Source organism: Paenibacillus sp. FSL M7-0896 (assembly GCF_037975415.1).
GTDB lineage: Bacteria > Bacillota > Bacilli > Paenibacillales > Paenibacillaceae > Paenibacillus_AQ > Paenibacillus_AQ silagei.
This window is the reverse complement of record NZ_CP150250.1, coordinates 7,380,397-7,438,067: the sequence shown is the minus strand read 5'-3', so window position 1 is coordinate 7,438,067 and position 57,671 is coordinate 7,380,397. Positions and strand designations below refer to the sequence as shown.

58 protein-coding genes and 1 riboswitch (2 of these 59 only partly in view) are annotated in these 57,671 nt (G+C 53.0%); of the genes, 2 read left to right on the top strand and 56 right to left on the bottom strand.

What is annotated here, in order from left to right; translation table 11 throughout:
- The 37 genes from lysS to pth all read right to left on the bottom strand — a co-directional run.
- Window positions 1–1,201, bottom strand: the 5' portion of a protein-coding gene (gene lysS / locus MKY12_RS32375; protein ID WP_036723908.1) for a lysine--tRNA ligase. 314 nt of this gene lie to the left of the window's left edge; only the first 1,201 of its 1,515 coding nucleotides appear in the window; the start codon lies at window positions 1,199–1,201; its stop codon lies off the left edge, out of view.
- A 169-nt stretch (window positions 1,202–1,370) separates the two neighbouring features.
- Window positions 1,371–1,850 carry a transcription elongation factor GreA gene (gene greA, locus MKY12_RS32370; protein WP_036696487.1) on the bottom strand — a complete coding sequence of 160 codons (480 nt, stop codon included), beginning with the start codon at window positions 1,848–1,850 and terminating at the stop codon, window positions 1,371–1,373.
- A gap of 224 nt (window positions 1,851–2,074) precedes the next feature.
- Complete coding sequence (gene dusB, locus MKY12_RS32365; RefSeq protein WP_036723910.1) at window positions 2,075–3,091, bottom strand: tRNA dihydrouridine synthase DusB; 1,017 nt, start codon at window positions 3,089–3,091, stop codon at window positions 2,075–2,077.
- A gap of 45 nt (window positions 3,092–3,136) precedes the next feature.
- Window positions 3,137–3,346 carry a helix-turn-helix transcriptional regulator gene (locus tag MKY12_RS32360; RefSeq protein WP_036696484.1) on the bottom strand — a complete coding sequence of 70 codons (210 nt, stop codon included), beginning with the start codon at window positions 3,344–3,346 and terminating at the stop codon, window positions 3,137–3,139.
- A complete protein-coding gene (gene folK / locus MKY12_RS32355; RefSeq protein WP_339312205.1) occupies window positions 3,298–3,849 on the bottom strand; it encodes a 2-amino-4-hydroxy-6-hydroxymethyldihydropteridine diphosphokinase in 552 nt (183 codons plus the stop codon). The genes MKY12_RS32360 and folK overlap by 49 nt, the downstream gene beginning before the upstream one ends.
- A gap of 9 nt (window positions 3,850–3,858) precedes the next feature.
- Complete coding sequence (folB, locus tag MKY12_RS32350; protein ID WP_036696480.1) at window positions 3,859–4,221, bottom strand: dihydroneopterin aldolase; 363 nt, start codon at window positions 4,219–4,221, stop codon at window positions 3,859–3,861.
- 33 nt (window positions 4,222–4,254) lie between these two features.
- Window positions 4,255–5,112: a dihydropteroate synthase gene (gene folP / locus MKY12_RS32345; protein ID WP_339252708.1), complete on the bottom strand. Its 858-nt coding sequence runs from the start codon at window positions 5,110–5,112 to the stop codon at window positions 4,255–4,257.
- A complete protein-coding gene (locus tag MKY12_RS32340) occupies window positions 5,109–5,987 on the bottom strand; it encodes an aminotransferase class IV (RefSeq protein ID WP_339252706.1) in 879 nt (292 codons plus the stop codon). Before MKY12_RS32340 ends, folP begins: the two co-directional genes overlap by 4 nt.
- The gene (gene pabA, locus MKY12_RS32335; protein ID WP_076082822.1) at window positions 5,984–6,565 is read right to left on the bottom strand and encodes an aminodeoxychorismate/anthranilate synthase component II; all 582 of its coding nucleotides are present in this window, start codon (window positions 6,563–6,565) and stop codon (window positions 5,984–5,986) included. The genes MKY12_RS32340 and pabA overlap by 4 nt, the downstream gene beginning before the upstream one ends.
- The gene (locus MKY12_RS32330; protein ID WP_339252704.1) at window positions 6,562–8,184 is read right to left on the bottom strand and encodes an anthranilate synthase component I family protein; all 1,623 of its coding nucleotides are present in this window, start codon (window positions 8,182–8,184) and stop codon (window positions 6,562–6,564) included. Before MKY12_RS32330 ends, pabA begins: the two co-directional genes overlap by 4 nt.
- A 164-nt stretch (window positions 8,185–8,348) precedes the next feature.
- The gene (gene cysK, locus MKY12_RS32325) at window positions 8,349–9,287 is read right to left on the bottom strand and encodes a cysteine synthase A (RefSeq protein WP_339252702.1); all 939 of its coding nucleotides are present in this window, start codon (window positions 9,285–9,287) and stop codon (window positions 8,349–8,351) included.
- A gap of 175 nt (window positions 9,288–9,462) precedes the next feature.
- Window positions 9,463–10,407, bottom strand: a complete 945-nt coding sequence (locus MKY12_RS32320) for a peptidylprolyl isomerase (RefSeq protein ID WP_339252700.1) — start codon at window positions 10,405–10,407, stop codon at window positions 9,463–9,465.
- Between the two features lie 9 nt (window positions 10,408–10,416).
- Complete coding sequence (gene hslO / locus MKY12_RS32315) at window positions 10,417–11,301, bottom strand: Hsp33 family molecular chaperone HslO (protein ID WP_036723923.1); 885 nt, start codon at window positions 11,299–11,301, stop codon at window positions 10,417–10,419.
- Between the two features lie 51 nt (window positions 11,302–11,352).
- Window positions 11,353–12,120, bottom strand: coding sequence for a type III pantothenate kinase (locus MKY12_RS32310; protein WP_036723925.1), 768 nt, complete (start codon window positions 12,118–12,120; stop codon window positions 11,353–11,355).
- Window positions 12,120–12,992 (bottom strand): carboxylating nicotinate-nucleotide diphosphorylase, encoded by an 873-nt coding sequence (gene nadC, locus MKY12_RS32305; RefSeq protein WP_339252698.1) that lies wholly within the window; start codon window positions 12,990–12,992, stop codon window positions 12,120–12,122. Before nadC ends, MKY12_RS32310 begins: the two co-directional genes overlap by 1 nt.
- Entirely contained in the window at window positions 12,982–14,598 is a 1,617-nt protein-coding gene (gene nadB, locus MKY12_RS32300) for an L-aspartate oxidase (RefSeq protein WP_339252697.1), read from the bottom strand. Before nadB ends, nadC begins: the two co-directional genes overlap by 11 nt.
- A gap of 39 nt (window positions 14,599–14,637) precedes the next feature.
- A complete protein-coding gene (gene nadA / locus MKY12_RS32295; protein ID WP_036696456.1) occupies window positions 14,638–15,576 on the bottom strand; it encodes a quinolinate synthase NadA in 939 nt (312 codons plus the stop codon).
- Between the two features lie 246 nt (window positions 15,577–15,822).
- A complete protein-coding gene (gene ftsH, locus MKY12_RS32290; protein ID WP_339252695.1) occupies window positions 15,823–17,868 on the bottom strand; it encodes an ATP-dependent zinc metalloprotease FtsH in 2,046 nt (681 codons plus the stop codon).
- 111 nt (window positions 17,869–17,979) lie between these two features.
- Window positions 17,980–18,519 carry a hypoxanthine phosphoribosyltransferase gene (hpt, locus tag MKY12_RS32285; RefSeq protein WP_036696450.1) on the bottom strand — a complete coding sequence of 180 codons (540 nt, stop codon included), beginning with the start codon at window positions 18,517–18,519 and terminating at the stop codon, window positions 17,980–17,982.
- 46 nt (window positions 18,520–18,565) lie between these two features.
- A complete protein-coding gene (gene tilS, locus MKY12_RS32280) occupies window positions 18,566–20,008 on the bottom strand; it encodes a tRNA lysidine(34) synthetase TilS (protein WP_209879215.1) in 1,443 nt (480 codons plus the stop codon).
- A 79-nt stretch (window positions 20,009–20,087) separates the two neighbouring features.
- On the bottom strand, window positions 20,088–21,032 hold the full coding sequence (locus tag MKY12_RS32275) for a serine/threonine protein kinase (protein ID WP_209879246.1): 945 nt from the start codon (window positions 21,030–21,032) through the stop codon (window positions 20,088–20,090).
- Window positions 21,016–21,762 carry a hypothetical protein gene (locus MKY12_RS32270; protein ID WP_339252693.1) on the bottom strand — a complete coding sequence of 249 codons (747 nt, stop codon included), beginning with the start codon at window positions 21,760–21,762 and terminating at the stop codon, window positions 21,016–21,018. Before MKY12_RS32270 ends, MKY12_RS32275 begins: the two co-directional genes overlap by 17 nt.
- Window positions 21,763–22,477: 715 nt before the next feature.
- Window positions 22,478–24,985 carry a stage II sporulation protein E gene (gene spoIIE / locus MKY12_RS32265; RefSeq protein ID WP_076082799.1) on the bottom strand — a complete coding sequence of 836 codons (2,508 nt, stop codon included), beginning with the start codon at window positions 24,983–24,985 and terminating at the stop codon, window positions 22,478–22,480.
- A 343-nt stretch (window positions 24,986–25,328) separates the two neighbouring features.
- Window positions 25,329–25,613: a hypothetical protein gene (locus MKY12_RS32260; protein ID WP_339252690.1), complete on the bottom strand. Its 285-nt coding sequence runs from the start codon at window positions 25,611–25,613 to the stop codon at window positions 25,329–25,331.
- A gap of 45 nt (window positions 25,614–25,658) precedes the next feature.
- Window positions 25,659–26,159 (bottom strand): S1 domain-containing RNA-binding protein, encoded by a 501-nt coding sequence (locus tag MKY12_RS32255; protein WP_036696437.1) that lies wholly within the window; start codon window positions 26,157–26,159, stop codon window positions 25,659–25,661.
- Window positions 26,160–26,284: 125 nt separating this feature from the next.
- A complete protein-coding gene (locus tag MKY12_RS32250; RefSeq protein WP_339252688.1) occupies window positions 26,285–26,620 on the bottom strand; it encodes a septum formation initiator family protein in 336 nt (111 codons plus the stop codon).
- A 30-nt stretch (window positions 26,621–26,650) separates the two neighbouring features.
- A complete protein-coding gene (yabQ, locus tag MKY12_RS32245) occupies window positions 26,651–27,214 on the bottom strand; it encodes a spore cortex biosynthesis protein YabQ (RefSeq protein WP_339252686.1) in 564 nt (187 codons plus the stop codon).
- Window positions 27,211–27,495 (bottom strand): sporulation protein YabP, encoded by a 285-nt coding sequence (gene yabP / locus MKY12_RS32240; protein ID WP_036723950.1) that lies wholly within the window; start codon window positions 27,493–27,495, stop codon window positions 27,211–27,213. The genes yabQ and yabP overlap by 4 nt, the downstream gene beginning before the upstream one ends.
- 228 nt (window positions 27,496–27,723) lie before the next feature.
- Entirely contained in the window at window positions 27,724–28,002 is a 279-nt protein-coding gene (locus MKY12_RS32235; protein ID WP_036723951.1) for an RNA-binding S4 domain-containing protein, read from the bottom strand.
- A complete protein-coding gene (locus tag MKY12_RS32230) occupies window positions 28,002–28,274 on the bottom strand; it encodes an HU family DNA-binding protein (RefSeq protein ID WP_076082787.1) in 273 nt (90 codons plus the stop codon). Before MKY12_RS32230 ends, MKY12_RS32235 begins: the two co-directional genes overlap by 1 nt.
- A 286-nt stretch (window positions 28,275–28,560) precedes the next feature.
- A complete protein-coding gene (mazG, locus tag MKY12_RS32225; RefSeq protein WP_339252681.1) occupies window positions 28,561–30,060 on the bottom strand; it encodes a nucleoside triphosphate pyrophosphohydrolase in 1,500 nt (499 codons plus the stop codon).
- 78 nt (window positions 30,061–30,138) lie between these two features.
- Window positions 30,139–31,788: a polysaccharide biosynthesis protein gene (locus MKY12_RS32220; RefSeq protein ID WP_339252680.1), complete on the bottom strand. Its 1,650-nt coding sequence runs from the start codon at window positions 31,786–31,788 to the stop codon at window positions 30,139–30,141.
- Window positions 31,789–31,996: 208 nt separating this feature from the next.
- Window positions 31,997–32,539, bottom strand: coding sequence for a stage V sporulation protein T (gene spoVT / locus MKY12_RS32215; protein WP_036696414.1), 543 nt, complete (start codon window positions 32,537–32,539; stop codon window positions 31,997–31,999).
- Between the two features lie 305 nt (window positions 32,540–32,844).
- Window positions 32,845–33,894: a peptidylprolyl isomerase gene (locus MKY12_RS32210; protein ID WP_339252678.1), complete on the bottom strand. Its 1,050-nt coding sequence runs from the start codon at window positions 33,892–33,894 to the stop codon at window positions 32,845–32,847.
- The gene (gene mfd / locus MKY12_RS32205; protein WP_339252676.1) at window positions 33,881–37,405 is read right to left on the bottom strand and encodes a transcription-repair coupling factor; all 3,525 of its coding nucleotides are present in this window, start codon (window positions 37,403–37,405) and stop codon (window positions 33,881–33,883) included. The genes MKY12_RS32210 and mfd overlap by 14 nt, the downstream gene beginning before the upstream one ends.
- A gap of 132 nt (window positions 37,406–37,537) precedes the next feature.
- A complete protein-coding gene (locus MKY12_RS32200; protein WP_036696405.1) occupies window positions 37,538–37,768 on the bottom strand; it encodes an anti-sigma-F factor Fin family protein in 231 nt (76 codons plus the stop codon).
- A gap of 90 nt (window positions 37,769–37,858) precedes the next feature.
- Window positions 37,859–38,419 carry an aminoacyl-tRNA hydrolase gene (gene pth / locus MKY12_RS32195; RefSeq protein ID WP_076082772.1) on the bottom strand — a complete coding sequence of 187 codons (561 nt, stop codon included), beginning with the start codon at window positions 38,417–38,419 and terminating at the stop codon, window positions 37,859–37,861.
- Window positions 38,420–38,510: 91 nt separating this feature from the next.
- Between pth and MKY12_RS32190 the strand changes: the two genes are divergently transcribed.
- Window positions 38,511–38,711: a hypothetical protein gene (locus MKY12_RS32190; RefSeq protein WP_036696494.1), complete on the top strand. Its 201-nt coding sequence runs from the start codon at window positions 38,511–38,513 to the stop codon at window positions 38,709–38,711.
- A 104-nt stretch (window positions 38,712–38,815) separates the two neighbouring features.
- On the opposite strand, the gene MKY12_RS32185 is transcribed toward MKY12_RS32190, so the two are convergent.
- The 13 genes from MKY12_RS32185 to MKY12_RS32125 form a co-directional block, all read right to left on the bottom strand.
- The gene (locus tag MKY12_RS32185; RefSeq protein ID WP_019914487.1) at window positions 38,816–39,769 is read right to left on the bottom strand and encodes a ribose-phosphate diphosphokinase; all 954 of its coding nucleotides are present in this window, start codon (window positions 39,767–39,769) and stop codon (window positions 38,816–38,818) included.
- 108 nt (window positions 39,770–39,877) lie between these two features.
- Window positions 39,878–41,278 (bottom strand): bifunctional UDP-N-acetylglucosamine diphosphorylase/glucosamine-1-phosphate N-acetyltransferase GlmU, encoded by a 1,401-nt coding sequence (glmU, locus tag MKY12_RS32180; protein ID WP_036723963.1) that lies wholly within the window; start codon window positions 41,276–41,278, stop codon window positions 39,878–39,880.
- A gap of 243 nt (window positions 41,279–41,521) precedes the next feature.
- Window positions 41,522–41,809: a septation regulator SpoVG gene (gene spoVG / locus MKY12_RS32175; protein ID WP_036696395.1), complete on the bottom strand. Its 288-nt coding sequence runs from the start codon at window positions 41,807–41,809 to the stop codon at window positions 41,522–41,524.
- Between the two features lie 209 nt (window positions 41,810–42,018).
- Complete coding sequence (gene purR, locus MKY12_RS32170) at window positions 42,019–42,846, bottom strand: pur operon repressor (RefSeq protein WP_036723965.1); 828 nt, start codon at window positions 42,844–42,846, stop codon at window positions 42,019–42,021.
- 165 nt (window positions 42,847–43,011) lie between these two features.
- Window positions 43,012–43,866 carry a 4-(cytidine 5'-diphospho)-2-C-methyl-D-erythritol kinase gene (ispE, locus tag MKY12_RS32165; RefSeq protein WP_036696392.1) on the bottom strand — a complete coding sequence of 285 codons (855 nt, stop codon included), beginning with the start codon at window positions 43,864–43,866 and terminating at the stop codon, window positions 43,012–43,014.
- Window positions 43,867–44,024: 158 nt separating this feature from the next.
- A complete protein-coding gene (locus MKY12_RS32160) occupies window positions 44,025–44,204 on the bottom strand; it encodes a small, acid-soluble spore protein, alpha/beta type (protein ID WP_036723967.1) in 180 nt (59 codons plus the stop codon).
- A 226-nt stretch (window positions 44,205–44,430) separates the two neighbouring features.
- Entirely contained in the window at window positions 44,431–44,706 is a 276-nt protein-coding gene (locus tag MKY12_RS32155; RefSeq protein WP_036696386.1) for a Veg family protein, read from the bottom strand.
- A gap of 269 nt (window positions 44,707–44,975) precedes the next feature.
- Window positions 44,976–45,884, bottom strand: coding sequence for a sporulation peptidase YabG (gene yabG / locus MKY12_RS32150; protein WP_036723969.1), 909 nt, complete (start codon window positions 45,882–45,884; stop codon window positions 44,976–44,978).
- Between the two features lie 74 nt (window positions 45,885–45,958).
- Window positions 45,959–46,843, bottom strand: a complete 885-nt coding sequence (gene rsmA, locus MKY12_RS32145; RefSeq protein ID WP_339312204.1) for a 16S rRNA (adenine(1518)-N(6)/adenine(1519)-N(6))-dimethyltransferase RsmA — start codon at window positions 46,841–46,843, stop codon at window positions 45,959–45,961.
- Entirely contained in the window at window positions 46,840–47,391 is a 552-nt protein-coding gene (gene rnmV / locus MKY12_RS32140; RefSeq protein ID WP_036723973.1) for a ribonuclease M5, read from the bottom strand. The genes rsmA and rnmV overlap by 4 nt, the downstream gene beginning before the upstream one ends.
- A gap of 161 nt (window positions 47,392–47,552) precedes the next feature.
- A complete protein-coding gene (locus MKY12_RS32135) occupies window positions 47,553–48,713 on the bottom strand; it encodes a 3D domain-containing protein (RefSeq protein ID WP_036723975.1) in 1,161 nt (386 codons plus the stop codon).
- 286 nt (window positions 48,714–48,999) lie between these two features.
- Window positions 49,000–49,228: riboswitch (cyclic di-AMP (ydaO/yuaA leader) on the bottom strand.
- A gap of 199 nt (window positions 49,229–49,427) precedes the next feature.
- A complete protein-coding gene (locus MKY12_RS32130) occupies window positions 49,428–50,198 on the bottom strand; it encodes a TatD family hydrolase (protein ID WP_339252670.1) in 771 nt (256 codons plus the stop codon).
- Window positions 50,199–50,252: 54 nt separating this feature from the next.
- Entirely contained in the window at window positions 50,253–51,536 is a 1,284-nt protein-coding gene (locus tag MKY12_RS32125) for an HD domain-containing protein (RefSeq protein ID WP_209879182.1), read from the bottom strand.
- 275 nt (window positions 51,537–51,811) lie between these two features.
- Here MKY12_RS32125 and MKY12_RS32120 point away from each other — a divergent pair, with 275 nt between their 5' ends.
- Window positions 51,812–52,066 (top strand): AbrB/MazE/SpoVT family DNA-binding domain-containing protein, encoded by a 255-nt coding sequence (locus MKY12_RS32120; protein WP_019914502.1) that lies wholly within the window; start codon window positions 51,812–51,814, stop codon window positions 52,064–52,066.
- Between the two features lie 1,091 nt (window positions 52,067–53,157).
- On the opposite strand, the gene rsmI is transcribed toward MKY12_RS32120, so the two are convergent.
- From rsmI to MKY12_RS32090, 6 genes are all read right to left on the bottom strand, one after another.
- Window positions 53,158–54,063 carry a 16S rRNA (cytidine(1402)-2'-O)-methyltransferase gene (gene rsmI / locus MKY12_RS32115; protein WP_339312202.1) on the bottom strand — a complete coding sequence of 302 codons (906 nt, stop codon included), beginning with the start codon at window positions 54,061–54,063 and terminating at the stop codon, window positions 53,158–53,160.
- Entirely contained in the window at window positions 54,060–54,836 is a 777-nt protein-coding gene (locus MKY12_RS32110) for a tRNA1(Val) (adenine(37)-N6)-methyltransferase (RefSeq protein ID WP_339312200.1), read from the bottom strand. The genes rsmI and MKY12_RS32110 overlap by 4 nt, the downstream gene beginning before the upstream one ends.
- Before the next feature lie 102 nt (window positions 54,837–54,938).
- Window positions 54,939–55,301, bottom strand: coding sequence for a DNA replication initiation control protein YabA (gene yabA, locus MKY12_RS32105; RefSeq protein ID WP_036723981.1), 363 nt, complete (start codon window positions 55,299–55,301; stop codon window positions 54,939–54,941).
- A 31-nt stretch (window positions 55,302–55,332) separates the two neighbouring features.
- Window positions 55,333–56,133, bottom strand: a complete 801-nt coding sequence (locus MKY12_RS32100) for a stage 0 sporulation family protein (RefSeq protein WP_036696365.1) — start codon at window positions 56,131–56,133, stop codon at window positions 55,333–55,335.
- A 150-nt stretch (window positions 56,134–56,283) separates the two neighbouring features.
- The gene (gene holB, locus MKY12_RS32095; RefSeq protein WP_036696363.1) at window positions 56,284–57,258 is read right to left on the bottom strand and encodes a DNA polymerase III subunit delta'; all 975 of its coding nucleotides are present in this window, start codon (window positions 57,256–57,258) and stop codon (window positions 56,284–56,286) included.
- Between the two features lie 16 nt (window positions 57,259–57,274).
- Window positions 57,275–57,671: the 3' portion of a YaaR family protein gene (locus tag MKY12_RS32090; RefSeq protein ID WP_036723982.1), read on the bottom strand. Its footprint extends 47 nt past the window's final position; 397 of the gene's 444 nt are visible here — the last part of the coding sequence; its start codon lies beyond the right edge, outside the window; its stop codon occupies window positions 57,275–57,277.

Here is a 57,671-nt window from a genome sequence, read left to right as displayed (position 1 = left end):
TGGCAAGCGGTGAGATCTCTACAGGATGTCCCATTACGAATGTCGGCTGAATCAGCGTCTCTTCAACAAACTGCTCGAAGAACGCATTCAGGATATGTCCAAAGGTCATGTGCTTCTCTACCGGTACCCGGTGTTCCTTAGCCAGAGCCTGTGCTTCTTCATCCGTCATCTGAACACCGAAGTCTACTCCGGTTACTTCCTTAACGGCATCTACCATAGTAACGCGGCGCCAGCCTGGAGACAGATCCACTTCCTGTCCTTGATAATTAATTACCTGGGAGCCCAGCACCTCGCTGGCAATATGAGCGATCAGACTCTCTGTCAGATGCATAATGTCCTTGTAATCCGCATACGCTTCATACAGCTCGATCATTGTGAATTCCGGATTATGGCGTGTTGAAATACCCTCATTACGGTATACACGGCCAATCTCATAGACTTTCTCCAGACCGCCGACGATTAGACGCTTCAGGTGCAATTCGATGGCAATCCGCATATACAGCTGCATATCCAGCGTGTTGTGGTGTGTAATAAACGGACGGGCCGCTGCTCCGCCAGCGATGGCATGCAGGGTCGGAGTCTCCACCTCTAAATAACCCAGCGAGTCCAGATAACGGCGCATCGATTGGATAATCCGTGAACGCATGATGAAGGTCTGCTGTACCTCAGGGTTAATGATCAGGTCCACATAACGCTGACGATAGCGGAGTTCTACATCCTTCAGACCATGATACTTCTCGGGAAGCGGAAGCAAGGACTTGGACAGCACCTCAAGGTTATCCACTTTAATAGAGGTTTCGCCGGTCTTTGTCTTGAACAGGGTTCCCCGGATACCGACGATATCGCCAAGATCAAGGATCGTGAAGGCTGCATATTGCGACTCAGGGATACTGTCCTGGCGCACATAGATCTGGATTTTGCCGCTAAGGTCCTGGATGTGAGAAAAGCTTGCCTTGCCCATGACCCGTTTCGCCATAATTCGTCCGGCCACACTAACCTCCAGCGCCAGCTCGTCCAGCTCTTCCTTGGTTTGCCCGTCGTATTTGGCCAGAAGATCGCCTGCAGCAGCGGTACGCTCATATTTCTTGCCAAACGGGTCGATCCCGAGTGCGCGGAGCTCGTCCAGCTTGCCCCGGCGGATCTGCAGCAATTCACTTAATTCATTCTCTGTAGCTTCGACGTTGTTGATTTCTTCCGTCATGTTCTTCATCCTCTCTTACTCACTATACAAAAGAAGAAACGGCTCCGCCCCGATCTAGAGGACAGTCCGTTCCGGTACAAAATATAAGCTGTATGTGTTCACCCATATTTTACGGCTGGTATTCATATCTTTTGAAAAAAGCTTCCCTAAGGAAGCTTTCGGAACCGTCTTACTTCATTTTGATATCAAGAATTTTATATTGAATGACGCCTGCAGGGACACTAACATCCACAATCGTACCAATCTTCTTGCCGATGATCGCTCTGCCTACAGGGCTCTCATTGGAGATTTTGTTGTTCAGCGGATCGGATTCGGCAGTACCCACGATGGTGTACTCCATAATGTCGCCATACTCCATATCTTCAACGTTCACCGTTACTCCAATGCTTACCACATCTGTCACGATCTCATCGCTATTAATAATACGGGCATTGCGGAGCATCTTCTCCAAAGTAAGAACCCGTCCTTCAATGAAGGCCTGTTCATTCTTCGCGTCTTCATATTCCGAGTTCTCACTGATATCTCCGTAGCCGATGGCCACTTTGATACGTTCCGCTACTTCGCGGCGTTTAACGGATTTGAGGAACTCCAGTTCTTCTTCCAGACGCTTAAGTCCGTCCGGTGTAAGGATGACTTCTTTATCGCTCATCTTAACCGATTCTCCTGTCGTATACATTTATTGAAAACACCATACTATATGCGAATCCGGAGGGATCAGAACCCTCCTTCACCATTGCTCCTGCTGTAACGGCGATTTTATACTGTGAAATTATATTGGAACCGCTACAAAATGTCAATGACGCCCCATATAATGTTTAGCAATAATCAATAAAGCACACAGGAACGGGGCTTAGTCCCAGGAATATGTGAGGCTCATACGGCAAAAAGCTCGCTATCCGCGCTGTTCTGCTCCTCATCCTGCTTAAGCTGACCGACAAAATCATTCAAAATCCGCACCATCTCGTCACGTTTCGTTTCTTCCATAATAACGTCCTTCACGCGTGCCGCCGCCTTAAAGCCCTTCAAATACCAGGCCAGATGCTTGCGCATCTCGCGGACAGCCACAGCTTCACCCTTAAGAGCAATCAGGCGGTCCATATGAAGAATGGCTACCTTAATCTTCTCTTCAGCGCCAGGCTCAGGCATCAGAACACCGGTATCCAAATATTGAATCGTCCGGTACAGCATCCACGGATTGCCCAGTGCGCCACGCCCGATCATTACACCGTCACAGCCGGTCTGGTCCAGCATCGCCCGCGCATCCTCCGGCGTATTCACATCTCCATTGCCGATTACCGGGATCGATACTGCCTCTTTAGCCATACGGATATAATTCCAGTCGGCACGTCCCGTATAGAGCTGCTCGCGGGTCCGCCCATGTACGCTGACCGCCGCTCCGCCGGCCCGTTCCACCGCACGTGCATTCTCTTCAACGAAGATATGCTCGCTGTCCCAGCCGATCCGCATTTTCACGGTGACCGGTTTGTCCACGGCCTCCACTACTGCGGATACCATCTCATAGATTTTGTCCGGATTCAGCAGCCAGCGTGCTCCGGCATCGCATTTGGTCACCTTGGGCACCGGGCAGCCCATATTAATGTCGATGATATCGGCATTCGTCTCTTTATCGACAATTCTCGCCGCATCCACCAGCGATTCCCGGTCACCGCCAAAAATCTGCAGGCTCAGCGGTTTCTCGCGCTCATCGACAAAGAGCATCTCACGCGTACGCTGGTTGCCATGTACGATCGCCTTGCCGCTAACCATCTCCGCACAGACCAGGCCAGTCCCGAATTCTTTGGCAATCAGACGAAATGCCGGGTTACATACACCAGCCATAGGCGCCAGCACGACCTGATTCTTCAATTCAATATCACCAATCTTCAGCATGGCCCAATCACTTCCCTACCTCAATTTGTAACGTTCAGCCCGGTCTTAGGGTGCCGGATGGGCCAGTTCCTCTACCGTCACTTCCAGAAAATCCGCAATTTTATTTAAAATTTGATCTTCCAAACGTCTGTTGCCCCGCTCCACTGCGCCAAGCACAGCAAGTGATATTCCGACAGAATCCGCCAGTTCCTGCTGCGTGTAGCCCTTCAGCTTCCGGAACGCTCTGACCCGCATTCCCATACGTTTGTTGTCCACAGGCGAATTCCTGCCTTTCCGTCTATGTCTTGCAGCGCTGTTGTAATTAATCTGCGGAAACCGGAAGACTCTTCGTTCTGCGATAAGATATCGCTGAGCGGCAGAAGGACAAACGCCCGCTCCAGCATCCTCGGATGAGGCAGCGTCAGATCCGGCGTGTCCAGGGTCAACCCCTCTACCCACAGCAAATCCAAATCTACCGTTCTCGGTCCATACCGCACATCCCGGACCCGGCCTAACTGGGTCTCCGTGTCCAGCATCACATGAAGCAGCTCCTCCGGTGCTAGTGTGGTGCGCAGAACAGCCGCCATGTTAAGAAACTGAGGCTGATCCAGATATCCGACAGGCTCCGTCTCGTAGACCCGGGAGGTGCGCATAACTTCAATCTTGTCGTGAAGCTCCAGCCGGTGCAGGGCTTCTCTCAAGGTGCCTTGACGGTCACCCAGGTTAGCCCCTAAAGCAATATAAGCCTCTGATGCCTCAGAGGTAGAAGGTATGTTCATCAGTCTGTCTCACTTTCTCGTCCGGCGCAATTCTACAGTAACTCCCTGGAAATGAATATCAAAAGGAGGATGCGGCTTGGTCACCTGGACCGTTACTGCATTGATAACAGTATAAGTGTCCAGTAACCCGGATGCAATATGTTCCGCCAAAGCTTCTATCAGCTTGAAGGACTGCGTTTCGACAATTTTTTTGACTACAACATGAACTTCAGCATAATTCACAGTCTGCTCCAGATCATCGCTGAGCCCTGCTCCCTGCAAATCAAGCTCCAGCTCAAGGTCGATATAATAACGCTGGCCAAGCTTCCGCTCCTCTTCAAACACGCCATGGTAACCGTAGTACTCCATGCGGTGCAGCTTCATTTTATCCATTAAGGGTACCTGCCTTCTCTTGAAGAATATAGTCTATACGCAGAGCACAGGTGAACCTGCATATAACATGGCGTCACACATCTCTACGGTACGTTTCATTGCCGCAATATCATGAACCCGCACAAGCTGACAGCCCTGGGCAATCCCGAAGGCGACAGTAGCTGCGGTCCCCTCCAGGACATCATCTGCGGGCAGACCTAGGGCGGTACGAATGAATTTTTTACGCGAAGTGGCAAGCAGTACCGGATATCCCAGCTTCGTCAGTGCGCCGAGGCCGGTCATGACCTGAAGATTCTCTTCATAGTCCTTGGCGAAGCCGATTCCCGGGTCCAAAATAATATTGTCCGGCTTCACTCCGGCTGCCAGCGCCAGGTGAATGCTCTCGCTCAGGTCATCCGTCATATCGCCGATCAAATCGTTATAATCTCGGTCATGGCGGTTATGCATCAGAATGATCGGACAGTCTGCCTGCGCAGCAACCGCCGCCATCTGCGGATCGGCCTTGGCTCCCCATACATCATTGATGATATGCGCACCGGCCTGAATCGCCTGACGGGCGACTTCCGCCTTATAGGTATCTATAGAGAGGGGGAGATGCGGGGCGGCCTGATGGATACGCTCAATGACAGGAAGTACACGGGCCAATTCTTCTTCAGCACTCACCGGCTGGTGACCCGGGCGCGTGGATTCTCCGCCAATATCGATAATATCAGCACCCTCGGCCGCCATTTGCAGCGCATGCTCTACGGCTCTATCCCACTCCGTCCACAGGCCCCCATCCGAAAAGGAGTCCGGCGTCACATTGAGTATCCCCATAATCAGCGTGCGCTTGCCCAATTTCAGCTCGCTGCTCCCGCAGCGGTAAGTCCGCTCATAGATGATCGGCTTCATATCAGCATATCCGTCCTTTCTCTGTACAGGCTCATAAGTTCAGCCGTCTGCTCTCCACAGCGCCCGCTGCCTATGGTTACCCGCCGGTCTCCATTCCATAATGTGCTTACCGGTACGATCTCCTGCACAGAATTGGTGAGGAAGATTTCATCCGCAGCCGCAAGCTGTTCCCAGCGGTAAAAGCCCTGTTCAGGCTGAAGGCTGGCCGCTGCCAGCTCAAGCACCATTTCCCGGGTAATTCCCGGAAGAATCCCGGTGGAGATATCGGGGGTATAGAGCCGCTTATTGGAGATAAAAAAAATATTACTCACAATCCCTTCGGCGACCTCGCCCTGTGCGGTCAGCATCAGTCCCTCGGCTCCTCGCTCTGCGGACGGATAACCGGACAATTCACGTTTTGCCAGAATGTTGTTCATATAGTGCAGCGATTTAAGCCTTACCGCACCCTCCGGGGTATTACGCCGGTGGTTCAGCAGCTGAAGTTCTTTGCCTTCCGTGTATAAGCCGGTTGGTGTGACCGGCAGGGCTTTGATATAGAGCAGATGATTAGGCTGCTTATAGGCTGCGGATGGCAGACCCAGAATATCCTCACCGGCTGTAACGGTGTAGCGGATATACGCCTCACTAAGCTCATTCTTGTCCATTACAAGCCGAATCCATTCCCGCAGCTCCTGTACGTCCGGCTCAAAGGGAATGCCCAGCTGGCGGCAGCCCTCTGCCATTCTGCTCAGATGGCGCTCCAGCAGGAAGGACTGTCCCCCATACGTACGGAAGGTCTCGAACAGACCCATGCCGTACAAAAAGCCGTGATCCAGAGCGGAGACCACGGCGTCTTTGGCGTCGACTGCTTTGTTGTTAAGTCCTATATATTTCATGCCGGTTCTCCGGCTCTCCGTTTCAGGAAATTGCGCAGCATGGTATGGCCGTGATTCGTAATAATCGACTCGGGATGGAACTGTACCCCTTCAATCGGGTATTCCTTATGCCGTAGGGCCATAATCTCCCCTTCAGCGGTCTCGGCGGTAATCTCCAGGCAATCTGGCAGACTCTCTCGTTCCACGATCAGTGAGTGATAGCGTGTCGCTGTGAAAGGAGACTCCAGCCCCTCAAATACGGAGGTACCGTTATGATGGATGGGCGAGGTTTTGCCATGCATAAGGCGTTCTGCACGGATGACATTACCGCCAAAAGCCTGTCCGATCGCCTGGTGTCCGAGACATACGCCGAATATGGGGATGATGCCCTTGAAATGCTGCAGCAGCGCAAGGCTGATGCCTGCCTCATTCGGTGTGCAGGGTCCCGGGGAGATCAGAATATGATCCGGGGCTAATGCTTCTATCTCCTCAATGCTGATCTCATCGTTGCGCGCTACCTTAACTTCTTCCCCCAGCTCACCCAGATACTGCACCAGGTTATAGGTAAAGGAATCATAATTATCGATGACCAAGATCATATTGTGCTTCCTCCTTCGGCGCCGAGGGCAGCCCGCTCTTCCTGCTCGCGTTCACTGCAGAGAATGGCTTTTACTACCGCTTTGGCTTTGTTGTGGCATTCCCGGTACTCACGGTAAGGGTCTGAATCGATCACAATTCCCGCACCTGTCTGAATGTAGCCGATTCCGTCCTTCACTGCGAGCGTACGTATGATTATATTTAATTCCATATTGCCGTTATAGTCAATCCAGCCCATAGATCCAGTATATGGCCCCCGGCGGACCGGCTCCAGCTCTTCGATGATCTCCATGGTGCGCACCTTGGGCGCGCCCGTGATGGTGCCGCCGGGGAACAAGGCGGCGATGACATCGTACGCATCCCTGCCGGGTGCGATGATCCCCTCGACCTGCGAGACGAGATGCATGACATGCGAGTATCGCTCTACGGTCAGCAGCTCCGGCACGCTGACCGTTCCGTAGGCGGCGACACGGCCGATGTCGCTGCGCTCCAGATCGACAAGCATAATATGCTCGGCGATCTCCTTCTCGCTCCCGCGCAGCTCCGCCTCCATGGCGGCGTCCTCCGCGGGAGTATGGCCCCGCCGCCGGGTGCCGGCAATGGGGCGGGCGCTGACCTTGTCCCCGTGCAGCTTGACGAGCAGCTCCGGCGATGCGCTGGAGAGCGCGAAGCCGGGCGTGCGGAGCAGCCCCATGTACGGGGACGGGTTGAGTCTACGGAGCCATTCGTAGACTTCCTCGGGTGTAGACTTGAGCTGCGCCTGCTGGCGCAGCGAGAGGTTCACTTGGAATACATCTCCGGCACGGATGTATTCCTGGACCTTCAGCACAGCCTGCTGGAAGGGTGCGGCTGAGAAATCCGAGCTCATACCGGGCCACTCGCCGGTGATCTCGGCCTCGCTCTCCACCCTGCGTGTAAGCCCGGCGTACCTTGCAGCGGCTGCTTCTTCCGGCTCTGCCGGTGCGTAGAGAAGGCTCCACTGCTCCAGCATGCGCTCCGCACGGTGTACAGCAGCCTCATACAGACTCCTTAGCCCATCCAGGTTACCGGATACAGTATCCGGCACAGAGATATGAACTGCACAGTAGAGCTGCTGCTCCTGCTCATCGTAGATCCACACTTCTTCCAGTCTCATGAACAGATAATCCGGAAACTCAGGGTTGTTCCTGGCAAGCGACGGCAGCTTCTCCAGGGAACGGGCCACATCATAGCCAAGAAATCCGATACAGCCGCCGGTGAACGGCGGCAGACCGTCAAGCGGCAGGCGGGGAGACGTATATTCCCTCATCCATGCCTGCAGCACTTGCAGCGGCTGGCCTTCCGTTACGGCAGACTCTATATGCCCCGAAGCCTTGGCTCCGGGAGTATAGCTCTCCGCAACGGCTCCCCGGCCTTCGATGATCGAGACAGGGCTCAGGCCCAGATAGGTGTAGCGCCCGCCCTTGCCGCTCTCCAGGACAACCGAATAGGGGGAAGCCTGTTCCCAGGCCTGCTTCCAGCTGCGGGGCAAGCCTTGGTTGTCCTGCCGTTTCCTCAGGATCAGGGGAAGGACGCTCCAGGCCTCATCTGCCTCTGCCCACTGCTCCCAGTCCTGCCAAGCCGTTAAGATCTCCACAACCATTCTCCCGTCTCATCGATAGTTTATTGCCTGTCAGTATACTGTACATAGGGTTACTTTGAAAAGCCCGCAATTCTTATAAATGCTTATTATCCGAAAAAAGAGCCTGCGGTATCCCTGTGAAAGCGGATAGGGCAGGCTCTTCGTAAGAGCTGAATTCTCAGCAATTATACTTCAAAGTTATAGAGCGGCGTGCTCAGGTAACGTTCGCCGTTGCTTGGGATGATGACAACAATTTTCTTGCCTGCGCCAAGTTCCTTCGCTACCTTCAGTGCAGCAAATACAGCCGCACCGGAGGAAATACCGGACAGCACGCCTTCTTCCTTGGCTACGCGGCGGGCAGTTTCGAACGCTTCATCATTCTCAACATGAATAATCTCATCATAGATATCCTGGTTCAGAATTTCCGGCACGAAGTTAGCGCCGATACCCTGAATCTTGTGCGGGCCCGGTTTGCCTCCAGCCAGAATCGGTGAAGCCGCAGGTTCTACCGCATAGATCTTCACGCCCGGATATTGATTCTTCAGCACTTCACCCGCACCGCTGATCGTTCCGCCTGTGCCGACACCGGCAATGAATGCATCCAGCGGGCCGCCTACGGATTCGATCGCTTCAACGATCTCCGGTCCAGTGGTCTCGCGATGGATCTTCACGTTAGCCTTGTTCTTGAACTGCTCCGCAAGGAAATAATCCGGATTCTCGCTCAGAATCTGCTCAGCCTTCTTGACCGCACCGTTCATTCCTTCTGATCCCGGAGTCAATACGAGCTCAGCGCCGTAAGCGCGCAGCAGGTTGCGGCGTTCAAGGCTCATCGTTTCCGGCATAACAATAATGGCCTTGTAGCCTTTGGCAGCTGCCACAAGCGCCAGGCCGATCCCTGTATTACCGCTGGTCGCTTCTACAATCGTGCCACCCGGCTTCAGCAAGCCCTCTTTCTCAGCCTCTTCTACAATGCTGATGGCAATACGGTCTTTCACACTGGAGCCTGGATTCTGGTATTCCAGCTTCAGGAAGATCTCTGCCGAGCCTTCCGGAACAATCCGGTTCAGGCGGACGAGCGGTGTGCCACCGATCAAATCTGTTACACTGTTGACGACTTTAGCCATGAGTAAAAACCTCCTTGGAATGATAAATGAATTAGGGTGCGGAAACTTATGACAAATGCTATCAGCATATATTACCGTAGCTCCCGGTTCACAATGCCTGGGTAACTAACAGTTGTAATTGTACCGCTTAATATTTCCGACTAAATCAGTAGGTTTTATATTTAATTTCATATTATCAATCTTGCAGGCTGTTGTCAATATATATTGCTGTATCATATTTGGCCCGTAATTCACGCTCTACCTGCTGCAAGGGCGCTGCCTGCTCCAGTCTCAGCTGCTGGCCGATCATCCGCCGCAGTTCCTCCTGATCCGGCTTCACAGGATCAATCAGCTTCTCCAGACGGATCACAGCATACCCCCCGTCAACCTGCAGCGGTCCTGCGATATCGCCATTCTCCAGCCCGGCTGCTGTCTCCAGCAGCTCCTCAGGCCAGAACGGGTCCTTCTCCTCGACCGTTCCGATACTGCCGCCATGCTGGCGGCTCTCCTCGTCGATCGAGACCTCACGGGCCAGCACTGCAAAATCCTCACCCCGCTCCAGGCGGTCCATCACTGTACTGGCCTCGTTATAGGTGGAGGTCTGGATGATAGAGAGCTGCATTTGCTTGCGGGGCATGAATCTCTCGCTATTTTGCTTCAGATAATCATCAATTTCCGCATCACTGACCGCAATGCCGGCCGTTGCTATGGCCTGGAGCGTCAGCCGGTATGCCGTCTCCTCACGCAGCTCCTGACGGGATAGTCCAAGCTCAGACTGCATCTGCTGATAATATTGCTCCTCCGAGCTGTAACCGGACATTCCCCGCTTCAGTTCCCGTTCAATCTCATCATCCGTGACCATAATTCCCAGCGCTGCGGCTTCCTTGCCCACCACGATATGATTCAGCATGCCCAGCAGCACTTCTTCCCCGTGCTTCTTCTGAAGCTCCTCTATCCATTCCTGTTCCGTGACCGGCTGTCCTCCGGCAGCAGCGACATCCGAGGCTTCTCCTTCAGCCGTCTCTGCCTTCAGCAGTGCCATGGCACGCAGGCTCCAGAATAATAGCCCTCCCAGCACCAGCGTTGCCACAGCAAGTAATATAACGGCATTGCGCAGCGCGCGCTCCTGTCTTGTCACCATTTCATAGCCCTATGACTTCGCTTGATCGAGGATTACCTGCAGTTCATCCTTGTTAAATACATAGCTCTCATTGCAATAATGGCAGACAACTTCTGCCGTATCATCTTCTTCGATCAGCCGTTCCAGCTCGTGCTCACCCAGACTAACCAGAGTCTGCTCAATCCGTTCCCGTGAGCACTGACATACAAAGCGGACCTCCAGCTCATCCATGATCACAGCATCCGGCAGCAGCAGCCTCAGCATTTCCTCAGGCTCAAGCCCCTGATCCAGCACGGACGTAACCGAAGGCATGGCTCCAACCGCTTGCTCAACCTCGGTAATCTCCTCATCGGTCAGCCCGGGCAGCAGCTGAATAATAAAGCCTCCGGCAACTCTGACTGAATTATCGGTCTCCACCAGCACTCCAAGTCCTACAGCAGCAGGCGTTTGCTCCGAGAGGGCAAAATAATAGGTGAAATCCTCACCCAGCTCTCCTGAAACGATAGGCACACTGCCGCGGTACGGCTCCTTCATCCCCAGATCCTTGCTGATATCAATGAAGCCTTCCGTGCCTACCGCCCCTGCAACATCCAGCTTGCCCATGCTGTTGCTTGGCAGATGAACATGCGGATTGCGCACATAGCCGCGAACTTCTCCCAGGGCATTGGATTCAGCCGTAATCTGCCCGAGCGGACCGTTTCCTTTGACCATAATCGCGAGCTTCTCCTGCCCCTTGAGCATGGCTCCCATTATAGCTGCGGCAGTAACCGTACGTCCAAGCGCTGCCGTAGCCGTCGGATACGTATCATGTCTGCGCCGCAATTCATCGACAAGCTCTGTGGTACGGACAGCGAACGCTCTGACTCTTCCGTTCATCGCCGTCCCCCGGACCAGCCGGTCCTTCTTATTATCCATTGGGTGCCTACTCCTCCTATCTCTCTCTTCTGTATAGGTTCATCTTTATGATTATTTGTTACGGTTGTAAATAATGCGCAATCCTTCAAGCGTCAGCATCGGATTCACCTCATCGATACATTCTGTCTCACTGGCAATCAGTGAGGCCAGCCCTCCGGTAGCAATAACCTTGAGAACGGGAGCATTCATCTCCTGCTTGATGCGTCTGACGATACCCTCAACCTGACCGGCATAGCCAAAAATGATCCCTGCCTGCATCGCATGTACGGTATTGCGCCCGATTACCTTCTTGGGCTTCTCCAGCTCAATCCGGGGCAGCTTGGATGCCCGCAGATAGAGGGCCTCCGTGGAAATGCCCAGACCCGGCACGATAGCACCGCCCAGATAGTTGGCCCCGGCATCAATGCAGTCGAAGGTGGTTGCCGTGCCGAAATCAACGACGACAAGCGGACATTTATACTGCTCAATCGCCGCAACCGCGTTCACAATCCGGTCCGCCCCCACTTCGCGCGGGTTCTCATAACGCAGATTAAGCCCGGTTTTGATACCAGGCCCCACAAGGAGCGGGTCCTTGCCGATGAATTTGACACACATCTCTACGATGACCTGCACGAGCGGCGGAACAACCGAGGAGATGATGACCCCCTCGACATCCCTGAACGAGAGATTCGACATGCTGAACAGATTATGAATCATCACACCATATTCATCGACAGTGGACCCGCGGGCAGTGCTCAGCCGGAAATGGTGCAGCAGCTCACTGCCCCGGTAGACGCCCAGCACAATGTTCGTATTGCCGATATCGACGACAAGTATCATCAGAGGGCTCCCTCCTTCTTGCCATTCAGATCCAGGCTGATATCGAGACTCGCGAAGGAATACGTCAGCCGTCCTACCGAAATCACATCCACACCCGATTCAGCAATGCCCCGGACCGTCTCCAGAGATACATTGCCCGATGCCTCAATGGTGACATGCTTCGCCTTGGTCCGGATTCTTCTCACGGCTTCAGCCATCTGCTCAGGGGACATGTTATCGAGCATAATAATATCCGCTCCGGCCGCCAGCGCTTCCTCTACCTGCTCCAGACTCTCCGTCTCTACTTCAATGGTCATGGTGTGCGGGATATTGGCACGGGCACGCCCTACTGCCTGATGGATGCCGCCGGCCCCCTTGATATGGTTGTCCTTAATCATTACCGCATCATACAGACCGTAACGGTGGTTGGCTCCGCCGCCTATGCGGACTGCATATTTCTCCAGCATCCGGTGACCCGGTGTGGTCTTGCGGGTATCCACCAGGCGGGTTGGCAGCCCTTGAAGCTTCTCTACAAAAGAAGCTGTGCGCGAGGCCACACCGGATAAACGCTGCATCAAGTTGAGGGCAAGCCGTTCACCAGTCAGGATGGCATGAGTGCTGCCTTCTACCTCAGCAATCACAGTGCCCTTGGAGACAGCTTGTCCTTCCTGGACCAGCGCCGTGAATACAAGCCCAGGATCAACAACTTCGAATACCAGCTCGGCCACGGGGATTCCACAAATAATCCCGTCTTCCTTGGCGTGGATGATTCCCTTGGACTCATGCCCGGCAGGAATGGTTGTACGGGTAGTAATATCCCCCGAGCCGACATCCTCCTGCAGCCAGCCCTTAATAGCTTTAAGCAGATCTTCATTGTATCCGTTAAACATCATCACTTAATTCCTCCACTATTCCAAGTTCGCGAATCTGGAGCAGATGCTTCTGCCACTGTGCGTCACTGCGCAGCGGATAATCCTCACGATAATGCGCACCGCGGCTCTCCTCCCGTGCCAGGGCCGATTCAGTGATCAGCAGACAGCATGTAAGCATATTGGCGAACTCGTATTCTTCCCGTGTTGTCAGCTTGGTCTTAAAAATCGGCAGCTGGCGCTTTATCTCATCCAAGCCTTTGTTCAGCATTTCCCGGTTCCGCCGCAGTCCGGCGTACCGCACCATAGCCTTTTGCAGCTTCAACCGCCGTTCTACAATTGCCTGTGCAGGAGCTTCTACCCTTGCCTGATGATAGGTTACCGATAGGTTATCCCGGTCAAGCGGCGGAAGCTGGCGGATTCGTTCAATGATCCGGCGGCCGAACACAACAGCTTCCGACAAGGAGTTGCTGGCCAGCCGGTTGGCACCCTGCACACCAGTAGATGATACCTCACCGCAGGCAAACAGGCGGGCAACCGTGCTCTCTCCGCTCAGGTCGGTCTTCACGCCCCCCATCATATAATGCGCAGCAGGAGCCACCGGAATCCAGTCACTTGTAATATCCAGCCCGTAGCTCATGCAGGTTGCATAAATGGTCGGGAAGCGGTGTTTAACCATATCCGCCGGTTCATGCGTAATATCCAGATAGACAAAGGTGGATTTGGTCAATTCCATCTCGCTTACAATGGCACGGGCAACAATATCCCGCGGGGCCAGCTCCTGCAGCTCATGATAACGTTCCATGAACCGCTCACCGTTAATGTTCCGCAGCACAGCGCCTTCTCCCCGCACAGCCTCCGAGATCAGGAAGCGCGGAGCGCCAGGATAGCTGAGTGCTGTCGGATGAAACTGAATGAACTCCATATCCCGGATATGGGCACCGGCACGATAAGCAATGGCTACCCCGTCTCCGGTGGCCACCTCAGGATTGGTCGTGTAACGGTATAGTTGTCCTGCTCCGCCGGAGCATAGGATTGTTGCATCTGCCTGCAGGAATAACCGCCCGCCATCAGGCCGCTGTACAAGCGCTCCCAGACACTCTCCGTCCTCCGTAATCAGGTCAACGACATAATGGTCATCCCAGGTCTCAATATTCTCATGCCGGGCAGCCTGTTCAGCGAGTGCGCGGACAATCTCATATCCTGTAGCATCCCCATTTGCATGTAAAATACGGCGGTGGCTATGTGCCCCCTCCTGGGTTAAGGCCAGTACACCATTCTCCTTATCGAAAATCGTGCCAAGCCGGATCAGTTCGCGGACGCCTTCGGGCCCTTCATTGACCAGCACATCCACAGCCGCAGAGGAGTTCAGTCCCGCGCCGGCCATCAGGGTATCCTGACGGTGATACGCCGGCGAATCATCCTCCGAAATGACGGCCGCAATTCCGCCCTGGGCATACCGTGTGTTGCTCTCCATTACGGTCTTCTTCGTAATCATAATAACCTTCCGGTCTTCGCTGGCCTTGATCGCTGTGAATAACCCGGCAATACCGGAACCAATGACCAGGCAGTCTGTCTTAACTACAGGAAGTCCCTGAAGATCAAAATCAACCAAATATTGTGGAATCATGACCGCTTTTCACCTGTTTCAACGAAAGAGTAGCGCATGCTACCGGACTTGTAGCATGCGCTCTAAGGATGTTCTGGCTTTGTCGGCGACTGCAGGCGGTACATAGATCTGCGGCTTCATCGTCTCCAGGCATTTGACCAGCTTTTTCAAATTATTTACCTTCATATTAGGACATACCAGGAATTTGGTGGCAAAATGAAACTCCTTATCCGGGCTGTCAAGCCGCAGCTGATACCCGGTTCCATCCTCAGTACCCACAATAAACTGCCGGCGGTCCGATTTCCGGCAATATTCCAGAATTGAGGTAGTGCTGCCCACATAGTCCCCCATTGCCACGACTTCCGGGCGGCATTCGGGGTGTACAACAAATTCAGCTTCCGGGTATTTGGCTCTCATCTCCATGACATCCTTGACGGTAAGCATGTCATGAGTATTGCAATAGCCCTCCCAGATAATCAGCTTCTTGCCGGTCTGATCCTGCACATATTGACCCAGATTCTTATCAGGCACCCAGATGATTTCTTCAGCATCGAGTGATTCGATCACCTTCACCGCATTCGCTGAGGTGCAGCAAATATCTGTCTCCGCCTTGATCTCTGCAGAGGAATTGATATAGGTTACTACCTTCGCACCCGGATGCTGGGCCTTCAGCTTGCGCAGCCCATCCACATTGACCATGTCAGCCATCGGGCAACCTGCACGTTCGTCAGGAATCAGGACCGTCTTGTTCGGTGCCAGAATCTTGGCACTTTCCCCCATGAAATGAACGCCGCAGAATACGATTACATCTGCCTCTGTCTCCGCTGCCTTCTGGGCCAGCAAAAACGAGTCTCCCCTGAAATCGGCGACTTCCTGAATTTCATCACGCTGATAATAATGAGCCAGAATAATAGCATTCCGTTCCTTCTTAAGCTGTTCGAGGCGCACACGAAGTTCACGATTCTGTTCCTGCTTGCGCTCAAGCGCCAGAGCTTCCACGGTCAGTCTCCCCCTTATGTCATCATGGCTTGCCGCCAGTACATTTCTTATAAATGATAAATTTAATATTTATTCACTAATGTACACAACGTTCCACCCCCTGTCAATCCAAGCGGGTGCTCTGTTTCAGAGAGAAACCGGAGGACAAGTTGCCGTGTGAAACATATACATTCTTATATTTTAAAAGAAAAGCCCGGAGAACCAGTGGTTCTCCGGGCTAGATTACATAATTTGCTGCGATACAGCTTAGACCAGGCTTCCGCCGCCCTTATTCCCGTCATCCGGTCCGTTGCCCTCTTCAGGGTCTGGCTTGTTCGGAATATCCTTGGACAGGTCTAATGGGGATTCCTCGCCAGTTTTGCCTTGAATCCGGACGCGCACATCACCGATGGAATCAATGATCGGCTCGCCCGCTTCATTGGTAATGGCGTCGCCTTCTTCTGGCTTGCCATCCTCGCTCAGGTAGCCTTGCTCAATCAATTCTGTGATCTGATCAAGCTCCAGCGTTTCCTTCTCAAGCAGGGTGTTGGCAATCAGGTGCATTTCTTTGGAATGCTTGGTCAGCAGCTCTCTGCAGCGCTCATAGCTGCTGCGGATAAGGTTCTGCATTTCCTGATCAATCTCATAAGCAATGGAGTCGCTGTAATTCTGTTCATGTCCGATATCCCGGCCCAGGAAGACTTGGCCTTGGGTTGCACCGAACTGCAAGGGCCCAAGCTTATCGCTCATTCCGTATTCCATAATCATCGCACGCACAATGCGCGTAGCCTGCTGGAAGTCACTGTAAGCGCCTGTGCCGATTTCGCCAATGAACATTTCTTCAGCAACGCGTCCACCAAGCAATCCGGTAACCTTATCCAGAAGCTCTTGCTTGGTTACGATCATCCGGTCTTCCTTAGGAAGCATAATAACATATCCGCCGGCACGGCCGCGCGGGATAATGGTAACCTTGTGAACCACATCAGCATGCTCAAGGAAGTAGCCGGCAATGGTATGGCCTGCTTCGTGATATGCGACAATCCGTTTCTCGCGGTCACTGATGACGCGGCTGCGCTTCTCGGTACCGACGATGACACGGTCAATCGCTTCATCCACTTCACGCATCGTAATGTCCTTGCGGTTACGGCGTGCAGCAAGCAATGCCGCTTCGTTCAGCAGGTTCTCCAGATCGGCACCGGTGAAGCCGGTAGTACGCTTGGCGATAACGTCAAGTCTTACATCCTTGGTCAGCGGTTTGTTGCGGGAGTGAACCTTCAGTACAGCTTCACGGCCCTTCACATCTGGGCGGTCAACCGTAATTTGACGGTCGAAACGGCCCGGACGGAGCAGCGCCGGGTCAAGAATATCTGCGCGGTTGGTAGCCGCGACAATAATAATGCCTTCGTTGCCGCCAAAGCCGTCCATTTCAACGAGCAATTGGTTAAGGGTCTGTTCCCGTTCGTCATGTCCGCCGCCAAGTCCTGCGCCGCGCTGACGTCCCACAGCATCGATCTCATCGATAAAGATAATACAAGGAGCGTTCTTCTTCGCGTTCTCGAACAAGTCACGTACGCGGGATGCGCCGACACCGACGAACATTTCCACGAAGTCGGAACCGGAGATGCTGAAGAACGGAACGCCTGCTTCCCCTGCAACTGCACGGGCCAGCAAGGTTTTACCTGTTCCCGGAGGACCTACAAGGAGTACCCCTTTCGGAATCCGGGCACCCACCGCTGCGAATTTGCGGGGGTCCTTAAGGAATTCAACAACCTCAACCAGCTCTTGCTTCTCTTCGTCAGCCCCTGCAACATCCTCGAAGCTGATCTTCTTCTTCTCTTCATTATATAACCGTGCCTTGCTCTTGCCGAAGTTCATCACCTTGCCGCCGCCGCCCTGTGCATTATTGAACAGGAAGAAGAACAGGATGAACATGATGACCAGTGGGATCATGGAAGAAAGGAATGTCAGCCAGATGCTGTCACCTTCCATTTTCTTCTGACTCAATTCTATGCCGTTCTTATCGCTTGCAGCCACAAGTTCATCAAGGGCCCGGTCTGTAGGAGGAACATAAGTGGAGAAATTCTTCGATTTAGCTTCGGGTGGCAGCTCTTTATATTCGCCAGTAACCAGAAACGCATTCCCCTCAAACTGAACCGTCATGCTCTTCACATTATTGTTCGAGATCTCCTGCCGCAACTCGTCATATCTAGGGAGATCGGCGGATTCATTTCCATTGCTCACAAACTGGACTATGCCCACCACGACTAAAAATAAAATCAAATAAAAACCAGAATTCCGGATGAACCGATTCATCCCCTACCTCCTCTCGCAACGCTCAAGTTATTGTACCATAGCCTGACCGGACTCCTCAAATTGTCAGGAAATCCAGAAAAGTGATCCGTAGATCTAAGGCTGTCGGGTAGTTCATTTGGTATAAATCTCAGGCTTCAGTACACCGACGTAAGGGAGGTTCCGGTACAGCTCGGCATAGTCCAGTCCATAGCCTACGAGGAATGCATCAGGAATCACAAAGCCGGTATACTGGGCTTCAAGATTCACAGCACGGCCCGAGGGCTTGTCGAACAGAGTGACTACATTGACAGAAGCGGCATTGCGCCCCTGCAGCATGTCAATCAGATAGCTGAGTGTAAGGCCACTGTCGATAATATCCTCGACAATCAGAACATCACGGCCTTCAACCGATGTGTCCAAATCCTTGATGATTTTGACTACGCCGGATGATTTGGTTGTACCGCCATAGCTGGATACCGCCATGAAGTCCATTTCAACGGGTACTGTAATCACTTTAACCAGATCCGCCATAAAAATAAACGCACCTTTGAGTACACAAATCACTAAAGGTGTGCGGTCTGCATATTCCTTGCTCAGCTGGGCGCCAAGCTCCCTGATTCTTTGTTGAATTTCTTCTTCGCTGATCAAGATTTCCTGAATATCATTCTGCAACTTGCGAACCTCCTAAGATATACTTATGAAAGACTTACTTCGGCCATTACGATTCTTCGCCCTGTTCCATGTCTTCCAGGGTCAGGAGCAGAACTGAGGCCGTGTGCCGCCCAACTGCGGCATGCACCGAGCGCCTTACGCCCGGAATCCAGACGATATTGCCGAGTGCATCACATACGAGGGGAATTGCAGGCCGTTCGGAAGAAGGTATTTTATCATCAATGTAAATATCTTTTACCTTTTTGCTTCCGTTTAATCCCATAACCCTTATGGTATCTCCAGGCAACCGGGAACGAATGGTGAGCGGCAGGACAAGATCGTCCCCGTCAAACCAAGCCGAGTTCTTCCCGTAATCCTCCTCCTGTGCAGAAAAAACTTCCCCCTCAAGCCCCCTCATCGTCATAACCTTTCCTATCTCCATCAGCTTAATCCGGGGATGAGTCAAAGACAGCCGGTATGTATAGCTTACCTGCCGGGTCAAGGGCTTGGACGAGAACACAATGGTATCATATTGCCGCACGCAGACATAACCGCCACCCATATCCAGCGTCCAGACGGTAGGGTATTCCTGCAGCGTTCCCCGGCGTACTGCTTCAATCTTGGAAAAATCCATGAAAGATGAATCCGCCGACAGATAATTTAATATTAGTTTAATCAAACGCCGTTGTAAAGCGGAGGGTATGGCCGCAAAGGCAGCTCTTTTCAAGGTGTATTTTCCATGCTCGGTGAAAACCAGCTCATCAAAGCATTTTGCCGCATTCGCCTCCATATATTCATCTTCCGCCGAGGCAATTTCAGCCAGCTGCAGAAGCGATTGTCTCACTCTCGGATTATGCTGCTCCAGCATAGGGAGCAGCTCCAGCCTGACTGCATTCCGCTTGTACTGCGTCAGGAGGTTGGTCGCATCCTCCGCATAAGCCAGGCCCTCCTCCCGGCAAAAGCCGACAAGAGCCGTTTTGTTAATACGCAGGAAGGGGCGGATGAGTTCCACCTTTTTTTCGGTCCGTTTCCAGCGCATGCCGGCAAGGCCCGAAGGCCCGCTCCCCCGCAGCAGCCGCATAAGCACCGTCTCGGCCTGATCGTCTGCATGATGGGCCAGCGCCACCGAGCGCGCCTGATAACGGTGTGCGGTAGCAATCAGGAACTGGTAACGCTTCTCCCGTGCAGCCCCTTCCGGGCCAAGCCCGCTCTCCTTAATGATGGACGGAATATTGAATTCGCCCAGCTCGAAGGGAATGCCCAGCTCGGCCGCGAGGTCCCGGACCAGCTCTGCTTCCTCAACCGACTCGGCTCTGAACCCGTGATTGACATGGGCGCAGATCAGCGTCAGCGGCATCCGGGTCAGGGAGATCTCATGCAGAATACGCAAAAGAGCCACAGAGTCCGGCCCTCCGGAAACTGCGACTACAATGGTGTCATGAGGCGCCCACAGCTCATATTCAGCCGCAGCCTCCATTACGGATTCCACCAGTTCCTTCCTGTGCTCCATAGGGGCTTCCTTTCCTGCCATCCCTTACACGGCCTGCTCCGGCGGTCAGCATCTTGTGGATTATGTACGATTTCAGATTTTAGAAACGGAAAACCCAGTATAGCGTGAATGCCAGCAGAAATAAAGACAGCGCGAACGCATTTTTGAGCCAGCGCGGGGTCGCCATCGTCTCGTGTCCGGTCTTCCGTCCTCTGTAGATGTGGCTTCTCCAGATCTCTGCTGCCTGCGCGGAACCGGGAAAACCGCCTTTGAGCGCGAGGCATAGCCAGGAGGACAGCTTCTTATCCGGCAGCTCCCGGGCCAGCTTCATCAGCTCCTCTACGCTCCTTGTCTGCGGCAGCTGCTGGGCGGCAGACTTCAGCCCTTGTTCATTAAGCAGACGCAGGCACAGGACGGCAAAAGCAAACAGGTCATAGCTCTGGTCGCCTGTCCGGCTGCCGGCATTCCAGAATCCGCGGTCATGCCATTCGGTGAACTGCTTCACGCTCCGTCCGATTGGGCTTGCCCCTCCGTAATCAATCAGCTCGGCTTCCCCGTAGCTGGACACCATGACATTCTCCGGCTTCAGGTCCCCGAACACGAAACCGCACTCATGCAGCGTCTGCAGCTTCTCCAGAATCGTCATTCCGACAAGCCCCAGCCAAGAGGCACCGTTCCTGGACAGGAAATGGTGCAGCGGCCTGCCTTCCACATAACGCATCACATAAAAGGGGGTATGGTCCCGGTCCTTGAAATCATCCGATTCCAGCAGATAGGAGGATAGCGGCGATTCCTTGCGGGCCCGGTGCTCGCTGCGCTTACGGCAGGACTGCAGGGAGGTCAGCACGTTAATCTCAGACTGCAGCTCCAGCGTATCGTATCCGATCTTGAGCGCATACCGCTCCCGTCTGCCTTCCCGCTGCACCAGATATACGGTTCCGTTTGCCCCCTTCCCCAGCACACGCTCCACGACATAACGGTTCCCCCGCCATTTGCCGGTAATCACTGTGCCTGCCGGATAGGATGGATTAGACGACATACCCATCAATCATCCCTTCTCTTGCCCCGTCATCTTCCCCTGGAAGATAATTACGATGTTCTTCCAGTTTATCATAATGGTAATGTTCCAGCACCTTGAAAATAGCCGGTCCGGTCGGCGTAGCCCCCCGCATCTTCAGTCTGGAAAAAAGAGAGCGGACCTCGGACACATTCCGGGTCCAGTCGATATCCAGCATGGCATCCTCACTGCCGGAGCGTCCGGGAAAATGGAACACGGCAATCTCGCTGCGCCCTTCCCGGGCCTCCAAACTGAGCGCCAGATCACGGATAGCATCCTCCACCGCGCCAAGCTTCGGCTTCATGCTCGCGCTTGCGTCAATTAAAAGCGCAATGCGCAGTGGCGAGGTCTCGGTCAGCTCATCGACCACGGTAACCACCTGCGAACGCTGCTGCGGAGGCAGCTCCGCCAGCGAGCCGTCGCCGAGAATTTTTTGCACCTCTTTATTAACTGCCTGCTGAATGGTCTGAACCACCGTCTTGCGTGTCATCATCTGAATGGTCTGGGCCAGCTGCGGGGTTCCCACGATCCGGCTGATCCCGCCTCCTGCTTTGGCAATATCGGCAATCTCCCGGCTGCCCAGCTCACCGATGGTTCCATAATCCACGACCCCTACAACATTGACCGTGATGCCCTCCTGACGGGCGTGTGCTGCCGCCAGCACCGGACTCTCCCCCACATTCGAACAACCGTCCGTAATCAGCAGAATTTGCTTCATGACCGTTCCTCCCTTCCTTGTCTAGTTACTAGCATTGCCAAGGTTGAGAGATTTCAAACGCCGCCTAACGCTGAAAGATTAGATCTGAATGAGCTCGTAAAAAAGAGTCTCTGCGAGAATTTTGGGCCTTCGATCGCTGTTGTCTTCCGATTTCTTGATTTATTGTACCGCAGCTCGCGGTTGAAATCGGAAGACAAAGGCGAACGCTTCGCTTCTACGGCTCCAAAATTCTCTCCGTTCCGTTTATTTTACGATAAACCTTCAACCTCAACTTTCGTCCGCTAACCAGCAGCGGTTGAAAAGGAGAGGAGCAGGGGCTGGCGAGTGACTGGAATGCACTCGCCGAATAATTTAAAGACAAAACCCGGCCTTTCAGCGCTCACTTTGCTTTCGGCCCTTGAATGTTACTTTTACTCATACTTTTACTCATACTTTTGCCCATCCTCATGCTTCATCCCCTAGCTCCAGCTCCGAATCTAATAATCCTGCCTTAAATGCAACATTCCTTCCATCAATCCACTCAAATACCGAAATTGTTGACCAAAAGGCAGGAATCCTCCTCCCTAAAGCAGATTAGTGTAAAAAATCTTGCAATTCATGCAGCAATCCACTCCAACACCCAGGTATCTTCAACACCAGGTTGCATTTCGTACAACATTTTCAGCTTAATCAAACTTAAACTCAAGTGATACCCACCAATCGTATCGCAACTGCGTTAGCTAACCGTACGCGGGCGCTCCATCCGGCCTACGCCGGGCATATGCAGGCTGGACCATTCCGGGTGGTAATGATCCACACGGCTGACTACGATGGTCATATCATCATGGACCTCATTGCCCTGATAGCGGATTACCTTATCCAGCAGCTCGTCCGCCATATCCTGCGGGTCATCGCCCTCCAGCTCCTGAATCAGACGTTTCATCCATATCTCCTTATTAACGGCATATCCGGGCGCATCGTAAATACCATCGGTCATCATAATGAGAATATCACCGGGGCGAAGCTGCATGGTGACCAGATCCACTTCGATATCTTTGATGATGCCGATCGGCAGATTGCTGGCCGTTACAGGGATCACCTCGCTGCCCCGCCGGATGAAGCTTGGAGCGGAAGCAATCTTCATGAAGATGGTCTGCGCCGAATACTGGTCGATCAGCGCCATATCTACTGTCGCATAGAATTCATCCGGGGAGCGCAGCAGCAGAATGGAGTTAACGGATTTCACCGCCAGCTTCTCATCCATTCCCGATTGCAGCAGCTTCTCCAGCATAGATAACGCAGCGCTGCTCTCCATCCGGGCCCGCTCCCCGTTGCCCATTCCGTCACTGATGGAGACGGCAAAGGTACCGTTACCCAGCTCCACCGTACTAAAGCTGTCCCCCGACAACATATCGCCTCCCATGGCGGCGGCAGCTACGCCGGAGCTAATCTCGTAAGCCTTGGCCGAGCCAAAGGTCACCATCGACAGGCCCTCGCGGGGATGGACGGCGGTCTCACTGACCACTGCGATATTCTCCTCCAGAATATCCGAGAGCAGCGGGGCGATCATTTTGCGGCATTCATCGAAGCCCCGGGTGTAGGCATGCACGACTTCAATCTCTACCCGGCCGGGATCGAGACTCAGAATCTCAATGCTGTGAATGGAGAGGCCCAGCTTCTCCAGCGCCTCCCGGATCTGGCTCTCCTGCCGGTACATCGCCTGCCCTTCCCGCTTAATCTCCTTCGCCAGATCCTCCATTACCTGCGAGACGCCGGATAATTGCTCAGCCACAAATTGGCGGCTGTCGTATATTTGCCGCTTCCAGCGCATATCATGCTGGTATAGCTCATATTGGCCCTTCATCACCTCAAGAACCTCCCCCGTCCTGCCGCAGATCCGGCTCCACTCCGGCGGCAGCTGGGCAGCGGTAATGTCCGGGCACTCCTCGACCGTGGTCATCATGTCCGTCATATACCTGTAGGTCTGATAGAACTTGGCATCCCAGCAGTGGGTCCGCCGGATGCATCCGGCGCAGGCTCCCTCTGTTACCGTATTCATAAAGTCCTCCATCTCACGGTCGCTTTTGCCCGCCTCTGCGGCCCGAGGAATCTGCCCGAAGCTGCTGGAGAGCTGCTGGAATACCTGTGAGAACTGGGTCACCCGGTCTGCTGTAATATCCCGGACCCTCCGGGCATATTCATGCTGGGAACGGCTGTGATCGGCTGTGCCTGGTACATATTTGGCAATGGCAGTAATCATCCCCTTAGGTGTTAGAAGAAACAATACTACAGCTGCACAGGTCTCCCAGGTAGAATTCATGACATCGCCCGGTCCCATGAAGTATACGGATAGAATCGTTGATCCCAGCAGCATCCCGATGGAGACCGCCCCTTTGCGTCCGGACTGCATCATGCCTGCCAGCATCCCGGAAAAGGCCAGCAGGCTCATTTGATAGATGGCTCCGATATCGGCCAGACTGAGAATTAGTCCGGTCACTACACCAACCGCAGCACCAAGCGGCGCTCCTCCGGCCAGGGCAAAGATCAGAATCAGAAACCGCGATAAAACATGCTCCAGCGATAGACCGTTAATGGTCCAGCCGACAAGACCGGTCATGACGGAAGCCAGCAAGATGATCAGACAGAGTACCTCCTCATTGCGGAGTGCCCTGCTTTTCTGCTTATAGGTGAATAAAGGAAGCGCCTGCAGGAATACAAGCGTCAGCACGAACCCGAGTATGGCATCAATGGCCGCCATCATCAGCGGATACCACGTGAGCGAAGGACCGATAACGACCTGGAACAGTCCCACCATAAACGAAGCTACGAACACCATCAGAGGGGCATAAGACAGATCCACCCGCTGGAAGTTCTCCAGCCCTTTGTAGATCAGATAAAAAATAATCAGCTCTGCCGCAACCACGATGGCACCCGGAAATGGGGTGAAGAGACTGCCGAGCACGATGGCTGCGGCCACAGGCAGCATGGAATCCCTGCGCATAAATACAATGACGGCGAAATAAGCAGCAGCAAACGGGGTAAGCTCATCCAGGATCATAGCCCGTCCCAGCAAAAAGCCCATAAGGCTAAGCAGCAGCACCCACTTCTTGACCGCGATGAACTGGATAACCGGCAGCTTGGTGCCCCACGCCTTCAAGCGCGTACCTAAGGCTTCTTTCTGATTTTTGTCTTTGCTTCCTGCTCTTGTCCACTCCGGCAAATTCACCACATTGCTTTTACTCATTCCCTGCACCACCCGTTTATGAATTTTATGGTTCTCATTATATAGCGGGGGTCTTAAGAAAGTTTGTCAGAAACGGAGAGCAATCTGTAAAAAATTTCCGACAAAAAAGCCTGTCCCGACATTCTGTGGAAAAGCCTCCCAATCCCATACGGGGTAAAAGATCGGCTGCGGACTGCCGCAGTCAGACTGCCGGTTGCAGGTAGTGGCCGCGCGGACATTCGTCAGCGATTGCCCTAGAGTTATGTGAGAATGGCATAGATGCTGTCGGCAATTTGTTCAAAGCCCGACAAAAATAGCCGGAAGCTTGGGCACGCGGTATAGAGCTGGGGTGGGCTTGGGCTGCTCATACTCTGCGTTGCGAGCAAATTGTAATCGGTTTTCCGATTACATTTGGTCCGTACACCTCCACGTTGCCGATTGTAATCGGTTTTCCGATTACATTTGGTTCACGCGCCTCCATGCTGCCGATTGTAGTCGGTTTTCCGGTTACATTTGGTCCGTACGCCTCCACGTTGCCGATTGTAATCGGTTTTCCGATTACATTTGATTCAAGCGCCTCCGAGCTGCCGATAGTGTTCGGTTTTTGGCCTACATTCGGCCCGCGGGCACAAATACAAAAAAACCGCAAAGGGCGCAACACCCCTGCGGTTATTTATGATGTGCAAGACTCAGATTATACGCGCTTGGCTCCACGGCCGCCGCGCTTTCCTTCTGTGTTCTTCTTGATCGAAGATATCCGTTCTTCGCTGTCTTTCAGGAAGCGTGACATTTTATCCTCGAATGAAGGTTTACCGGCTGCAGGCTTGAATGGACGCCCACCCCGTTCACGATTGAATCCACCGCCGCCTCCGCCACTGCCGCCACCACCGCCGAAACGGTCTCCACCGCTTGGACGTTCAGGTCTTGGAGCTCTGGGGGGACGTACTTCCGATGCCGGCTTATCAACGGCTTGCTTAATGGAAAGTCCGATCTTGCCGTCCTTGTCAACATTGATCACCTTAACGGTTACTACATCCGCAATCTTCAAATGATCGTTAACATCCTTGACGTAGTTATCGGCGATCTCCGAGATGTGAACGAGACCTGTGACACCTCCTGACAGATCCACAAATGCTCCGAAATGCGTGATGCCTGTCACCTTGCCCTCTAACTTGGTGCCCACTTCAATTGCCATAGAATAAAATGATCCTCCCTTAAAAATATACAGACGAATATAATGTCCATCCTGTCTGCGGTGATTTGATTATACAGTAAAGAGCAAAGCAAGGCAACACAGCGTAAGCCTCTTTTCGCCTGCTTTTATTGCCCGGATTGCTCGGTACGGATAGGGGATTCCCCTGCAGGATACATATTGTACCATTTACGCGCTAATTGTCCGATATACTCATCGTCATTCAGCCGCGAGACCTCATATTTCAATTGATTCATCGTGGCTGTTACACTATCACTGTTCTCTTTCTTACGGGCGAGCTGTTCGCTCTTGTCGGCGATTACTGCGCTCTGGGCAAAGAAAGTGAATCCGGCCCAGCCGAAGAAAACAGCCATCACAAGAATCCATATAAACTTTCTTCTCTTCGCGCCTGCGGCCGAAGCACTCTGGTTCGTATTCTTCTCTTCCACAGAGAATCTGTTCATTCAGCTTACCTCCAGTTCCAGGGTTCAAGGTCAGCGCTTCCGCCACCCTGATATCCACTCGGTGATCCTCACGATCCGGTCGCTATGAACGAACCGGGATGCATACGGAGAGACCCACCTTACAGGAAGTACCCAGATTGGCTTGGTTAGACGCAGCAGCAGCTTAAAAATATAAAGAAGGACCCGGCCGAGCAGCAGTACTGTTCCCTTAACCAGGCGCCACAGCCAGAGAATCGGACCTCCGATGACTATGGTAATGAACCGCCATAGCATCCTGCATACATACTGAACTGACTGAATTAACCTTACCACAAAACGCTGCACCGTAATACTGAAGATCAAAAAATAGATCCATACACCTAGAAAGAGGCCAAGAACGACATAAAACCTCAATTGTCCCTGGTTTCCGGCATAAAGCATGCGAAAGACCAGCAGGGCCGCCCCTATCCAATACAGCAAATCCAGCAGCGCATTCAGCCAATTGGGAAATCTCAGCTTCTGCGACAGCACCCGGTAGCTGTCATAGGCCAGTCCCATGGCAATGCCGGACAAAATCATATAGAGCAGGGTGATCCATTGAACGGAGGGATTCATTTAAACAGCTTGCGGAGAATCCCTTTATTTTTGCCTTGCGCCCCGGGGTCCAGATAAATCAGGGAATGAACATTGCCTTCAAGGGACAGCATTCCATTCTCCAGACTTAAATTCTTGATATGTAAATGAGTCCCCCGAATGGTCAGCTCACCAAGTTCTGTACTCAGCAGAAACTCTTCACTGTCAAAGCTCTCCACATTCTGCACACCGGTAAGCTCAATCTGCTTGCGGCTGCGCATGTGCAGATCATGCTGTTTGTTGACTTTGGCTGGCTCGATCATAGCATGTACCCCTCCTTCTTGGTTCTAATCTATGAAGGAAGGACAGGGTATAGAACAGGTGAAAACAACAAAATAACCCCACAAAGTGGGGCTTTAGCTTAGATGATGACTCAGGTACTTTGCGGGGACCCCAAAACATATAAATACTTATCTTTTAAAAAAGAGGCATTCCGCTCCGCCGTCTCCCGGCTTCAGGAATACCTCTTAACCTTATGCTGCAATAATTTGCTACCAGTCGAGTCCCGTGCTTTTGGCAACCGGCTCTTCACGGAGCAGGGTATACATTCCGGCGGCCTCGTCCTTGCGGGTGGTTTCCACCAGCTTTTCCACTTTGACCGTCACAAGCTTTTGGCCGAACTGCACGGTAATCTCGTCACCGATCTTCACCGTGCTGCTCGGTTTGGACTCCCGTCCATTGATCAACACCCGGCCCTGTTCGGACACATCCTTGGCCACGGTGCGGCGCTTGATCAGACGGGAGACCTTCAGGAACTTGTCCAGACGCATTAGTTAACGGCTTCTTTGAGCTTGTTGCCTGCCTTGAAGGCCGGCACTGTGGATTCAGGAATTTCGATAGGTGTGCCCGATTGCGGGTTACGGCCGGTGCGGCCGGAACGTTTGCGCGTTTCAAAAGTACCGAAGCCGATCAGCTGTACTTTATCTCCGCTTGCGAGAGCTTCTGTAATTTCGCCCAGCATTCCGTTAAGTACGGTTTCTACGTCTTTTTTGGATAGTCCGCTTTTCTCGGAAATGTTGTTTACCAGATCTGTCTTGTTCATAATTTGAAGTTCCTCCTAGGATACAAAAAATAAATGAAAATCAGGTTTACCGGAAAATCACGGCAAATCGTCATTTCGTCTTTATGATATTCTGGATTCCGCCCTCAATTCCTGCCACGATCCGCCGTTTTTTTTGAAAAAGTAACATCTTGCGTAGGATATGGGGGTTATAGCACTATAACATTATAAACCTCTCAATACATTTTAAATCAGAGATTCGCGCCAATAGTCACAGCATTGCCGTGAAACGCGCGGGATATACCGCCGAAGACTATAATTCTAAAATCTATTGCTTCCGCTCTTCTGCCTTGGCTTCCTGCCATAGGGCTTCCATCTCTTCCAGCGGGCTGTCCTCCAGCCGGACCCCCCGATCCCGCAGACGCTGCTCAATATACTCGAAGCGGGCTACGAACTTGCGGTTGGTGCGGGTCAGCGCTTCTTCCGGATCGGCTCCGATGAAGCGGGCCACATTGGTGGCTGCGAACAGCAGGTCGCCCAGCTCCAGCATCTGCTCCCCGGCGGACTGTCCCGTCTCAATCGCCTCCTGAAGCTCGTCAACCTCCTCGCGGATCTTGGCCAGCACATCACTGGTGTTATCCCAGTCAAAGCCGACGCGGGACGCCTTCTTCTGCAGCTTATACGCCTTCATCAGAGCCGGCAGATCCCTCGGAACCCCGCTGAGTGCGGACAGGGCTTCGGGCTTCACGCCTTTGCGCCGCTTCTCCTCGGCCTTCATCCCTTCCCAGTTCTGCAGAGCCTCCTCGGCATTGCCCGCCGCCTGATCGCCGAAGACATGCGGGTGGCGGAACAGCAGCTTCTCATTCAGCCCCTCAATGACATCGTAGACACTGAAGGTCCCCAGCTCCTCTTCCATCTGGGAGTGCAGCATAATCTGGAGCAGCAGGTCGCCCAGCTCTTCCCTCATATGGTCCGGATCATCCTCATCAATCGTCTCCAGCACCTCATAGGTCTCTTCGATCAGATTTTTGCGCAAGGATTCATGCGTCTGCTCACGGTCCCAGGGACAGCCCTCGGGGCTCCGCAGAATATCGACAATCTCATGCAGCCGGGCAAAGGTACGGTTACGCGCTTCATCCGCACGGCTCGCCGGTACATATACCAGCGACAGGTTACCATAGCCGTCCAGCCGGTCCAGCTCGTACAGCGGCACCCGGAGAATCTGCTCCTCGCCCTCCACGCCAAGCGCATGTGCGGCAATCACCTCATACTCGGGCGGGTACAGCTCCATCAGGCAAAGCTTGGTCTCAGACGCGGTGAAGCTGTCATAGACCTGCCCGATCAGGGTGTGCAGCTCCGGGTGAAGCTGGGAGCTGCGGATACCGGAGGCATCCAGCAGCTGGAAGCCTTCAATCGGATCAAAGCCCAGTCGGACAAACGCTTCATCCAGGAAGCTCTCGCCGCCGAGGATATTTAGCTCAATACCCGCCTCCGGGCAGCGCCCGCGCAGCAGGGAGACGGCGGATTCGGCCACCATGGGATGCCCCGGCACGGCATAGACGATCTCCGTGCCCTGCGGAGCGGCCGCAGCCTTCTCGATCAGCGTTGCCGTAATGGCTTCATAGACCTCAGGGAAGGACGACAGCGACTCATACAGCCCGTCGAAGGACTCCCAGGCTATCTCCATCTCCGCCAGTGCAGCCATGACAGGATGCTCTGCGGTCCGCACATATACGGCCGAGGCCGCCTTCAGCTTCTTGATAATGCCCAGTGTCAGCCGGTCCGGGTTCCCGGAGCCCAGGCCGACGATCGTTAATGTTGCGCTCATGCCAGTCTACTCCTTCCAGGCAGCCGCCTGCTGCTATTCGCGAAAGGCGGCTGCGCTATGTATCTATTGAGCTGCGCCTTATGGGAACAGGCGCAGCTTCTTCAGCTTGTCCGCTAAGCGGGGGCCGAAGCCCGGAAGCTGGCGCAGCTCGCTCTCGCTGAGCAGCCGCAGCGCCACTGCGCCGAGTGCGAAGACGGCGCAGCCTGCGAGCACGCCGAGCAGGCTCTGCGCCAGGGCCGCGGTCCGCCCGCCGCCGAAGCCGGCGGCGTCTGCCGCCCAGGCTGTGCCGTGGCTCACGGCCGCGGCGGCCAGCCCCAGGCCCGCGAGCAGCGCCGTGGGCTTCAGCAGAACATCTGCGGCGCGCAGCCGCAGATGTCCCTGCCGGTAGAGCAGCAGCACGTTCAGCGCTGCTGCGAAGAGATGTGCGGCCACGCCAGCGATGGCCGCACCGGTAATGCCCTGCTGCGGGACGAGCAGCAGGTTGAGGGCCGCCTTAAGCGCAGCGGCGGCCAGCAGGGTCAGCGCCGGCGCGCGCACGGCGCCCAGGCCCTGCAGCAGCGCGGCGGAGATGATGCTGACCGTGCCGCCCGCGGCGGTGAAGGCCAGCCAGGTCATCGCGCCGCTGCCGGCGGCGTCCCCGTACAGAGCCGTGTTCACCGGCTCTGCAAGCACGGCCAGGCCTACGGAGGCGGCCAGCCCGAGGAGCCAGAACCAGCGCAGCGACAGCGTGATGCGCGTGCGGATCAAGGCCTCATCCCGCTGGTACTTCGCTTCGGCCAGTGCCGGGATGAAGACGACCGAGAGCGAGGTCGCCAGCATCGTTACGATCTGCACGAGCGGCAGCCCGCGGTTATAGATGCCGAACTGGGCCATCGCTGCTGTCTCGCTGCTGCTCCCCGTAAGCAAGCGGGGAACTGTGAAGACATCGACCAGTCCGATTAACGGAACCGCAAGTGCGCCAAGCATCACCGGGAGGCCATAGGCCAGCAGCTCGCGGGCAGGAACGCCCTGCTTAGCACTTCGCACGGCCGATGCCGTTCTGTTCTTAATCGGAGCTTGAGGCAGCCTGTCGGGCAAGCCCCGGCGGTGGCTGCGCCAATACAGCAGCATTACGCCCAGACCGGCGATCCCGCCTCCAGCGGGCCCCAGCATCGCACCGGCAGCGATTCCTGCCGCATCTGCGCCAGCGCCCGTCAGATACAGCAGAAGCGCGATCATGACCGCCACGCGTACCGACTGCTCGACCACCTGCGACACGGCAGTCGGCATCATATTATGCAGTCCCTGGAAGTAGCCGCGCAGCGCCGCCATCAGCGGCACCACCGCCAGCCCCCAGGCGCTGCTGCGCAGAGCCGGGACAATATGGGAGCTGCCGACCCATACCGCGATGAGCGGAGCCCCGGCGTAGACCAGAATGCCGAGCAGAAGGCCGCTGGCCGCTGTAATTCCGGCGGATAGCAGCAGGACCCGCCGCCCCTTCTGCGCGTCCTGTGCCGCCGAAGCCTCGGCCACGAACCGCGAGATGGCGGCAGGCAGCCCGAGCATCGCCACCGTAACCAGAATGGTATACAGCGGATAGACCGTATTGTAGATACCGAACGCGGCGTCACCGCCCAGATTCTGCAGCGGTATCTTCTGGAGCGTACCGATCAGTTTCGAGAAAATAGCTGCCGCGCTAAGAATAAAAGCGCCCTGCAGCAGCTTCGAGCCTTGCGAATTGGATGTCATCGTTTACCTGCTTCTACAGCCATAACTGCCATAATATAGAGCTTGCTTTAACCTAAGCAAATGAATTTCTATATTATAACTTATCTAAGGGTAGAAGTGTAAATGGCCGTGCTTCTATTCCCGAGCGGGCCGATTTCACAGCAAAAACCCGCCATTCCCTACGGTCATAATAACCTAAGGAAAAGCGGGACTCTCCAGCACCAGCTGATTACTGCTCCATTTGCTTACCCAGGAAGGCTGCGGCTGTCTCAGCCATTTTCACTTCCATCTGGGCCATCTTGACTGAATCATCCTTGTTCAGCAGCACTACGCAGCCGATGGGATCTCCTCCGGAGATAATAGGCGCTGCCACATACGTGGATAACAGCTCCGTGTGGTCCTTGCTGATGTCATAGCTGCCTGCATTGTTCTCAAGCATCGTTTTACGGCTTTCCATTACCTTTTCCAGCAGCACACCCACTTGCTTCTCCAGATAATCCTTCTTGGAGCCGCCGGCGAGCGCGATGAACGTGTCCCGATCCGTAATCATGGTAATATGCCCTGTTCCTTCATACAGCGACTCTGCATATTCCTTGGCGAAATCGCCCAATTCACCAATCGGTGAATATTTTTTCAATATAACCTCACCATCGCGGTCAACAAAAATTTCCAGAGGATCGCCCTCACGAATCCGTAAGGTGCGTCTGATCTCTTTGGGGATAACAACTCGTCCGAGGTCATCAATACGTCTTACAATACCAGTAGCTTTCATTTCAAATGTTGCCCCGCTTTCCTTAAGAAGTATGGTCCAACTACTGTCCATTATGGGAATGGTTAATCCCGGTGATTTATCGTAATATCTGACCATAGTATTCATCTCTTCCCAGTTCCTTATACATCCGTCAGCCCGCATATAATTGTTCTTGGAGAATGAGAACGCCCCGGCCCGGCATCATTCCAGTTATGATCACAAATAGTTATTTCTATACCGCCGCAGTATTTTCCCCATTTTGTTCTATTGTGGCAAAAAAAACCGCCCGGATGCATGGCGCATCAGGCGGCTTGTCCAGCCTATATTTATTTAGCGGCTTCTGTAGCAGCCGGTGTATCTGTAGCGGCTGGCGTGTCACTACCCGCAGCCGGAGCCGGTGTAGCTGTGGCTCCCGCGCTGCCTGCAGCAGCTGAGCTCTTCGGCAGATTGATTTTAATCTCCAGACTGTCCAGTTCCTTCTCCAGGAAGGTCTCCAGGCTGGCAGAAGCGGCAGAGTTCTTCACAGCCTTCAGTTGGTCGGCAGTCAGCGTATCGAAGGTGGTGTCCTTGCGGGCTTCCACCTTGATAATGTGATATCCGTAGGTAGACTTGACCGGCTCACTAATCGTATTCAGCGGAAGAGAGTGGGCCGCAGCCTTGAACTCTGCTACATATTCTACCAGTGCCTTGTCCTTATATTCACCGCCGGTTTCCTTCGTGCCGGTATCATCCGAGTATTCCTTGGCAACGGCTGCAAAGTCCGCACCGCCATCCAGCTTCGCCTTCACTTCCTGGGCGCGCTTCAGCGCATCGGCATCCGTCCGCTCTTTGCCGGCGCTATCGGTCAGGCCAACCAGAACATGGCGCAGTGTAGCCACACTATAATCAGCCTTGGTGGCTTCATAATGGGTCTTGACCTGCTCGTCCGTTAATTTCAGCAGCATGTCCTGATATACGGTAAGTACGCGCTGCATATAGGAACGCAGGTCCGACTCGCTCAGATCCTGTTCCTTCAGCGTGCTCTTGTACTTATCGCCCAGCGCAGTCTTGATAGAGCCGATCTGAGTATCGACTTCTTTCTCCGCAGCCTTCTTCGCTTCATCCGTGGCCTTGTCCGCCAAGTATTCGAACGCGACCTCCTGCTTCAGGATGGACTCCTTGAACATATCAATCTCCAGATACTGCGCCTGCTCGGGGGACAGGAATTTCATTACGCGGGTATCCAGATTGAATTCCTTCTGGGTAATGGTGCCGCCCTTATACGTCGCCACCGCAGTATCATCACTTTTATTGCTGCAGGCAGCAAGCATGGAGAAGGACAGGGCTGCGGTCAGCGAGACCACCAGTACCTTCCAGGATTTTTTATTTAACGACATTGTGTAATTCTCCCTTCGATTTTAAAGACTGTTTGGCTGCCGCGAGGAATTGCTCCAGCACATCCAGCAGCTCCTTGTCACCTAAATCCTTCGCTTTGATCCGGATCGTTGCCTTGGCATCCTTATCAAATTGTACACGCCTTTCGAAGCTATTACCAACTTTGGCGAGCTTTGCCGTATCAAACGCCCCCAGGCTGCCCTCGTGGAAATTAAGCAGGGCATCATCCCCGCGCCGGACCATGGATTCCATGCCGTACAGCTTGCCATACACCTTCAACCGGGCCACAGAGAGCAGATTAATAACGGCTTCCGGCAATTCGCCGAACCGGTCCAGCAGCTCATCCTCAAGCTCGGAGGCATCTTCGAAGGAAGCCACAGCAGCAACCTTTTTATAGATTTCTATTTTTTGGATACTGTCGTAAATATACTCGGAAGGAAGATACGCGTCAATCGACAAATCAATGACCGTATTCCCCTGCTTCAGCGAAGTATCCTCCTCGCCAAGCACACTCACCTTGCGTTTGCGGATTTCCTCCGCCAGCATTTGCGAATACAGGTCGAAGCCGACCGAGGCAATGAAGCCGTGCTGCTCCGCCCCCAGCAGATTGCCTGCTCCCCGGATGGAGAGATCGCGCATAGCAATTTTGAAGCCTGACCCGAGCTCGGTGAATTCCTTGATGGACTGCAGGCGCTTCTCAGCCACCTCTGTCAGCACTTTATCGCGCTGGTAGGTGAAGTAGGCATAAGCAATCCGGTTGGAACGGCCGACGCGTCCGCGCAGCTGATAGAGCTGGGACAGGCCCATTTTGTCAGCATCATGAACAATCAGTGTATTTACATTAGGAATATCGACACCGGTCTCTATAATACTGGTGCTGACCAGCACATCATACTCTCCGTCCAGGAAGTCGAGAATCGTCTTCTCAAGCTCCGATTCCGACATCTGGCCATGCCCGATACCCACTCTTGCCTCCGGCACCAGCATGGAGATCTGCGCCGCCATTTCCTGAATCCCCTGTACACGGTTGTACAGATAGTAGACCTGCCCGCCACGGGCCAGCTCGCGCTCCACTGCTTCCCGGGTCAGCGTCTGGCTATGCTCCACCACATACGTCTGTACGGGAAAGCGGTTCTCCGGTGGTGTCTCAATAACTGACAAGTCGCGCACCCCGAGCATCGACATATGCAGCGTGCGGGGAATCGGTGTGGCTGTCAGAGTCAATACATCGACATTGGTCTTCAGCCGCTTCAGCTTCTCCTTGTGGGTCACGCCGAAACGCTGCTCTTCATCGACAATCAGAAGGCCGAGGTCCTTGAAGACCAGATCCTGTGAGAGCAGCCGGTGTGTGCCGATAATAACATCCACTGTCCCCTGGCGTACTCCCTTGATCGTCTCATTCTGCTCCTTGCGGCTGCGGAACCGGCTCAACACCTGAATATTCAGCGGATAATTGGCGAAGCGCTCACGGAAGGTCTCGTAGTGCTGCTGCGCCAGAATCGTCGTCGGCACGAGCACAGCCACCTGCTTGCCCTCTATAGCAGATTTAAAAGCAGCCCGGATCGCCACCTCTGTCTTGCCATAGCCTACATCACCGCAGAGCAGCCGGTCCATCGGACGGTTCTGCTCCATATCCTTCTTGATCTCTTCGATCGCCCGCAGCTGGTCACGGGTCTCCTCATAAGGGAACATCTCTTCGAATTCGCGCTGCTCCTGCGTATCCTTCTCGAAGCCATAGCCAAGCGCGCTCTGGCGCTCTGCGTACAGCTTGATCAGATCATCGGCGATATCCTGAACCGAGCTCCGTACCTTGCTAGTAACCCGGGTCCATTCATTGCCGCCCAGCTTATAGACCTTCGGCTCCTTATCTTCCGAGCCGACATATTTCTGAATCAGGTCAATCTGTTCAATCGGAACAGAGAGCTTGTCGCCTCCTGCATAAAGGATGTGCATATAGTCGCGGTGAATACCGCTGACCTCAAGCGTCCCGATGCCCATATATTTACCGATCCCGTGATTCTGGTGAACCACATAATCCCCGATCTTCAGCTCGGTATAGCTCTTAATCCGTTCGGCATTATCAATGCCCTTCGAGACCTTCCGCGCCTTGCGCTGCTTCTGCGAGAACATCTCACCCTCAGTGATCACTGCGAGATGAATCGAAGGAAGCTCGAAGCCGGAGCCTAGGTTGCCCTGCAGGATCGTCGGCTCCTCAATGCCATAGTCATCCAGTACCCGGCGGATACGCTCCATCCGCTCCTCGCCGTTCGCCAGCATGATCACCTTCACACCGGACTTGTGCCAACGCTCCATCTCGGATTTCAGCACATTCATCTGGCCATGGAAGTCCTGCATTCCGCGGCTGATGAAGCCTAAGATATTCTGTGGCTGAATATGTGGAACCTGACGCAGAAATATCGACATAAACAGGCTCTGGTACGGACGCTGGTACATAATAACCTCGCTGTCGACAGAGAGCTGAAGCTCAGGCAGCGTCTTGCCGTTCTGCAGCAAGTGCAGATTCCATTCCGACTCATCCCGCTCCAGCTGCTTGGCGGTCTCCAGAAGTCTGGCCGGCTCATCCAGGACAAGCAAGGTATCCTGGGCCATATAATCATATAGATGAATACGTTCAGGGTAGAGCAGACTGATATATTTATAGACTTCCGGGAAATAGGTACCCTGCCGCAGCATCTCCAGCTCCCGGCCCATCTCCTCACGCAGACGCAGCTTAGCCTGACGGTCACTCATCTTCTCAAGCTGCCGATCCAGCATTGCAGACGCAGCGGTAGAAGCCGCATCCTGGCGGAGCTGATCGAATATAATCTCCTTGGCCGGTGTAATCTTCACACTGCGGACCTTATCGATGGAGCGCTGATCCATAGGGTCGAAGGTACGGATGGAGTCTACTTCATCATCAAACAGCTCCACCCGGTAAGCCAGTGGAGAGGTCATGGGATAGAAGTCGATAATACCGCCGCGTACACTAAGCTCACCGCGGTTCTCTACCCGCTCCACCCGCTCATAGCCCATCTCAATCATGGACATGAGGAAGTCATCCAGTGGCAAGGTTCCGTCCTGCGAAACCGTAAGCTGGGCTTCAGCCATGACATGCGGAGCGGGGAGCAGCCTCCGAACGCCGGAGTAGGGAACAACTACAATTCCCCGGAAGCCCTGGGCGCAGCGCGTCAGTACATCAATCCGCTGAGCCAGCGTCTCCGGGCTTGAGACAGCGGCCTCAGCCGCCACCAGCTCATTGGCCGGATAGAGCAGCACCCGCTCCGGGGAAAGCGCTTCCTGCAAATCATCAGCCATCTTCTGGGCTGAGAACATATTATGGGTCACAACCAAGAGCGGACGCTGCGTCTCCTCATGCAGGGCAGCCAGCATGATTTGTCTGGCCGAGCCGGACAGACCGGAGATAAGCTGTTCCTTCATCCCTGCTGCGATGCCACGGGTGACAGACTGGAAATCAGTATCCTTGGAAAAAGCTTCTATAAGACCTTGTAACAACAGGTGCACCTCTCTTACTAAACAGGCTGACAGCGGCAATGCCGCTGTCACCTATTATAATTGGAATCGAAAACAAGCCTCAGCGGATAAGGCCAAGGCTTGCGGATGACGATAGAGACAGGCGCTTCCACCTTACTGAAGCGGACTGGCCAGCAGGCTGAGCTCGGGGTTGTTATCCAGCGCCTGCTTGCAGTAATCGCAGGTCACCTTCACCGTAATCTCGCCTTCTGAATCATACGCTATTATATCTCTGCGCTCCGCAGGGGTCAAGGATTGCAGCCCCAGCTGCATCTCTGTAATATCGCTTCTGCCAATGCTTCCCAAGAACGTCCGGCAGTGCCTGCATACATAGTGTATTGCCATCTATATGCCTCCTGAAGGTAGTATATACCTTCAGTATGCCCCGCCCGGGAGGGCTTTAGCCGCAGGGCCCTGAACCCTATGCCTTGTATTTCATCCGTTAAATTTGGCCATGGTCTGTTCAAAGGTATGCTGCAGGCTGAATTCCACAGCATCGCAAGTATCACTTATCATGCTCTCAAGCCTTGCTCCATCCTTCTTGGCGAAGGTAGATAGTACGTAGTCAACTATAGCAAAGCCCGGCTCCGGACGGGATATGCCCATCCGCACCCGGTTGAAGCTCTGGGTGCCCGTGTGCTGAATGATGGACTTGATGCCATTGTGCCCGCCGGCACTGCCTTGATATCGCAGCCTGATCTTACCCAGCTCCGTATCCAGGTCATCATAGACCACAATCATATCTTCCAGCTGGACCTTATAATAATCCATATAAGCCCGTACCGCTTCCCCGGACAGATTCATGAAGGTCATCGGCTTGATCAGCACCGTCTTCACACCGCCGATCATCCCTTCACCGATTACCGATTTGCATTTATTCTGGTTAAAGGCAATTCCGTGTCTGGACGCAAGCTCATCGAGAGCCATGAAGCCGACATTATGCTTGGTCTTCGCGTATTGCGTTCCGGGATTCCCGAGTCCAACAATCCATTTCATATTTAAGGTTTTTCCTTTCCGCCCGGTACTCTCAGCAGAAGAGTTCCGTTTTTGGTACAATAAGTTTATACTCCGGAGACAGGTGATGAACATGCCACATCAGGGCGATATCTTAACACTGCAGCGCCATTTCCAGTACCATATTCAATATGCTGTGCCTGTTGAAGTCTATAGGGGGAACGCGCACGTAGACATCGGTGTGATTACAGCGGTGGACGAAGGCTTCGTAGAGCTGCAGGGTACGCTGTACAACCGCAGCCTCTTCACCTTCATCTCCCGTCCGGGATATTGAAGCTTATACGAGCCTTTAGTCCCTGCCGCTGCATCACGCCGATAAGGGTTACACCTTCCGCTTGACGAAAGGTGTAACCCTTTTTCTGCTGATCTGCCTGCGGCCTATTCGATTTCGAACAGCTTACTGATCGACAGCTCTTCATGTACGCGAATGATAGCTTCGCCCATAAGCGGGGCTACGGACAGTACCTTGAGCTTGGAGGTCGGGTTGCTGCTGCGAATTGGAATGGTATCCGTCACGATAATTTCTTTGATCGGAGAGTTTTCCAGACGTTCATGCGCCGGACCGGATAATACAGGATGCGTACAGCAGGCGTAGACTTCTTTCACGCCGCCTTCCATCAGGGCATTGGCTCCAAGAACGATCGTTCCTGCCGTATCGATGATATCATCGATCAGGATCGCCGTTTTGCCTTCAATATTACCGATAATGTTCATAACCTCACTGACGTTCGGTTCAGGACGGCGCTTGTCGATAATCGCCAGCGGAGCGTTAAGGAAGTCAGCCAGCTTTCTGGCACGCACCACGCCCCCATGGTCAGGAGAGACGACCACCGGGTTCTGAATTTGCTTCGAACGGAAATATTGAGCCAGAATCGGAACACCCAGCAGATGATCCACAGGAATGTCGAAGAAGCCTTGAATCTGCATCGCATGAAGGTCCATAGTAATGACGCGATGTGCACCCGCCTTCTCAATCAGGTTCGCTACCAGCTTGGCCGTAATCGGATCACGGGAACGGGCTTTACGGTCTTGACGGGCATACCCGTAGTAAGGAATCACGACATTGATGCTCTTCGCGGAGGCACGCTTAAGCGCATCTACCATCACCAGAAGCTCCATCAGATTGTCGTTCACCGGTCCGCAGGTGGACTGTACGATATAGACATGACAGCCCCGGACACTCTCCGACAGCTTAACCTGAATCTCTCCGTCACTGAAGCTGGTCGTATGGGACTCGCCCATCGGAATGCCGATATAATCAGCAATCTGGCTGGCCAGCTTAGGATTGGAGTTGCAGGTGAAAATCTTGAGTTTGGAATCACAATAAGTCATAAAATATAAACCCTCCGTGACGGAATTTAACTGGCCAAAGCACCGGCGCGGATGTGCAAGAAGTCCGTCCGGCGCTCTAAGCCTACAGCTGCTTTCTGCTTACACGCTTTACGATGGACTATGCTGGTCTTTCTTCGCCTTGGCCCGGGAGCGGATCTTCTCTGCATAACCCGGCTTATTCTCCTGCCTTGCTCTGGCAATCGCCAGATCGTTCTCCGAAACCGGACGCGTAATAGTGGAACCGGCGACAATGAATGCGCCCTTGCCCACTGTAACCGGAGCAACAAGGTTCACGTTGCTGCCGATAAAGGCATCATCGCCAATCTCGGTTCTGAACTTATTATAACCGTCATAATTAACGGTGATCGCGCCGCAGCCGATATTGACATTCTTACCGACCTCAGCATCACCGACATAGCTTAAATGAGATACCTTGGAGCCGTCGCCGATTGTAGCATTCTTGATCTCTACGAAGTCGCCGACCTTAACACCCTCACCCAGAACGGTGCCGGGACGTAAATACGCAAAAGGCCCAACGGAAGCCCGTGTGCCGACCTGAGCCTGATTCAGCACGGAATGCTTCACAGCCGCTCCGTCCATAATCACGCAGTCTTCAATTTCACTTGCCGGACCAATCACACAATCTTCGCCGATCACTGTCTTGCCCTTGAGTACCGTGCCCGGATACAGCACAGTATCTGCTCCAATGACAACATCTGCTCCGATGTAGGTTGAAGCCGGATCAATGATAGTGACTCCGCCGAGCATATGCCCCCGGTTGATGCGCTGACGCATATAGCCTTCGGCTTCAGACAACGCCAGTCGGTCATTCACACCAATGGACTCTGCTGCATCATGGGCCTGATAGCCCAGAACGATATCGCCCTGCGCCCGGAGTATGCCGATAACATCCGTCAAATAATATTCCTGCTGGTTGTTGGTATTCGTAACCTTCTCGAGAGCAGCAAAGAGCTTCGCGTTATCAAAACAATACGTCCCTGTATTAATCTCGTTAACCGCAGCTTCACTCTCTGTGCAATCCTTCTGTTCCACAATCTTCAGCACTCCGCCGTCTTCGCCGCGGATAATCCGTCCATATCCGGCAGGCTGCTCCATAACAGCAGTAAGGACCGTTGCAGCAGCATTCTGCGCTTCATGCAACGCCATCATGCCTTCAAGTGTCTCGCTCATGACAAGCGGCGTATCTCCGCAGATGACAATGGTGGTTCCTTCTTCGCTGCCCAGAAGATCCTTGGCCTGCTTGACGGCATGGCCGGTTCCAAGCTGGACATCCTGCAGCACATATTCGGCATTCTCGCCTAAGTATGCCTTAACCTTCTCGGCGCCGTGGCCTACAACAACTACATTATGCTGGCATCCGGTCGCCTTCACTGTATCAAGCACGTGCCCTACCATCGGTTTACCGCAGACAGGGTGCAGTACCTTGTATAATTTAGATTTCATGCGCTTGCCTTGGCCTGCAGCAAGTACAACAGCCATTCTTTTCAAGAATGCCAACCTCCCACTTCTTGAACTCACTACTGAATATATCTCATTCCGGGCAAAAAGAAAAGAGAACCATGCAGGCATGGTTCCCTTTTCTTCGAACCCCAATAAAATCCCCCCACAATGTGGGGCTTTGGCTCCGAGGCTGACCCAGGTACTCTGCGGGGACCCCGAAACATATAAAACGGTATGGCCTATTGCCGCCCTGGGGAGGCAGCAACTCCCAGAGAGTCAGCGGTTCACCGCTTAAGCTCCCTCTTCAATTACTTCCTCTTCTTCCGTAGCGGCACGTTCGTACTCGGCCAGAACCGCAGATTGAATCTTCTCGCGCGTTCCCGAAGAAATCGGGTGTGCGATATCGCGGAATTCTCCGTCAGGTGTACGCTTGCTGGGCATTGCAACAAACATCCCGTTATTCCCGTCGATGACGCGAATGTCATGAACAACAAACTCGTTATCGATTGTAATGGATGCGATTGCTTTCATTCTCCCCTCAGAGTTGACGCGGCGGAGTCTGACATCCGTAATTTGCATGTGTGTGTTCACCACCTTTTTCCATCAGAGACTTGGTGTATAATTCCACACAGCAAAGCGAATTCCTTCTTTTTCATTCCAAATAATGCCTGATTAAGAAGATTATTTTTGCAGAATCGTCGATTTCGACAGATTTCGTGCAGTTATCTTAAGAATCCTCATAGTTTCGACATTATGCCCGTCTTTTCAGAACCGGCAGTATCCCTCGTTCAGGAGGAGAAATAGTTGCCCGGAAACGCCGAAATACGCCGCACCTTGGAGTCCACCTCTGTCAGCTTCACCAGCGACACGTAGTCATGCAGCAGGCGTTCTTCATTCTCCACATCGCCGGACTCTACGAGTACGCCCACACCTGCGACCTCTGCATTGAACTCACCCAACAGATCGACCATTCCGCGTACGGTGCCGCCAGCCTTCATGAAGTCATCGACAATCAGCACCCGGGATTTCTCGCGCAGTGCCCGTCTGGACAGGGACATCGTATGGATGCTCTTATGGGAGCCCGATACATAGTTGATGCTTACAGCCGAGCCCTCCGTTACCTGATGGTCACGGCGGACCAGCACGACCGGCAGCCCCAGCTGCGCAGCCGTTGCGTACGCCAGCGGAATCCCCTTGGTCTCCACCGTCATGACGACATCAATCTCCACGCCGTAGAAGGCGGTGGCAATGATCTTGCCGGCCTGCTCCATCAGGGACGGGAGGCCGAGCAGATCCGACATATACAGATAACCGCCGGGCAGTATCCGGTCGCTCTGCTCAAGCTGCCCGCACAGACGGTTCACGAAGGCAAGCGCCATATCCATAGGCATGCGCGGAATATAACGCACTCCGCCCGCTGCCCCGGCCAGTGTCTGCAGCTCGCCCATTCCTTCGCCTTCAAATACCTCTTTTATAATAGCCAGGTCCTCGCTGACCGATGACTTCGCCGCACCGTACCGCTCTGCAAAAGTGGACAGAGGCAGCAGATCATGCGGCTTCTCCAGTAAAAATTGGGTCATGTCAACTAACCGTTGGCTTCGTTTAAGTTTTTTCACGGAATGCTCCTCGCCTTATAAGCTGAATTTAAGAATAATTCATGCTTGATTCTTAAATTCACTTTATACAAAACCGAATATTACTATGAATAATATCATTATTGTACGGATTTGCACAAGCGGAAACCGCTTTGCCTCCGTTATCAGAGGATGGTCCCGCTCCGCTTAGCTCAGCGAACGCACTGCATAGACTTCCTTGCAGAATCCGCGCAGCCCGTTATAGATTCTCGCCACCTTGGAGTGCTTGGAGACAAGGCCAAATACGGTTGGACCGCTCCCCGACATCAGCACGCCGTCCGCCCCCAGCTTCAGCATCGCTTCCTTGAGCTGCTGCACCTCAGGGTGCAGCTTCAGAGTCACATCCTCCAGCACGTTGCCAAGGCCCTCACAGACGGCTGAGAAGTCACCGGCCTCCAGAGCCTGCTGCATGCGGAGCGCGGACGGATGCACCGCTATGTTGCCGGCGCGCACGCGTCCGTATACCTCAGCCGTCGATACATTGATCGGCGGCTTCGCCAGGATGACCCACATTTGCGGAGGATTCGCGATTGGGGTCAGCCGTTCGCCCCTGCCCGTAGCCAGGGCAGTGCCTCCTGTGACGCAGAACGGGACGTCTGAGCCCAGCTCAGCGCCCAGCTCCTGCAGCTCCTGCACCGGGATGCCCAGGCGCCAGAGCCGGTTCAGGCCGCGCAGCGTAGCCGCGGCATCGCTGCTGCCGCCGGCGAGGCCGGCAGCGACCGGAATTCTTTTGTCCAGATGGATATGTACTCCGCTTCTGACGTTATACCGGTCCTTGATCAGCCTTGCCGCCTGGAAGGCCAGATTCTTCTCATCCAGCGGAATATATCCGGCCTGGCTTGAGATAATAATCGAATCCCGCTTCAGCTCCGACAGCTCCAGACGGTCCGCCAGATCGACCATTGTCATTATCATTTCCACTTCATGAAATCCGTCAGCCCGCTTATGCAGCACATCCAGCATCAGATTAATTTTTGCCGGTGCCTTCTCATACATTTTCAAGGCGTTCACCCACCCTCAGCTTTTCCCGTACAAAACAACTTAACATATTATATGAGAAACTGACAGTGAAGTCCATTAAATATACATCCGGTTCTATGAAGCAGAAAAGGTACCGCCCGCAGGCGATACCCGGTGCGGCATGACACCGCTATAGCCGCTTACAATTTCCGCGCAGCAGCCTGCTCTGCCAGCTGAATCGCCCGTTTCACCATATTCCCGGCATCGACTGCCCGGATTCCGCCCCAGCCCTCCTGCTCAACCGTTTCGTAGAACCCAAGCTCCTTGGCCAGCTCCGTCTTCAATTCCTCCGACATCATGCTTCGTCTTCTGCGGCTCATTACGAATTCCTCCCTTGTATGCTGCTCTATGATGAACGTACTGCCTATGTAGTATGCAGCCGGGAGGCCAGTGTCATGCAGCATAATTCAGGAAGAGCCCCTACATGCAAAATAACCCCACAAAGTGGGGCTTTAGCGTAGGTGATGACTCAGGTACTTTGCGGGGACCCCAAAACATAAAAATTCTATCAAAAAACAGCCCCCCCGCAGGGAGACTGTCATGACGCTAAGCTTTGATATACATAATCCGCATCTGCCCATCGTCTTCGGTAACTGTGATTTCCACAGATTCAGTAAGTATATCGGCATAGCTATAGGAGACACGCTTGAATGTCTGCTGCTCCTGATCGAGTTTGACAATAAATACAGAAGGGTACGTTTCTTCCAGGACACCGGTGCGTTCAACGGTTTTCCGACGGCCACCGTTAGCCCGCAACGTGATCTTATGACCGACGTGAGCTTCAAGACTGCGTTTAATTTCTAACAGCGCGTTATTAGCCATTACCTGACGACCACCTCTTTCCTTGTCCATTATACAACTTCCATAACCACTTGTCAAATTAAATAAATAATTATAGATGATGAGAAAAAAGTTGTCAACGGAATTTTTTTAGACGGGGAAATTCCTGACTTAAGCACCTTGTTATCAGTAATGATGACTGGCTGCTCCCTGACCCATCTTGTGTCATAAGCGGCTTCCGTGGCAGCAAAATAGGATAAGCACGAATGCTTACCCTATTCCTTCCGCCTGTTCAGTTATCACTTACCCGGTTATAGCACCGAAGGCGCTACCTTCAGCGTAGCCAGATTCTGCAGCTGAGGCATTCCGATCCGGAAGCTGCCCCGCGTCTCTATTCCGCCCATCCCCTGATTGCCGCTGATCGTATGGCTCAGCACATCGCTTAAGTTCACCGTATCTCGGATAGAGGTAAAAGAGGCCTTGGCCGCGATATACACCGGGTCCAGGGCATGAATGAGTATTCTGCCCGGGGAGCTGGCGAAATTGGCGCCATTGCCCAGGAGAGCCTCGAAGTGCGACTGGCAGGCTCCGGCTACGATCGTCAAAGCATCGAAATTCCGCTCATATTCACGGGCCACCCGGATGGCTGCCACAAAATTCTGTGAATTCTTATAGCTGCTCAGACTGTACAGATCATAATTCTGCTGTTGCTTAAGTACTCCATCATGGCCGGTAATCACTACGATATCGGGACGCACACGGGGCAGCAGACGATACAGCGTCTCCGCCATTTTGGATTCGTTGACATGATGTCCCTCCGCCGGTATGCGCAGCTGCTCGTAGAGGCTCAGGCTCTTCTTCAGATAGAGTGCATCACCATCCAAATGCAGGACCTTACCCGGCACTTCAAAATAAGCCGCTTCCTTCGGAGATGGGCCCCAGGTTCCCGTGGACCCCGACACGCTCTCTCCGCTTCGCTGGCTCTGCACCTGCCGGTCTTTACGCAGCCAGGTTAGAGATTCTGTTGCCTTGATCTGTGCACGCGCTCCCCGCTCGGTAACCCGTGTAGGAGGCACCTGAACCAGATCCTCCAGCGGGGAATCCGCCAACAGACGGAACTCCGTGCCTTTAATGACTGCTCTATTCTGCAATATATTGTCTACCCGGAAGGTCACATCGCCGCCATAGGATTTACGAATGACCAAGTCTCCTAGATTCATTACAACACCACCTCTACCCCATGTTATGGGCAAAGGCCCCGGTTGGTTCATCCGCCGGGAGGGTTTTCTGTATTCTATGCGATGCCTGCAGCCAGAAGAACCGCACTGAGCCGCGCATACTCTTCAATGCTAAGCGTCTCTCCGCGCCGCGAGGGTTCAATGCCGGCTTCGGAGAGCAGCGCCTCCAGGCGCTCCCGCCCTTCTTCCGGGAAGTAGCGGGCCTTAAGATTATTGGCAATCGTCTTGCGCCGCTGGGTAAAGGACGCCTGAACCACACCAAAGAAATGCTTCTCGTCGGCTACCTCCACCGGAGGACGTTCTCTGACCTTCAGCCGGATCACAGCCGATTCCACGTTAGGCTGCGGGATGAACACCGTACGCGGCACCATACAGACCAGCTCAGGCTCGCTGTAATACTGGACGGCAATACTCAGGCTGCCATACTCCTTGCCGCCCGGAGACGCCGCCATACGCTCGGCAACCTCCTTCTGGATCATGACCACGATATTATCCAGCGGCAGCTTCTCCTCCAGCAGCTTCATGAGGATGGGTGTAGTCACATAATACGGCAGGTTAGCTACGACACTAACCCGGTCCCTCCCTGTGAAATCCTCAGCGAACAGCTCCTGCAGATTCACCTTCAGCACATCGTCATTACGGATCTTTACATGGGGATAAGGCGACAGGACATCCCTAAGAATCGGGATCAGCCTGCGGTCAATCTCTACCGCAGTGACGGCCCCGGCCGTCAACGCCAGCCGTTCCGTCAGTGCTCCGATCCCCGGCCCAATCTCAAGCGCACCGGATGTGCTGTCCAGACCGGCGGCATCCACGATTTTGTCCAGAATATTCTGATCGATCAGAAAGTTCTGGCCCAGGCTTTTTTTGAAGGAGAATCCGTAACGCTGAATTATCGCTTTGGTTCTTGTTGGGGACGAGATATTCTCGATACCGCTCATGAAGTAATGCCTCCCTGATCAATTTGGGCGAGGGCCTGCGCGAATTCTTCGCGGGTAATGCCGAACATCGCCAGACGTTTGTACAGCTGCTTGCCATTGCAATAACCGATACCGAGCAGATTGCCAAGCTGCATTCTGCGCTCAGCCGCCCGGGGATGTACCATCAGCCCTGCGGCCATAAGCTCATCCAGCCCAATGATGGGCGGCGCCCCCTCGAAAGAGGTATGTACATGCTCCAGCGCATGGCGGATAGCCTCAGGCGAAGCATTCTCTATTCCGATATCTCCTTTGCGGGTTGCATCCTTCTCCGGGATGAAGGCATGCTTGCAGCCCGGCACCTTGGCCGCGACGATTTTGCGGATTCGCTCTCCGGCATGATCCGGGTCGGTAAGAATGATTACACCCCGGCGCTCCATGGCCAGCTTGATCTTGGCAATGACCCTGTTATCCACTGCCGAACCCCCGGTTTCAATCGTATCGGCCTCAACCGCCCGCTTAACGGCAACGGTATCACTTTTCCCTTCAACTACAATTAGCTCTTTAATCATAAATATTTTAACTCCTTACTCCAGAACGCAAAAAGAAGAGGATTCGCTCCCCTTCTTTTTGGCTAAAGAATGTATAAGTGATGAGCGGCAGCTCTCTAAAATTTCGTAAGTGCTTCCCTCACTATATCGTATTAACCGCTAATTTGCAAAAGACTTTACGTTTAGTTCAGCTCCGGCTTCACAGGTCCGATCACATAGAGTGTGCGCGACTTGCGGCCGAAATTACGGGCATGGCTCAGTGAATCGTAATAGACATCCACCTTGTTGCCTTTGATGGCACCGCCGGTATCCTCTGCTCGGCGAAACCCTAATCCTTCAATGTACACCCACCAGCCAATTGGTATAACACTAGGATCAACAGCTATAGTGCGGCCTTCCGTTACGCGTGTGCCGGAGGCAGTACGTGTTCCAATACCCGGTTCCTGCGACGAATACGCAGTCATGGATACGTTTTTGATCATTCTTTTGTACTCGAAATCCACACCAGCCTTACTGGTAACATTGCTGGCCTTTGCGCTGGCTTTAGATGACTTGGAGGTTGTTACAGGTTTGGAGACCTTGGCAGTAACTACGACGGGCTTAGGAAGCGGCTTGGTTCCAATGGCAATGACTTTGTCCTTGGTAACCGTCTGTACTTCCTTGCCGATCATGCGCATGGATGCCAGCTCGCCATCTTGATAGATCTTCTCGATGTGCTGGATCATTACGCCAGGCTTACCTGCCTGTGCCACTCTTACGGTTCCCTTGGTCAATGAGGGGTCTGCTGTCTTAATGACCCGGAAAGGCAAATTAGTTGTCCGTTGAACCACATGCTTGTTAATCCGGACAATTTTGATTTCCATGTCTGCAGATACTGCGGTTTCTAGCGAAGGGTAAATCTTGTCTAAGCCTTCCAGGCTGTAGCCCAGCTTGTCGATGGCCTGACCAATGGTATCCTCGGTCGTAAATAACGTCTCGGTCTTTCCGTCAACGGTAAGAGCGAACTTCTGCGCAGTGTTAATCACGATACGGTCGCCGTCTTTTATTTCATCACTAAGGCCAATAGATAATTCATCATGCGCCTGCAGCGAAATCTGTTCCTTAGCCAGCACATCACTGAACAGCGTTTCCCGCGTCTCCAGTGTCTGTACCTGTCCGTCTATTACTAGGGTAATTTCTTTTTTGCTCTGACCGTGTACGTACAGCAGTATTAACAGTGCGATAACAATCGATGCCACACCGGCAAGTAAAACTACGCGGGGATTCACTTGCTTCAACCGTAATGCGAAAGACCTGCTGGATGATTGCGAATCATGGGATACTTCTGGTTGGAATACGCCCACTCTTTCCATCCTCCTTACATAGCCCCGTCGTCCAAGTTATATCAAGGTGACTGTATCACTTCTGACGAAACTAGGTTTGAGTTTGCAACAGGATACGCCCGCACTTGCTTCAGCGTTTCCTGCTCATGGATCGCCTGCTCGGCATAGTTACTCCGGAGATCTGTTATATAACAGTATGCCGGGAGCATTCTCATTATTCAAAACAAAAGAAGCCTAAAAAGAGCTCATAGAGGACTCTTTCGTGGCTTCCCGGTGTCGAATACGTCGGAATGCTTATACACGAGGTTTCCTCTCTTACTTGCGCTTACGGGGTTAGCTGTCGGGTTCGGACATAAGAGAGACGCCCTATCTCAGGTCACCCGCTCACGGCGGTTGCCCTCAAATTCACCCCAAGACCACGTAAAGAAATCAAATAATGCCTGCGGCAATTCTGTGCCAGTACTTTTGTACGTTCATGCGGCAGCGCATTATTGGTTCCCCCATTCTCCGTTGCGGAGACTCAGCGAGACGATCCATGAAATTAGTGACTGTCACAGTTACAACAGCTCACTGCACTGAAAAGATGATATCCTGTTTTGATACATGTTGTAAAGGACGATTCAACCACGTTTACGTAAAAAAATGATTAAAATATTGTAATAATCGGCCGTTTTTCCGTCATAAAAGTTTAATATATTCGCTATACTTCATTTTTCACCGCTTTTACTCCTGTTTTCAGAGTATCCCAAATCGTTCCAGTGCGTTCGCATACGTAATTTCCGCCAATTCCTGTAATTCAATCCCTTTTATTGCCGCGGCCGCCTCCGCTACCAGCCTCACATGAGCGGTCTCATTTCGCTTGCCCCGGAAGGGGTGCGGAGTCAGATATGGGGAGTCGGTTTCGATCAGCAGCCGGTCCAGCGGAGTCTGGGCAAGCACCTCTTTGGGCACCCGGGCATTCTTGAACGTAATCGGTCCTCCAAAAGAAAGATGGAAGCCCAAATCAAGACACATCTTGGCACTTTCCCAGCTCCCGGAGAAGGAGTGCATTACGCCGCCAACCTCGCCCGCCTTCTCCTCACGGAGTATGCGGATTACATCTTCATGAGCATCGCGGTTATGAATAGAGATTGGCATCTTCACCTCACGGGCCAGCCCGATCTGCTTGCGGAATACTTCATGCTGCACATCCTTAGGAGAGGTATCCCAGTAGTAATCCAGCCCAATCTCGCCGATGGCAACTACCTTGGGATGAGCGCATAAGGAGGCGATCCATTCGAGGTCCCCGTCCTTCATCGTGATGGCATCCTGGGGATGCCAGCCAACGGCTGCATAAATATAATCATATTTCTCGGCAAGCTGCATGGTGGTCGGTATCGTATCCCGGTTAAAGCCAATGTTGATCATCTTGCTGACGCCGGCTTCCAGCGCCCTGGCAATGACCTCTTCGCGGTCTTCGTCGAATTGTGGAGCATCCAGATGGGTATGGGTGTCGAATAACTGCATTACATTACATCCTTTCGGCCTGTTGTTGTATCTATAATTCCAAGCTTAATCTGATTATTTGGCAAAAATCTCTGCGATGGACGGCGGCAGCTGTGGAAGGGCTTTCTGCAGTCTGTCCTGCGGAAAATACAGATGGTATCTGCCGCGGTGAATACCACTGATAGAGCGAACAATATCCGAGACCTCGGAGATTTCCCTCAGCCGGTCATGCTTGTCCAGAAGCAGGATCTGCTTACTGTCAAAGCCGTCTCCCGGACGGAACACATCATAGGGAAGATCGGTGGGATAATCAATTTCCAGATCATAATCGGGCCTGAGTCCCGCACCGGCGAAGCTGCGGCGAATTTCGTCAATCGTGTCAGAATCCAAATGCTCCATCTCCACATATTTATACAGTTTACGATGGATAAACCGGCTGCACAAGTCGCTCAGGATGTCATCCTCCTCCAGCGTCCACTGCATGAAGGCAGTCTGCATCAAGGCTTCATCCAGCAGCAGGTACTGCCCTACCGTTACCTCTCCGCTGAACAGATCACTTAAGGGCTCGATCATGAAGCGGAAGGCATGCTGCTGCTGCACCAGCTCCTTGGCCCGGCGGAGAATCTGCCTGAGAATAATCTCAGAGCTGCGGGTTACCGGGTGGAAATAGACCTGCCAGTACATCTGGTACCGTGACATCAGGTAATCCTCAATCGCATGCATCCCCGATTCCTTCACAACCACCCGGCCGTCATAAGGGCGCAGCATCCGCAGAATCCGGTCGATGTCGATGGTTCCATAATTCACCCCTGTATAATATGCATCCCGGAGCAAATAATCCATCCGGTCAGCATCCAGTGGTCCCGACACCAAATTGACAACAATTTCATGCTCATAGGTTTTGGAGATGACCGAGGCTACTTTACGGGGGAAATCTTCAGCCACATCACGCAGAATAGCCGTAATCTCTGTATCCTCCAGAATGATACGGCAGGTCCAGTCTTCATGATCCATTTCGAAAGCTTCTTCTATAGAATGGGAGAATGGGCCATGCCCCAAATCATGCAGCAGTGCCGCACACAGGGTAAGCAGTCTCTCCTCCGGCATCCAGTCCTTATAGCCGCTCCGTTCAAACTGGGAAATAATCCTCCGAGTAATCTCATATACCCCCAGAGAATGGGAGAACCGGCTGTGTTCCGCCCCGTGAAAGGTCAAATAGGAGGTACCCAGCTGCCGGATGCGCCGCAGACGCTGAAATTCCCTAGTGTTGATCAATCTCCAGATAATAGTGTCCTGTACGTGGATGTAGTTGTGAACCGGATCCTTAAATACCTTCTCTTCTGACAGCGGTTGCTTCATGAAATCATCTCCTTTTCTTGTTTTATATAATATATTGTCGCTCTTTGTCGAATATTAGCGATTCATATACTGCCAAATCGACAAACATCTTCATAAGCTTTTTAAGAGTGATTTGCCCGATCAAACGCGGAATAAATGTGGTCTCAAAAGATTTCTTAAAATTAGCCTGAAAAAAGGTTGACTGTTTTGGGAATGGTTGGTATTATAAATATCATAAAACAGTGAAGAATGTCGAATAATGACGCTTTTGAACATTGAGAGGAGCAACGATTGTAATGATGAAATCAACAGGAATTGTACGTAAGGTAGATGAGCTTGGACGGGTCGTTATTCCAATTGAATTGCGTCGCACCCTAGGCATTGGAGAAAAAGATGCGCTCGAAATTTACGTGGACGGTGAGCGGATCATGCTTAAGAAATACGAGCCTGCTTGCATTTTCTGCGGCAATGCTGAGAATGTAACTTACTTCAAAGGTAAAATTGTTTGTCATGAATGCATTTCGGCTATCCCTACCCCTGTGACAAACTAAAATAAATAGGGTATAATAGGAACTAATCCAATTGTTAATTCTAACCTTTTTATATCTCCTTGGCCTCCCGTTCGCGCGGGAGGTATTTTTTTGCGCTATTTTCGGGGACTTTCCCCGGATGCCCCTTTTTCCTACCCTGTCTGCTTCCTAAACCTCACATCTAATTCTTAAACCTCTGATTCTTACCCTCCCAAACCCTCCCTGCAGGGAGGGCCCCAAGGGCCCCGGCCCTCTGGACACCCGGAAGCTTGGTGAATCTCTGCAACAGGCGCGGAAGGAAGCTGGGGTTGGCGGTGGACCGGCCCTTCTCGGCCTCCCTGCGGTGATTCCTCAGGCCTTGCCAGTCGAAGGGTTTCGCCATAGGCAGGTGCCTGTGGCGGCTGCGCCGGGTGCTCTCGTGCGACTGATCTGCGTAGACCCGCTCTCTCTGCGAGAATCGCTTAACCATAGAGTGACTAGCGACTTGGGTACTGGATGGCTACTGGCTGCTGACTTTCTTTTGTGCCAGAACTTACTATGTGGAGCGACTAGTACAGTGTCAGATAATGAAACCCTATCATCCCAAAAAATCTAACGGACCGAAAAGACCCTTATTCCCACGAGAACGCCACCTTTTGCAGCGTAACGGACTCAGGCGACCTTATCATCCTTCTACGAGTCGTTTTGGAGCTGAATTGCAGGGGATAAGGTCCTTGGGGTCCGTTAATCGCTCAAGTGACGACTTTCTTCCCGGATAAGAGCACCTCAGTCCGTTACACTAAGCCAAACGCCCCTAAGGTGAGAATCATTATATAAGAAAAATGGTCTTGAGAAATTTGGATAACTGTATTCTGTACAGCTATTTATTGCTAAAACATCCATTTGATCATTATAAGTGTACTTTGAACACTTATATCCACATAATTCCAATAAAAGGTTCATTTTCCTAGACATATAAATGTATAAACTACAACTATAACTAATAAAAGGAATAATTCAATCCATATAAGTGTATGGAATACATTTATTTCATTGGTTTTCAGGTTGTTCAGATGGTTAAACCCATTTTTAGGTTTTCACTGGAATTCGAATAACTTCAGCACAGCAGTGTTCTAACTCCGCTCCAGAAGTTCATTATAAATATCGCGCTTGGACAAGCCGCGGTCAGACGCTGCCTTTTTCATGGCATCCTTACGCGTTAACCCTGAAGCCTCATAGTGGGCTACATGCTCCCCGGTACTAAGCTGACGCCACCAGGAAGACTCGGCCAGCTCGGCCTCCTCTTTACTCTCTCCCTCAAGGACAATTACGTACTCTCCAAGCGGAGGATGCTCCTCCAGCCATCTACTGCATTCTTCAATCGTTCCGCGCAGGAACTCCTCATATCGCTTAGTCAGCTCACGGGCCAGTGTGATCCGGCGGTTGCCGAAGGCCTCCTGCAAATGAACAAGTGTCTTGGCAACTCGGTGCGGCGATTCATAGAAGAGCAGTGTCCCTTGGGCAGAACGCAGAGATGCCAGAACGGCCCTTATATCCTTGCGCTCTCTAGGCAGGAAGCCGACGAACGTGAAGCTGGCGGTAGGCAGACCTGAGGCAATCAAAGCCGACAAGGCGGCATTCGCTCCAGGCACCGGAATCACCGGAATCTGATGGCTGACAGCCAGAGCTACCAGATCGGCACCAGGGTCGGATATCGCCGGCAGACCGGCATCGCTGACGAGTGCCAGATTTTTACCTTCTATTATATAGCGTATCAGCTCCGGCCCACTGGCGGCCTTGTTATGCTCATGGTAACTGAACAGCATGGACGGTGTAATTTCAAAATGGCTCAGCAGCTTACGCGTCTGTCTCGTATCCTCAGCGGCGATAATATCGCATTCCTTCAGCGTGCGTACTGCCCGGTAAGTCATATCCTCCAGATTGCCGATCGGCGTAGCCACCAGATACAGGCATCCGCATCCTTCGGGCTTCACTCCGTCATGGTTATTTTGAAAGCTGCTTTGGCATTGTATGGTCATTGGCTCGTATCCTCTTTGTTTCCGTAATAAATATCCATAATCTCGGGGCAATATTGATTGTCCTCATTATATACGATTAAAGGCGGTTGTAAACGCACCTCCGGCTTTCCGTCACGCGCGGCCTCGATCAGAACCATATTCGCTTCCAGCTGGGCGCGGGGATGTACAAACCGGATCAGCTTCGGTTCCAGCCGGTGCTTCCGCATCAGACTGATAATATCCACTAGGCGCTGCGGCTTATGCACCATGCTGACTTTGCCTCCGGTACGGACCAGCCGGACACAGGCCTGAATGACCTCCTCCAGGGTACAACCAATTTCATGGCGGGCCATCGCCTGATGGGAATTCAGCTTCAGATCGCTCCCGTTCAGCGGCATATAGGGGGGATTCACCGTGATCGCATCGTATACGCCATAGCCCGCTGTAAGATGAAGCTCCCGCAAATCGCCCTCATGAATCTGTACCCGCTCCTCCAGACCGTTAAGCGATACACTGCGCCGGGCCATGTCTGCCAGACGGGGCTGAATCTCGATTCCTTCAATAGAAGCCTTCGTCCGTGTAGTCAGGAGCATAGGAATTACTCCGTTACCCGTACACAGGTCAAGCACCCGTCCGCGCGGCGGTACACTGGCGAAACGTGCCAGCAGTACGGCATCCATCGAGAAGCTGAACACTTCGTCACTCTGGATAATTCTCAGATCATGGGTGAGCAGGTCATCGACCCGTTCTGCTTCATGTAAGGGTACAGGTGTATTGTTCATTGAATGGGTCATTGTAATGTAATCTCCTAAAAGTTTTTGTTGAGCGTATGCTTCGGAAGCATAGCCTTACATTCAAAAAAACCGTAGGCGACAATCTCCTACGGCTGGATATCCTCATTTATTAAGAAAAGAAAGGCAGAACAGACAATCCCCTTCCGTCCGCAAATGCCCAAAGTAGACATTGCAGATGTGGAAGCCTTCGTGATACAGCCGGGCCAGATTATCGTAGCCTTCCCCGACAACCTCCTCTTTCCCTTCGGCAGCAAGTATAGCCTCCGCCTCCGCAGACAGTGCGGCCTTATCTACAGGCGCTTCCCTTTTCAATATGATACGAAGTTGCTCGTTCTCCAGACTCAGCTTCTGATTCGCTTCCATCAGCTCTTTGACCGTCTGCTTCCAATCGCCCAGAGTGGTGCGCATTTCATCCATCTGCGCTTCCATCTCCTGCATGTGTGCAAATATATTTTTCTTCTCCAAGTTTCCACCCCGAAAGTAACCTTATAATGGTTTACTTGACGACAACATCATCCATTGGAAGTTCTTTAACTTTGCCCACTTCAAACAGCTGCACATGAACCGTGCGGCTGCCGGCATTGATACCGACTACCTTGCCGTCACCCAGTGAAGTAACGACCATTTTGCCTACAGCCGGCATTTCTTCCTTCGTGCTCTCATAATTATCATGCTCAAACTTCAGACAACACATCAGCCGTCCGCATAATCCCGAGATCTTGGTCGGGTTAAGCGACAGATTCTGATCCTTCGCCATCTTGATGGACACCGGCTCGAAATCACCAAGCCAGGAGGAGCAGCAGAGCACCCGTCCGCATGGGCCTAATCCGCCCAGCATCTTGGCTTCATCCCGCACACCAATCTGCCGGAGCTCAATGCGGGTACGGAAAATACTGGCCAGGTCCTTCACCAGCTCGCGGAAATCCACGCGGCCCTCGGCCGTAAAGTAGAAAATAATCTTGTTGCGGTCAAACGTAAACTCCACATCCACCAGCTTCATTTTGAGGCCATGATCGCGGATTTTATTTAAACAGGTGGTGAAAGCATCCTTCGCTGCACCCTTGTTCTCTTCCACCACGCGCGCGTCGGTTTCACCGGCAATGCGCATGACTTTCTTGAGCGGCAGTACAACGTCAGCTTCCTGCACCTCTTTTTTGCCAACGACAACCTTACCGTATTCGACCCCTCTTGCAGTCTCGACAATAACGCATTGATCGCGTTCAATCGGGAAATCAAGCGGATCGAAATAATATATTTTACCCGCTTTTTTGAAGCGGACACCTACTACGCTGTACAAAAATTAACCCCCTTGTTTGACGGTAAAGGAACCCTTAAGCAAGACTGCTTCCCTGATGATCCATGCTTGTCCTTCCTCGTCCGCTATACCCGGTCTTTCCAGGTGCTGAGGATTATATCCCGGAGGATCTATTATAAATAACCCGAGCCTCTAGCTTTCCAGCCGGATTAAAAACTGCTCCAGACACAGCTGGGCATTGGCATTGGAACGCAGCTTCCGCTTGCTCTCCGCCGCATATTCCATATAAGCCACCCACTGCTGCGTACTCCTCTGACGGGCAGCCCTCGAAATAAAGTCTAACTGATCTATGAAAACGATACTTTCGTGCTTTCGGTACAGGAAGTAGAGCATATCTTTGAACCATAAGTGGAACATGCTGAATAGAGTGTCCAAATGTTCACCAAGTCCGGTCTTGAACAGCTTCGAACCCGCGGTTGCTACCGCAGTGCTGCCCTTGCCCAGAGACTCCTTCGCTAATTGTAACACTAGATTTCTCATTTCTGCAAACCAATTCTGTGCCAAAAGTTCCCTGCAGCCGTCAAGACCGGCAGTCAGCGACACCGCGCACCGTGCCAGCGGCACCGGAACCCCTTCACCGGACAGCGCCTGAAGCATAATATCCGGATGGAGCGGGCTAAACGGAATGCGCTGGGTTCTGGACTGGATCGTCGGGAGCAGGGAACTGCTGTTATCGGAGATGAGAATGCCTACCGCAGGGGCCGGCGGCTCCTCCAGGAATTTCAGCAGACTATTCGCGGCTTGCACCGTCATTTTGTCCGCTCCTTCTATAATATAAACCTTCGGGTTAATTCCTTCCGAGCGGTAGGAAAAAACACGCTGAAGTTCACGAATCTGATCGATCTTAATGCTCGCCCCATCGGGGCGCAGCAGCGTTAAATCAGGATGATTGCCATGCTCCACCTTGCGGCATTCCAGGCACTCTCCGCAGGCATCATCCTTGCTGGCGGTACAGAATATCGCCTGGGCGAACGTCAAAGCCATCTTCACCTGCCCGCTGCCTGCCGGACCCGTGAACAGATAGGCATGGCTGACAGCATCCTTGCGTAGGGCATTCTGAAGCAGCCGCTTGGCGTCCTCCTGGCCTAATAGTTCATGAAAAGACATATATTCCTCCAAGTTGTCAGAAAGAAAGGTTAATCAGCAGCCCGCGGATCTCTCCAACCCGTCCCAGGAGATCGATCCGGCCCTGCTCGCTGTCCAGCAGATCATCTGCCATATTCAGCAGAGCGGCATCAACCTCTTCGAGCAGCTTGTAGCGTTTGCCGCGGCCCCGCCGGTCCCAGCCCTTGGTATCCTTCAGGATCACTCCGCGGCGGGCCGTCTCCTCCAGAAACCGTTTGATCAGGTTCCGGTAGATGGATAGCTCACGCACAGTCATGGATTTGGAGAGCCGGTCGCCTTGCAGCTGGATATCTTTGATCTGACGGTTCAACTCATCTATAGTTTTCTGCTGGCTTTGCTGTTGAAATACATCGTTGAAGTTTTTTTGCTGGACCGGACGCCTCTCAGCCTCCGTG

Bases quoted from the DNA above. Each gene is read 5' to 3' on its own strand.
- MKY12_RS32250 (WP_339252688.1), bottom strand. From the start codon at position 26,620: ATGAACAGATTCTCTGTGGAAGAGAAGAATACGAACCAGAGTGCTTCG.
- MKY12_RS32310 (WP_036723925.1), bottom strand. From the start codon at position 12,120: ATGATACTTGTCGTCGATATCGGCAATACGAACATTGTGCTGGGCGTC.
- MKY12_RS32235 (WP_036723951.1), bottom strand. From the start codon at position 28,002: ATGCGTCTGGACAAGTTCCTGAAGGTCTCCCGTCTGATCAAGCGCCGC.
- MKY12_RS32110 (WP_339312200.1), bottom strand. From the start codon at position 54,836: ATGACCCATTCAATGAACAATACACCTGTACCCTTACATGAAGCAGAA.
- dusB (WP_036723910.1), bottom strand. From the start codon at position 3,091: ATGCTGAAGATTGGTGATATTGAATTGAAGAATCAGGTCGTGCTGGCG.
- MKY12_RS32275 (WP_209879246.1), bottom strand. From the start codon at position 21,032: ATGGGTATGTCGTCTAATCCATCCTATCCGGCAGGCACAGTGATTACC.
- MKY12_RS32340 (WP_339252706.1), bottom strand. From the start codon at position 5,987: ATGAAATATATAGGACTTAACAACAAAGCAGTCGACGCCAAAGACGCC.
- MKY12_RS32125 (WP_209879182.1), bottom strand. From the start codon at position 51,536: ATGAAGCAACCGCTGTCAGAAGAGAAGGTATTTAAGGATCCGGTTCAC.
- MKY12_RS32230 (WP_076082787.1), bottom strand. From the start codon at position 28,274: ATGAACAAGACAGATCTGGTAAACAACATTTCCGAGAAAAGCGGACTA.
- MKY12_RS32330 (WP_339252704.1), bottom strand. From the start codon at position 8,184: ATGGTTGTGGAGATCTTAACGGCTTGGCAGGACTGGGAGCAGTGGGCA.
- rsmA (WP_339312204.1), bottom strand. From the start codon at position 46,843: ATGAGCGGTATCGAGAATATCTCGTCCCCAACAAGAACCAAAGCGATA.
- spoVG (WP_036696395.1), bottom strand. From the start codon at position 41,809: ATGCAAATTACGGATGTCAGACTCCGCCGCGTCAACTCTGAGGGGAGA.
- pabA (WP_076082822.1), bottom strand. From the start codon at position 6,565: ATGATCTTGGTCATCGATAATTATGATTCCTTTACCTATAACCTGGTG.
- yabG (WP_036723969.1), bottom strand. From the start codon at position 45,884: ATGAATCTAGGAGACTTGGTCATTCGTAAATCCTATGGCGGCGATGTG.
- MKY12_RS32270 (WP_339252693.1), bottom strand. From the start codon at position 21,762: ATGAAGCAAATTCTGCTGATTACGGACGGTTGTTCGAATGTGGGGGAG.
- MKY12_RS32190 (WP_036696494.1), top strand. From the start codon at position 38,511: ATGCCACATCAGGGCGATATCTTAACACTGCAGCGCCATTTCCAGTAC.
- cysK (WP_339252702.1), bottom strand. From the start codon at position 9,287: ATGGCTAAAGTCGTCAACAGTGTAACAGATTTGATCGGTGGCACACCG.
- MKY12_RS32130 (WP_339252670.1), bottom strand. From the start codon at position 50,198: ATGCAGTTATTCGACACCCATACCCATCTGGATGCTCCACAATTCGAC.
- MKY12_RS32210 (WP_339252678.1), bottom strand. From the start codon at position 33,894: ATGTCGTTAAATAAAAAATCCTGGAAGGTACTGGTGGTCTCGCTGACC.
- nadC (WP_339252698.1), bottom strand. From the start codon at position 12,992: ATGATGTTTAACGGATACAATGAAGATCTGCTTAAAGCTATTAAGGGC.
- MKY12_RS32160 (WP_036723967.1), bottom strand. From the start codon at position 44,204: ATGAGCCGCAGAAGACGAAGCATGATGTCGGAGGAATTGAAGACGGAG.
- yabP (WP_036723950.1), bottom strand. From the start codon at position 27,495: ATGATCGAGCCAGCCAAAGTCAACAAACAGCATGATCTGCACATGCGC.
- MKY12_RS32320 (WP_339252700.1), bottom strand. From the start codon at position 10,407: ATGGTGACAAGACAGGAGCGCGCGCTGCGCAATGCCGTTATATTACTT.
- folP (WP_339252708.1), bottom strand. From the start codon at position 5,112: ATGAAGCCGATCATCTATGAGCGGACTTACCGCTGCGGGAGCAGCGAG.
- MKY12_RS32255 (WP_036696437.1), bottom strand. From the start codon at position 26,159: ATGGCAATTGAAGTGGGCACCAAGTTAGAGGGCAAGGTGACAGGCATC.
- MKY12_RS32185 (WP_019914487.1), bottom strand. From the start codon at position 39,769: ATGACTTATTGTGATTCCAAACTCAAGATTTTCACCTGCAACTCCAAT.
- tilS (WP_209879215.1), bottom strand. From the start codon at position 20,008: ATGGAGCACAGGAAGGAACTGGTGGAATCCGTAATGGAGGCTGCGGCT.
- MKY12_RS32120 (WP_019914502.1), top strand. From the start codon at position 51,812: ATGATGAAATCAACAGGAATTGTACGTAAGGTAGATGAGCTTGGACGG.
- rsmI (WP_339312202.1), bottom strand. From the start codon at position 54,063: ATGACCATACAATGCCAAAGCAGCTTTCAAAATAACCATGACGGAGTG.
- hslO (WP_036723923.1), bottom strand. From the start codon at position 11,301: ATGGATAATAAGAAGGACCGGCTGGTCCGGGGGACGGCGATGAACGGA.
- yabQ (WP_339252686.1), bottom strand. From the start codon at position 27,214: ATGAATCCCTCCGTTCAATGGATCACCCTGCTCTATATGATTTTGTCC.
- nadB (WP_339252697.1), bottom strand. From the start codon at position 14,598: ATGATTCCACAATATTTGGTTGATTTTGATCTTCAGGGACTTCCTGTA.
- rnmV (WP_036723973.1), bottom strand. From the start codon at position 47,391: ATGATTAAAGAGCTAATTGTAGTTGAAGGGAAAAGTGATACCGTTGCC.
- MKY12_RS32155 (WP_036696386.1), bottom strand. From the start codon at position 44,706: ATGGCTAATAACGCGCTGTTAGAAATTAAACGCAGTCTTGAAGCTCAC.
- spoIIE (WP_076082799.1), bottom strand. From the start codon at position 24,985: ATGAGTAAAAGCAATGTGGTGAATTTGCCGGAGTGGACAAGAGCAGGA.
- ftsH (WP_339252695.1), bottom strand. From the start codon at position 17,868: ATGAATCGGTTCATCCGGAATTCTGGTTTTTATTTGATTTTATTTTTA.
- greA (WP_036696487.1), bottom strand. From the start codon at position 1,850: ATGAGCGATAAAGAAGTCATCCTTACACCGGACGGACTTAAGCGTCTG.
- folB (WP_036696480.1), bottom strand. From the start codon at position 4,221: ATGGATAAAATGAAGCTGCACCGCATGGAGTACTACGGTTACCATGGC.
- MKY12_RS32200 (WP_036696405.1), bottom strand. From the start codon at position 37,768: ATGGCAATACACTATGTATGCAGGCACTGCCGGACGTTCTTGGGAAGC.
- MKY12_RS32220 (WP_339252680.1), bottom strand. From the start codon at position 31,788: ATGACATCCAATTCGCAAGGCTCGAAGCTGCTGCAGGGCGCTTTTATT.
- mazG (WP_339252681.1), bottom strand. From the start codon at position 30,060: ATGAGCGCAACATTAACGATCGTCGGCCTGGGCTCCGGGAACCCGGAC.
- pth (WP_076082772.1), bottom strand. From the start codon at position 38,419: ATGAAATGGATTGTTGGACTCGGGAATCCCGGAACGCAATACGCGAAG.
- folK (WP_339312205.1), bottom strand. From the start codon at position 3,849: ATGAACATACCTTCTACCTCTGAGGCATCAGAGGCTTATATTGCTTTA.
- holB (WP_036696363.1), bottom strand. From the start codon at position 57,258: ATGTCTTTTCATGAACTATTAGGCCAGGAGGACGCCAAGCGGCTGCTT.
- spoVT (WP_036696414.1), bottom strand. From the start codon at position 32,539: ATGAAAGCTACTGGTATTGTAAGACGTATTGATGACCTCGGACGAGTT.